This window comes from Clostridioides sp. ES-S-0001-03 (genome assembly GCF_020676075.1).
Lineage (GTDB): Bacteria > Bacillota > Clostridia > Peptostreptococcales > Peptostreptococcaceae > Clostridioides.
In genome coordinates this window covers 1-57,671 of the sequence record NZ_JACVWJ010000013.1, presented here as the reverse complement: position 1 = coordinate 57,671, position 57,671 = coordinate 1, and the positions used below count along the sequence as shown (strand labels likewise).

The window sequence follows — 57,671 nt, the reverse complement described above, 5'->3', positions numbered from 1 at the left end:
CACACTCTGTTGAGAATATACTTAGCATGACCAGAATAGATGAAGGAAAATTGGATATTGAAAAACGTCCAGAGGTTGTAGATGAAATAATTGCGGAATCTATATTAAGAGTTAAAAAATTTGCCAATAGTAGAGAGATACAAACCAATATACCAGATGAAATAATAATAGTTCATGTAGATGTATTATTGATAGAGCAAGTTTTAGTAAACTTAATTGACAATGCTATAAGACATACACCTAAAAATTCTAAGATAGAATTAACTGTAAGCAAAGAAGCTGAAAATGTATTATTTGAAGTGGCAGACAACGGAAAAGGAATACCAAGTGAAGATATTAAGAATATATTCAATAGATTTTATACAAAGAATAAAGCAAGAAATCTTGAAAGAAGAGGGATTGGTCTTGGTTTAGAAATATGTAAGTCTATAGTACAAGCTCATGGTGGAGAAATTATTGCTTTCAATAATCCTTCTGGAGGAGCTACATTTAGATTCAGTATACCTTTAGATAAAGGGGAGGTGAAAGACGAATGGAAGTAAAGCCGTTGGTTTTAATTGTAGAAGACGATAGACCAATTTGTAAATTTATAAAAGTGTCTCTGGAAACTCAAAACTATAGATGTGTAGAAACTGACAATGGAGGCACAGCTATATCACTTATACATTCTCTTGACCCAGATTTAATAATTTTAGATTTAGGTTTACCAGATATTGATGGAATTGAGGTAATAGGTAGAGTTAGGGCTTGTGCTAAAAATAATAAAATAATTGTTGTTTCAGCAAGGGAGCATGAAAGAGATAAAGTTGAGGCTTTAGATGGCGGAGCAGATGATTATTTAACTAAACCTTTTAGTGTAACAGAACTTTTGGCTAGAGTGCGTGTGGCCCTTAGAAATAAAGTTCAACAAGGTAAGATAAATAGTGACGTTCCTACCACCTTTGAGGTTAAAAATCTAAAGATAGATTATGAAAAGCATCTTGTATCTATTAATGGTGAGGAGATACACTTAACTCCAATTGAATATAAACTTGTTGAATTAATGTCTAAGTATTCAGGGAGAGTTTTAACACATAAATTTATAATAGATAAGGTATGGGGTAATTACTATGAAAGTGAAAACCAATCCCTTAGAGTTTTTATGGCAAGTATAAGACGAAAAATTGAAAAAAATCCTGCTCAACCAGAGTATATTTTAACTGAAGTTGGAGTAGGATATCGCATGACAGATGAATAAGTATCAAATTAAAAGTATTAGTTAATCTAAACTAGTAATATTTTAACTAAATATAAATAGCCATGTATTTTATAATAAGTAGGAGGAAAGACAGCCTATTAATATTATATTTGCATGGCGATTTTTAATACAAAAACTATATTTTAATAAAGACTATATTTTTATTTAAATAAAATATATTTCAAATTGAGCTTTAGTTAATGTGATATTTCTTTTTGATAAATACTTTTTATATATAAAATATTTTATTTATTAATAAATATTTTTTAATATAAAAAAGTTACTATTTTTATCTTTTTATAATGGTCTTTATGATATTATTAATATAACTATAATAACAACACTGTAATTCATTGTAGAATGTACTTTTTTAGCAATGAGAACTTATGTCTTTTTAAATGGGTAAAGCAGTTTGATTTTTCATAATATAAATATTTATTTAATAGTTATGTAAATATTTATACTATATATTGAATGAAGATATGAGTATAAAATATAATTTTTATAATGTAAAACTTGCTTAGAACTAAGTTAAGGTATGAATAACAAGAATTATATGAAGATTAAAAAAATAGTATGTACAGCAAAAGATATTTATGATAATTTAAGTTTTAGAGAGCCTCAATGAGTAATATGATAATGAGCTCTATTTGTCAAAAAAGATGATGCTATTGTATTCTTTTTTTTTATAAAAAAGTACAATAGCATCATCAAAGGTACATCAAAACTTGACATAGTTTCAAGAATTTAAAAAATTGAATAAAAGGAGTTATACATAAATGAGTGTGAGAAACTTAGTAGATGAATTAGATGAAATTATATATGTTTCCTCCTTGGATACATATGAACTTTTATATATTAATAAAAATGGGAAAAGGCTATTAGGGCTTGATGATATTTCTCATAGAAAATGTTATGAAGCATTACAAGGAAGAGATTCTCCTTGTGAATTTTGTACTAACTCTTTTTTGAAAGATGATGAATATTACATATGGGAAAATACAAACACTGAAATAGACAGACATTTTATATTAAAAGATAAATTAATTGAGTGGGAAGGCAGAGCTGCACGACTGGAAATAGCTCTTGATATTACTGATAAGGAAAATATAAGTAAGTCGATAGAAGAAAAATTAGAAATAAAAGAATTACTAGTTGGGTGTATTAAACATCTTATAACAGAAACTAATTTTTCAGATGCTATAAATCTTGTATTAGGCAGTATTGGGAAATTTCATAAGGCTGATAGAGCATATATTTTTGAAGTGTCAGCAGATGGTAAAAAGATAAATAATACATATGAATGGTGTAATCAAGGGGTTGAGGGACAAAAACAATTCCTTGAAGATATTGATATTGAATCACTAAAAAATTGGTTTTTATTATTTCATGAAAAAGGTTTTATAATAGTAGATAATATAGAAAGTTTAAAAGAAACACAACCAATTGAGTATGAAATTTTAAAACCTCAAAATATTGAAAGTTTAATAGCATCTTCATTAAAGCAAGATGATAAAATTATTGGATTTATTGGAGTTGACAATCCACAGAGAGCTGTTAAGGACACATCTCTTTTGACTTCTCTATCTTATTTTTTATTGACTGAAATGAAAAAGAGAGAAGTAGAAAATAAATTGAATCATATGAGCTATTATGACTTTTTGACTGGGGTTTACAATAGAAATAAATATATTAAATACATAGATAATTTTTACAGCAATAAAGCTAAATCTATGGGGGTTGTGTTTATAGATATAAATGGATTAAAAGATATCAATGATAACTTTGGACATGCTAGTGGCGATTCTGCTATTGTATCAACCTGTGTAATTATAAAAAAATACTTTCATTCCTATAATATTTATCGTATTGGTGGAGATGAGTTTGTTGTATTATGTGAGGAAATTTCAAAACAACTATTTGAAGAAAAGGTTACTTGGTTAAGTGAGGAGTTTAAAGATACTAGGGTATATAGTGTAGCAATAGGAAGCACTTGGAGTGAAGATAATATAAATATACATATGTTGACTAAAATTGCTGACGAGAGAATGTACCAAGATAAGCAAAGATATTATGAAAAAAATAAATTAAGGACCAATAAATTAGAGGAGATAAGCAATTTAAATGATTCAGAAAAAAGAATTTTATCTACATATGAAGATTTAGAGACTAAAGAATCTTTTGACAGTATAACAAGTGATGGATATTCCAAAACTTATGAAAAATTAGTTTATAATACATATGATATTATCTTAGATATTTGCTTAGAGAAAAACTTAATTACTCCAATCTATCAATCAGAAAACAATATTTTTAAAATTTCTGTAAAAGAGAACATACAAAAAACATTTTTATACATTAGAAACTATATAGTTCATCCTGATGATAGAGCTATATTTTACTCTAATCTTTATTCAAAGTTTCTTGATGATTCAAAAAATAACAAGCAAGAGGACTTAAAGTTGAGTTTTGAATGTAGATATTTAGGAGAGGATAAAAGGTACTATTGGGCATCTATGTGTATCCTAAATGTCATCAGTAAAAATAAATTTGGTGAAAATCAGACGCATATTTTGCTTTCTATTAAAAATATAGACCATATTATGCAAATACGTAAAAGGCAAAGAGATATATTGACAGGGCTATATAATTACGAAGGCTTCTGTCAACAAGCAAACTTATTACTCAAAAAACATCCTAATAAACATTATGTTGCTATAATGATGGATATAGATAAGTTCAAGGTAATTAATGATATTTATGGTATTCAAGAGGGAGATAGGGCATTAATATATATTGCAGAACTGATTAAAAAAAATATTACTTCTAAGGGAATCTGTTGTCGTATGTATGCAGATGTGTTTTGCATTTTTTATGAGTGTTATCATGATAAAGAGGTAGATAAATTAATTTATAAGATTACAAAAAATTTAAGTATAAAGCAATTTGAATATATGTTAGTATCATGCTTTGGAATTTATAGGATTTTGGATAATAATATATCAGTTACAAATGCCTGTGAAATGGCAGGATATGCACATAAAAATGTAAAGAAGCAAAGTATAAGTCATCATATGTTTTACGATGAAGCTATGAGGAATGATGCAATTGAAGAAAAACAGATGGAAAGAGAAATGGAGTATGCATTGGAAAATGGACAGTTTCATGTATACTTACAACCTAAGTATAATCTTGAAATAAATGAAATTGTAGGAGCAGAGGCCTTGGTTAGATGGATACATCCAGAAAAAGGTATAATACCTCCAAATAAATTTATATCACTATTTGAGAAGAATGGGTTTATTATTAAACTAGACATGTATATATGGGAGCAAGTATGTACTTTGATAAGAAAATGGATAGACTTAGGTCAGAAGCCAATACCGATTTCTGTAAATGTATCAAGATTACATTTGTATAATCCTCAATTTAGATATATTGTTTTAGGTCTAATAAATAAATATAATATACCAAAATCATTTTTGGAATTAGAACTTACAGAAAGCTTATTTATTAAAAATATAAAGCTATTTGCCAAGATAATAGCAGAGCTTAGAACAGATGGTATTATATTAAATATGGATGACTTTGGCTCGGCATATTCTTCATTAAATATGCTAAAAAATATAAATATTGATACATTAAAGATAGATTGTGGATTTTTCAATGAAAAAGAAATTACAGAAAGAGAAAAAATTGTTTTAAAGCATACTATAGCCATGGCTAAGGACCTAGAAATGGATGTAGTTGCAGAAGGTGTAGAAACAAAAGAGCAAGCAGAATTTTTAGCTAGTTTGAATTGTGTTGTAATTCAGGGATATTACTATTGTAAGCCTATTCCAAGTCTAGATTTTGAAAGTTTACTTTATAATCATCAAGATAGTAAACTAATAACTACTTAAAATAATATACTTTATTTAAATGTAATATATTCTGTGATAGGTTGTCTAAATTAAATGTAAGATAGTCTGTATATATTCAGTCAATTAATAATTCAAGGTTGAAATATATACAGGCTTTATAGTATTTAAAATTTAATTTTTAAAGATTTTTATTCTAAACGCTTGTATAGAACTTCTTTACCGTAAATATAGAATGTGAGATAATAAATTAAATAAAAAATAAAAAGCAATGACATTATAATTTTTTAGTAAGTACAATATGGATGGATTAGGAGCGAAGTTTATGATAGTGGGTATTATAGGTCCTTCAGACTCTGGCTTTAAGATAAAGGAAGACTTAAAACAGATAGATAGCAATTTAGAAACTAAAATATATGTAAGAGAAAAAGTAGTAGATACGGTAGAAGTTATTTCAAAATGTGAAGATGAATGTGATGCTATTATATTTACAGGATGTGGAGTCTATGAGTTTATAAAATCTAAACATGAAATAAGTAAACCACATTCATTTGTTCCAAGAAGTGGGACAAGTATAATGAAAGCATTTTGGGCAATAAAGAGCGAAAATATAAAGCTAGATAAATTTAGTATAGATGTAGTTGATAGATATGTTGTAGAAGATGCACTTAAAGAGTTTGATATTGAAGCTACAAGTATATTTTGTAGGCCATTTTCTTTAGAAGTAGGAGAATCTGAACTTGCAAAGTGGCATATACAATTGTTTGAAGAAAATAAGACCGAGATAATGATAACTGGTTTTGGAGCAGTGTACAATGAGTTAAAGGAAAGAGGTTATCCTGTATTTCGGCTACAAGCAACCATACAATTAATCAAAGAAAGTTATGAGAAAGTGAAGAGTGAATATGCTCTAAGTAAGGCTAGATTTTCTCAAATTGCAGTAGAAATATTGAGTCTAATAGATTATAAAGAGAAGATAGAAAACTATTATTCTGATATGATAAAAAAATCAGATATGGATAAGCTTGTAGTAAACTATGCAAGAAGTATTCAAGGTTCTTTATTTTCGTTTGGAAGAAATGATTATGTGGTATTTGTTCATAAAGGTGTAGCTGATAATGAGTACAATTATGATAAATTATTTAAGTTAAAAAGAGATATAAAAGACATGGGATTTTCTCTTAGTATAGGTATTGGGACTGGAGTAACTGCATATCAAGCTGAAAATAATGCACATAAAGCATTGAGACATTCAATAGATTCAAAAGAAATTGGTATATATTTAGTAGATGAAGATGAAAATATAAGAGGTCCTTTAGCCTCAGAAAATGAATTAAATTACTCCTTAGTATTGTCTGATGAAAAAGTAATAGAAATATCTAAAAAAACTGGAATGAGTTGCGAATCAGTAGCAAAAATTATAGCTATAAGTGAAAATAGAAAAAGCAAGATTTACGATTCAAAAGAATTGGCAGAATATCTAAATGTAAGTGAAAGAAGTGCAAGGCGTATACTGAATAAAATAGTAAGTGCAAATCTAGGGAGAATATGTGCTAAAGAAACTAGTATTGGTGGAGGTAGACCAAAGAATATTACTGAGATATTGTTTTAAAATATTATATAAGATTGTATGAAGTGTCATATAAAATACTAAAACCTATGTAAATCAACTTTTTAAAATAGTACTTATAGAGTTGAAAATACATAGGTTTTTAATTATGAGAGTTAAAGAGTAGTATTGTATAAAAGTATTTATATTAGTGATAGTACTCTAATTTATCATTAATTTTTTACAATTCATCATTTAACTTAATCATATGATAAACTATTTTAGCAGTATCATATAATTCATCTATATTTACATATTCATTAACTGTGTGTACGTCATACATCCCTAAACTTAATATAGCACAATTATATCCAAGATTAGCTAGTATATTTGCATCACTACCACCACCAATTATCATTGGATTTGGAACAACACCAACTTGTCTTATTGCTTCCTCACTTAATTTAAAAACATGACTGTCTCTACTAAGTTCAAAACTTGGATAAGACATATTATGTTCAAAAGTGTAAGTAGTATTAAATTTAGATGCAGCATCTGAACAACATTTTTCCATATGATTAAGTTCATATTCTAAAGTTTCAGGGATATGAGACCTGATTTCAGCAGTCAATGTAACCTTATCAGTTACTATATTTGTAGCTCCACCACCTTCTATTTTACCTATATTTGAAGTTGTCAGAGAATCTATTCTACCTATATGCATATTACTTATAGCATGAGAGGCAACCAATATAGCATTTATACCTTTTTCAGGTTCTATACCAGCATGTGCTTTTTTACCATCAAAAGATATTTTTATAGATTCTTGTGCAGGAGCCTTATATGCTATAGAACCAATAGCTCCACCAGAATCTAAAATCACCATATCCTTGCAAGGTAAGTTATCAGGGTTAAAGTTTTTAACACCATGCATACCAGCTTCTTCACAAATTGTAAAACATAGATATATATCTCTATGTGGTATTTTTTCTGTAATAACATGTTCTAGAGCTTCTAGGATAGCAGCTATACCAGCTTTGTCATCTGCACCAAGTGTAGTAGTTCCATCACTTCTAACTACATTACCATCTAGTATTGGATTTACACCTAAACAAGGTTGAACTTGGTCCATATGAGCACATAAACAAAGAGGTCTACTTCCTTCTTCTCCTTTTATATATGCGATAACATTTCCCGTATTACCACCATATTTTTCACCAGCATCATCTATAATAGCGTCTATATTTCTTTCTTTTAGATAGTTTACTATCCACTTGGACATTTCTAATTCTTGATTAGATGGACTGTCAATCCTAACCATATCCATAAAGTTATCTATAAGTCTATTTTTACTTAACATAAATCATTTCTCCTTTTAGAAAAATTTAAATAAATTACATACTATAAGAAGGGAATATTCCAGGCCCTAATGGAATATTAAACACCATAAATAGTATCAATAGTATAGTCCATACTATCAAGAATGATATAGAGTATGGTAGCATATTAGCTATTACAGTACCCATACCCGCATCCTTATCATACTTTCTTGTAAATGCTAGTATAATAGGGAAGTATGGGAATAAGGGGCTAAGTGGATTTGTTATACAGTCACCTATACGATAAGCCATTTGTGTAAGTGCTGGATTGTATCCGACCATCATAAACATTGGTACGAATATTGGTGCAAGTATAGCCCACTTTGCAGATGCACTTCCTATAAATAAATTTATAAAGCATGATAATATAATAAATCCTATCAATAATAAAGGACCATTTATTCCTGCTGATTTCAAAAACTCTCCACCTTTTACAGCGAGTATCAAACCTAAATTACTATTTGTAAATAATTGCAAAAACTGTGAAGCAGCAAATGCTAGTATTATATATCCGCCCATATCACTCATTGCACCAGCCATTATAGAGACAACATCTTTATCCTTTTTTATCTTACCTATAGTTTTTCCATATACAACACCAGGTATAAAAAAAGCTAAAGCTATTATAGGTACCATACCTTTCATAAGAGGAGCATTATTTGATAATAAATCTCCTGTTTCTGGGTCTGCTAAGAATGGTTTTTGACCAATTACACTAAGTGCTATCATAATTGCTGCATATATTAATATACTTATACCAGCTTTTTTAAGCCCTTTTTTTTCTACATCACTAAGGCTACCATCAACATCTAACTCTGCATTTCCTTCGTATTTACCAAATCTAGGAGCTACAATTTTTTCTGTTACCCAAGTTGCTAACAATATTAATACAAAAGTTGATGCTATCATAAAAAATAAGTTCATTGTTGCATTAGCTTCAAATCCAGAATCAATCATCTGAGCTGCTGGTACTGTAAAGCTTGCAGCAAGTATATCGTTAACACTTATCATGATGTTTGCTGCAAATCCTAGACAGACTGCGGCATATCCAGAAAATAAACCTATAAGTGGATGTCTTCCAACACCAAGATATACAAGTGCAGCCAATGGTGGGAATAGTATTGTACCTGCATCTGATGCAATATTTGCAAGCATACCTATAGTCATTACAACAAGAGTTACTTTTGTTTCAGGAATTTTGCTTACTGATGCCTTTATTGTTGCTGTCATAAGTCCAGTTTTATCACAAACACCAGCGCCTATCATAGTAACTAAAACTAGTCCTAAAGGTGCAAAGCCTTGAAAATTACTAACAATATTTCCTAATAAAATCTGAAGTTGTTCTACAGTTAATAAATTTACAGCAGTTATAGTTTCACCAGTACCAGGATGAACTACTGATATACCCATAGAACCGATTATGCTAGATAGTATAAGTAAAAGTACACATAATCCTAGAAATATTGTAACTGGGTCTGGTAGCTTATTACCAACAATTTCTATTCTGTTTAATGTTCTGTCAAAAAAGTTCTTCTTTTTAACTACGTTATCATTCATAATATCCTCCCTATGTTTTTAAAATATAATATTGAAAATAAGTATTGTGGTCAAATTTATAATATAAATTATGACTGTCAATTTAAGACGTGTCCACAATGTGTCCTAAAAAAAGTATAAAATAAACTTTTTCCTATGTCAATGTAATTTTCTGAATTTTCTGGATGAGTGATGTTAATTAAATATGCTTTAAGTAGATTAATGACGAATTATATCTAAGTTATTTGTATTATATATATACTTTAAAATTAATTTTAAAACAAAACTTTATAAAAATCTAGTGGAATATTAAGTTAGTAAAAGAATAAATTAATAAAATACAAAACTTTATAACAACTAAATAACAACTCAAGTGAAGTATTTAGGTTAGAACTAAAAAATAATATGTAAGGGGATAAATTGTCATAAGGTTATATGAAAAATATAAAAAGATTAAAGAATTGTAGAGAAATAGTAAAATACACAAGTTTATATTATGATGAATATAACCTATGTAGGAGCTCTTTTTAATGACTTTTGTATATGAGAATGATATAATATATTCTAACAATAAGTAAAGAAATATTAAAATAAAATTAAAAATATTAAGTTATTTATATGTTTTTGTAAACTAGATAGTAATATTATTATATTTTTATAAAAAATATATTGGAAATATAATCAATTTATATAATTGGAAATTATTGGGTTAATTTTAATAGAGAAATGAAAAAATATGAATAATAGCTCTATATGATAGTTAAATCACTCTTTAAATTAATAAATAATGTAAGAGTTCATTTATAAGTGTATCAACAGTAGTTGAACTATAGAAGTATTAAAATAATTCATGAATAAGAGTGTGGAATGTACAAGGGAGGTAGGATGTTAGAAACAATATTAAAGAATTTTAAAGCAAAGAAGATGAATTTGTATAAATCTGAAATTAGATTGAGAAATTATAGATGTTTCTGCGGTTTGTCATTATTAGGACTCACTATTTCAGCTATGGTGTTTGTATTTGGATTGATTTTATCAGAAGTTGTTACTTTTAATATAGAGTTTTTTATTATACTTGGATACTTTTTTATTCTTTATATTATTTCTAAATTTTACTTAAAAAAACACTTTCAGCATATAACGCTTATCTTTTATTTGGCATTAACTCCAGTTATGATAATGGGTATTTTGATGGGAACTTTTCTAGATAAAACAGAACCATCAATCACAATTATGGTCTTTATATGTGTACTTCCTTTATTCATATTGGATAAACCATGGAGAATTACTCTCTACATAACAGGAACTGCTATAATCTATGGTATTTGTTGCTTTATAGCAAAGGATATAAATATGTTTATGGCGGATTTAGTTGATTTAGTTACTTTTTATTTTTTATCTGTGGGTGTTAACTTTTTTATTCTGAATGACCGTATCGAAAGTGTAGAAAACTACATTAAATATAGAACTAAATCAGAAATTGATTTATTGACAGGTATATATAATCGAGGTGCTGGTGTTGAAATGATTGAACATCTTATGGACGAAAAAAAGTATGGTGCTTTTATTCTTATCGATATAGATGATTTTAAATATATCAATGATTCCTATGGTCATATTGTAGGTGACCGTTATTTACAAGCTGTAGCTGATAATATAAAGAATATTTTCTATGATAGTGTAGTTTTAAGATTAGGTGGTGATGAATTTGCCATCTATGCTAAGGATTTAAAGAATGAGGAGAATTGTAAAATACGCTTTGAGAAATTATTTGATGCATTAGATAATATGGAAGATTTATCACAAAATGATTATGTATTTCATATTAGTTTAGGATGTTCAATTTGTGATAAAAACATTGCTAATTTTGAAGATTTATATAGTAAGGCAGATGAAGCTCTTTATGCAGCAAAGGAAGCAGGAAAAGGGTGTTATCGAATAAACTGATTTAATATTTTATCATGATTTTTATGTATATGTAATATATAATTTTTAAAAAGAAAAACGGTAGTTTCAGCTGGAATTTTGAAACTGCCATTTTTCTTTTCTGATTTTTTTGTAACTGGAAGCCAGACTTCATGTTCTGCATTTTGTAGGTATGAATTTAAGTAAACTTCTATATCTGAAATATTTTCTACATATTTATAACTAGAGTCAGGAAGCCACTCTGTTCAAATTCAACGTTCTAAATATTGTATGCTTTCTACAAAAATGGTAACCTTGTAAATATTACAATAAGTAGCATCAGTAAATATCTATTATGTTTACCAATGCTATTTTTTGCAAATTTATAGTATAAAGTGCTAACTGTAATATCAAGTTTTTATTTTTCAAGGTATGCTTTTAAAGCAAGACCAATAAATTTTGATGCTCCATCTCCATATTTATTATCGTTAACCTCAATAAATACAGGGTTTGATATATAATTTTCAGACATAATAGGCCAATAATTATCTCCCATATCTATTCCATTATTAATTTTATTAGTAAAAGAAATCAGTTCTTTAACTAATTCTTGGACATCTAAAGATGCAACATCTTTACTTAGATTTTTTGTAAGTTTTCTTGTAATATCATCACCTTTTTTAATAAGGTTAAGTACTTCTGATTGAGAAGTAGCAGTACTGTTAGATAAAAAATTTTGAAAGTTATTTTCCATAGCTTTTGTGTATTTTTCAAGACTTCCAAACTGCTTAATTGCCATATTTGCTATTTCATTTTCATATGATTTGATTTCTGAAGTTATTTTATCAAAATCTTCAATGCTTTCAGTTTGTGTGACAATCTCATCAGTGTGAGATTCTTTGAAATCAGTTAAAATATGAAAATACTCACTCATATTAAAATCTTTAAAATCCACACATTTATCTACTTTTATAAGTTTATTAAGTAATTCTAATAGAGCATTTAATCTATCTCGCTTTATTTGGATTAGTTCTCGTTGATTTTTAAATGCAGTTAGACAATCAAATTGAGGATTTTCCATGATTGCTTCAATTTCTTTTAATGTGAAATCAAGTTCTTTAAAAAATGTAACTTTTTGTAGAACTTCTAATGCGTTATCATCGTATAATCGTAATCCATCAGTAGTTATTTTTGTAGGTTTAAATAAACCAACTTCGTCATAAAACTGTAGAGTACGTATACTGACACCAGTTAATGAAGAAACTTGTTTTAATGTCATCATTTCAACTCACCTTCTTTCGTACCCTAATAATTGAGATTTAGCTAATATTTTTTTATAAGAAATATACAGTATTTGTAAATGCTATCTCTAACTACTAATGTATGCTATTACTATACATGAGGATGAATATATTTGTTATATTTTTTCTAAATAAATATTGAGGACTTTACGAAGGAAAAGAAAAGATGGTATAGCTTTTAAAGCATATACCACCTTTGTATTATAAAAAGAATACTTAATAGACCTATAAAGTTTTGTCGTGTTTTTCTAAGAATGTTAAGTATTCTTCTTTAGTCATAACTGGTGTAAAGGCATCTAATATACCTTTAGTCTCTTTAGCATTATCAAAAAGAAGGTCTATAACTGTAAGTGCCATAGCCTTAGCAGGTACTATGTAAGCTAAGTCTTCATCAATTATTTCAAAATCTCTTGTATGAAGAGCACCTTTTACACCACCAATCATAGGGTGAAGGGTAGGCATTATATGAGATACATCTCCAAAATCAAATGAACCAGTGAAATCTCCACCATCAATAATTTTTCCTTTTAAACCTAAATCTTCAAGGTTATTTTTAAATAAGTTATCAAGGTTTTTGTATCTTAATATTGGTAGATACCCAGGAATTTCAGTTATTTCAACATCAGCTCCAACCGCCATTCCACCAGCCATCAATGCTTTATTTATTCTTTTATTAGCATCTATCATGCCGTTTATAGTTCTAGCTCTTACATATGATTCCATATGAACATCAGCAGGAACAACATTTACTATATCTCCACCTTTTGTGATGATAGGATGGAATCTAACTCTTTCAGATTCTTTAAAAGTCTCTCTAAGTGCATTTACATTATTTATAGCAAGCATTGCTGCATTTAAAGCATTTATTCCATCATGTGGAGCAGAACCAGCATGAGATTCTTTTCCTATAAATTTAACTTTTTTGCCGACAAAGCCATTACTTTCAGGACCAACTAGAGCCTTATCTTCTCCTAAATCTGAAGAGTGAAACATCATAGATATGTCTATATCATCAAAGTAACCTCTTTTTATTAGTTCTTGTTTTCCACCAAAGTAAGTTATTTTTCCTTCTTTTTTCAATTGTTCCCTGTATTCCAATTCAATAAATTCTTCAGCAGGAGTAGCCATAAATGATATTTTACCATCTAAATGTTCTAAAACCCCACTTTTTACTAAACCAATAGCTGCACCTAACATTCCAGCTATTTGTATGTTATGTCCACAAGTATGAGATGCACCTATTTCATTAGAATCTTTGTGTTCTTTGCATGATATACCATCTAATTCTCCAAGTATAGATATATGAGGACCTTCTTTACTAGAATTTGCATCTGCCTTACATCCTGTAACAGCTATATTTTTTTCGACAGATAAGTTTAGTTCTTGTTCAAAAAAGTTTGAAACAGCTTCTGTAGTTTTATACTCTTTATATCCATATTCTGGGTTTTTGTAGATTCCATGACCTATTTCTAATATTTTTTCTTTATTTTCATCGATAGTCTTTATTACTAGAGATTTTAATTGTTCTTTATTCATAATAAGTTCCTCCTATATTTTACCTTGAATACTTAAAACTATATGAGCTATACTTGCACATGCAAAGAATATAGTTGTAAAGACAACAAGTGATATTATAACTATTTTCCATGACATTTCCTTTAAAGCTTCTATTTTGTTTCCAACAGAAATTCCTGCAAAAGCTAATAGAGGAGTTGTTATAGCCATAAAATTAATATTATTAGTGTTAGTTAAGAATACTTCAGATGTTGGGCTATATGGCATACTAAGTAAAAGACCTATTATAGTTGCAAATCCAAAAGCAGGAAATATTGATTTAGGAAATAAATCCTTTATAATCATAGCAGCCATAGCAGCTAATATTAACATTACCATTCCAGGAAAAGCTGTTACTATAGATGTACCAACACTAATTCTTTGTCCTATAAGAATTATAACTCCAATAATAGACATAACCAATAATTGATATGAACTTTTCTTTAAATCTAAATTAGCAAACATTTATTAGCACTCTCCTTTTGTAGTTTTTGTTTTGTCAGTTTTTTTACTTCTTGAAAATTTAGGTTCTAAAATTTTGTACATAAAATTAGTAAATGGTAAAGATACAAAGACCAAGAATATAATTCCTGTTATACTAGACATCATATTACTTGTTGCTGCATAGGCAAGTATTGTATCTGCCATTTCTGGAGGTACCATGGTAGAAAGTGAGCCAGCAGCAGCAGTCATCATACTTCCACTACCAACACCACAAGCCATTCCTAAAGCATATGGATGAAGGCCACTATAAATTGAGACTGAGCCTAATACGCTAAAATATATAGTACCAAGAACTGTACCCATTAAATATGTACCAAGTACGCCACTACCTTCTGGAGAATTTATCCCATATTTTTCAGATATAACTCCTAAAGATGGTTCACGGCTTATACTTGCAGTAGCTCCAATAGCTTCTCTTTTCATACCAAATATTAATGCAAGAGGCAATGCAACTATTGGTGCAAGTATGTGACCAAATTCTTGAGCAAGAAATGCAGGTCCAGCTTGAATTATCTTATCGATGTTTGGGCCAACTGTAGTCCCATATTTTATACCAAGCATTACTAGCGCAATTCCAACAACTTCACCAGCAATATTGATTTCTTTTTCTCCAATAACTTTTTTAAGTGCTTTAATTTTTTTGCCTAATAAGTCAGGTGTTATTATAAGTCCGATTATAACTGCATAAAGCATTGGAAATAGTATTATAGAAGCTGAGCCAATAGCTAATGTTCTTTGTCCTATAAATTCACATACTACTACTAAGATTAAGCAAGTTAAAAAGACTTGAATAAAGTGTTTTTTATTAATTTCCATGATTGCCTCCCTAAAAAAATAAATATTGTACTTATTTGAATTTGAAATAGAAAATACGTTTTCTTGAATATAATACGTTTTCCTAAATTACATAAAATTATATAGTAAAATTGTTTTTCAAATAAGTTTAAGAACTGTCAATAACATGTCCTTAATTAAGGATAAATCAAAAATTTAACATTGTCAACGAAAAAATATGTAAAATATTACATAACTTCAAAATATTAACATATAAATTTATTTATTAAAAATTTACTTAAATATTGTATGAATAAAATATAAAAAGCTTTAAAATAAATAATATAATTATAGAAAATAAAGATAAATATAATAATCTTAGTAGGTGATAATAGATGAAAATAAATAGATTAACAGAAATAATAGTAATACTATTAAATAAAAAATTAGTTACTGCTAAAGCATTGGCTGAGAGGTTTGAAGTTTCTACAAGAACTATATATAGAGATATAGAAACTCTGTCTATGTCAGGAGTACCAGTATATATGACTAAAGGCAAAGGAGGAGGAATATCTTTAATAGAAGAATATTCTATAGACAAAACTATATTGTCAAAGGAAGATAAGGAGAGTTTAATAATAGCACTTCAAACATTACAAGCAACAAAGTATCCAGAAATAAATTCAGTAGTAGATAAAATTGGCTCAATATTTGGAGAAAGTAATTTTGCAAACTGGATTGAAATAGATTTTACTGAATGGGGAAGTAATTTTAATGAGGATGATAAATTTACAAAAATAAAAAATGCTATTTTAAGACGCAATACTATAAATGTTGATTATGTAAATAGTTTTTCAAGTCAGACAAATAGGACTGTTGAACCGATGAAGCTAATGTATAAAAGTAAGACTTGGTACTTGTATGGGTTTTGCAAATTAAAGGACGATTTTAGAATATTTAGAATCAGTAGAATGAAAAACTTAGTAGTAAAAGAAGACATATTTTCAAGAAAGATAATTGAAGAGGCATACTGAGATGACTCTAAAATAATTAAAGAAGATACAGTAACTCTGAGGCTAAGATTTAAGGAAAAGATGCTCTATAGAGTTTTTGATGATTTTAACAATGATTTAATAACTAAAAATGAAGATAATACATATGATGTAATTGCAGAATTCCCAATTGGAGAGTGGATTTATGGATATATCTTATCTTTTGGAGATAGTGTTGAAGTACTTGAACCTAAATTCATTAGAGATAATGTTATAAATAGATTGAAAGAGATGCTTAAGATGTATTCCTTATAAGTTACTATTACTAAATTTAATTATATTAAAATATATGACATATAGATGTCGTATTTTATAAATTATAATTAAATTAAAGAAACAGATAATCAAAAGCAATCAATAAAGCTAAAGTGAGGTATAAAGTATGGATTATGAAATAGTACATATAAGTGAAAAAATAGTTGTGGGTGTATCAAAAGAAACTACAAATAACAACGGACAAGCAGTAAAAGACATAGGTGAATTATGGAAAAGCTTTATGGGGAAGGGTATCTATAATGCTATAAAAGGTAAAAAAAATGATAAAACAATAGGTTTATATACAGACTATCAAGGTGATTTTACAAATCCATATAACTTTGTAGCATGTTGTGAAGTAAATAGTGAAGATGATAAGGACAACAACTTAAGTGAATTTAATGAAAAAGATATTTGTGGAGAGTTTGTTATAAGCAAAGTTATACCAGGTGGTAAATATGCAAAATTCACTATAACAGGAGATATACAAAAGTCAGTAGGAGAATTCTGGTTTGAGTTTTGGAAAATGGATTTTGATAGAACTTATATAAGTGATTTTGAAGAATATCAAAATAATACATATGATATGAATAAGCAAGAAGTTCATATTTACATTGGAATAAGATAAATTCATTGATAAATTTTAATATATAAAACTTATTATAGGAATAAACAAGTTGATAATCATGAGGGAGTGTACTATACACTCCCAATTTTTATTTTATCTTTAAAAGTGATAATATTGTGATTTCTTTAAGTATACAATTTTTGAATAGTTCACAAAATTATCTATAATCGTTTATAATCAATATTTTGTTCATAATTTAAATCTTCCTTTAGCAATATGTAAGAATTTATTAATTAATAATAGGATATAAATTTAATTATAGTTCAGCCGATAATAGATGTATATTATATAAATATTTTCAATTTATTATATATCTATATAATTGGTTTTTGACAACTTTTTACGTTTTTGTGTTTTTTACGTTTTTATGTGATTATGTTTTTAATAACTCGTCAAAATGCAAAACATATATTACAATAGATATATAAGTTTTTTAATTTATAAACTGTATTAATAAAGTTGAATATAGTATAGCATGAATATGTACTTTTATTTATAGATGAAATGTATTTATTATGTAGGGAAAATAGTCAGTAAGTATAAACAATGACTGAAAAATAATAGCATTTATTGTTACAAGTATGGAGGAGTTAGTTTTATGGAAAATAAAATTTTAATAGTAGATGATGCTATTTTTATGAGAATGATGATTAAAGAAGCTCTGAGTAAAAGTGGCTACGAGAATTTAGTAGAAGCAAGTGATGGAGAAGAAGCTTATAATATGTTTAAAGATGAAATGCCTGATTTGACATTACTTGATATTACAATGCCTAAAAAAGATGGTCTAGAGGTATTAAAGGAAATAAAAATGTTGGATTCAAATGCTAAAGTGGTGATGTGTTCTGCAATAGGGCAAGAAAATATGATTGTGGAAGCTATAAAGCTTGGAGCACTAGATTTTATAGTAAAACCATTTAAAACAGAAACATTGGTTAAAGTTGTAAATAATGCCTTAAAATAAAGGCTGTAAATACACCTTTATATAGTAAAAATACATAAATGTAACAATAGAGGGAGGGGTTTATATTATAAATTATTCACAACTTGATAATATTCATATAGATGCTCTTAGAGAAATTGGTAATATAGGCTCTGGGAATGCAATTACTGCACTTGCATCCATGATAAATAGTAAGATAGAAGTATTAATACCCATGGTCAAGATACTTAAATATAATGAAGCTACAAATTTACTTGGAGGTCCAGAAAACAAGGTTGTATGCATTCTACTTGATATGAAAGGCGATATTAATGGGATGTTTATGTTTTTGTTGGATGAATCAATCACTAAACTTATGCTTAATTCTCTTTTTAATAAAGATGAAGCTTTCTTAGACGAAATTACAGGTATTGAAATTTCTGCAATCAAAGAAATAGGAAATATTATGGCAAGTTCTTATGTAAATGCTATTGCATCTATGCTAAACATGAACATAAGTATTTCGGTTCCAGATATGTGTATTGATATGGTCGGAGCTGTGTTGAATGTTCCTATGATAAGATTTTCTGATGTTGGGGACAAAATTTTATTTATAGAAAATAAATTTAAAAATAGCGATAATTATTTTATTAGCCACATATTGATGATTCCAGAAATGGACTCGCTTAAAGACATATTAGTAAGATTGGGATTATCAGTATGAGTAGAGAGATAGTAGTAAATATTGCAGACATGAAAATAGTGTATAAACCAAATGTTTTGGTTACTTATGCACTTGGTTCTTGTGTAGGAGTATGTTTAATAGATAAAACAGCAGGAATTGGTGGAATGTTACATGTTATGTTGCCATATAGTAAAGATGCTATTCACATTGAAAATAAATATAAATTTGCTGACACAGGAATAAAGGAACTTATTAAGTCTATGGAGCATATAGGTGCAAATAGGACATATATAAAAGCAAAAATAGCTGGAGGAGCCCAGATGTTTTTAGGAAATAGTAATTCATCAATTGCAAGCATAGGGTATAGGAATGTTGAAGCAGTAAAAAAAACTCTTTTAAGCTTAAAAATTCCAATAATAGCAGAAGATACAGGAATGAATTATGGAAGAACAATACGCTTTTATACTGAGACAGGCGATTTAATTGTAGACTCAATAAATAAAGGAAAGAAGAAAATATAGATTATTTTTATTTAGAAGATATTTAAGGGGGAGGTATTAAATGAGATTTCCAGATGACCCATATTTAGGTTATGAGTTAGTAGATGAGGGGATTAAGTACCTAAAATTTAAAATGGACGAACAGAACTTTGGTATTGAACTTGAAAAAGTCATAGAAATTGTTGGGAATCAGGAAATCATATTTATTCCAGAACTTCCAACCTATTCAAAAGGAATAATAAATTTGAGGGGAAAAATTATCCCGATAATAGATATGCATTTGAGACTGAGGAAAAATAATTTAAATACTACTGATTATGTATATATAGTAATAGCCGGATTGGAAAATTTAGTAGTGGGATTTATGGTTGATAAAGTTGAGGAGATAATAGATTTAGAAGAAAATCAGATATCACCTCCACCAAGGGTTACTCTTGAATATTCAGATTATTTTGTAAGTGGTATTGGAGAGATAGACAATCAAATAATTACCTTGTTAGATTTGAAGAAGCTTTTGACTGATGGAGAAGAACTTTTGATAGATGAATTGCTTTTTAAATACAATTAAACTATCATGTAACACAGATATATAATTTAGTGACATTGTAATTATATTATAATGAGAACATTTGGAACTATAGTGGTATAATTATTAAGTGTAAGAATTTTAAATTATTAAAATTTGAATATATTATGTTTAAGAGAGGTTTGGATATGGAAAATAAGCAACAAGGAACAATTTTAGTTGTTGATGATAGTGTTCTAATGTGCGATTTAATAGATAAAACACTTACAAAAGATAATTTTAAAGTCATAAAAGCATTTAATGCAATAGAGGCAAAAGAGTGTATTAAAGAGTGTACACCAGACATTATTCTGCTTGATATAATTTTGCCAGACAATTCTGGATTTGAATTGTGTAGAGAACTCAAATCTAATATTCGTACAGAAGATATACCTATAATTTTTATAACTTCAAAAAATACAGATACAGATGTAGTAAAGGGTTTTGGAGTAGGAGCAATAGACTATATGGTAAAACCTTTTAGTATGACAGAATTAAAAGCTCGTGTTATGGCTCATATTGAAGTCAAAAAATCTCAAGATAAATTAAGAAAAATAAATAATGAACTGGAATCTTCTCTTGAAAAATTAAATAGATTAGTTGTAAGGGATTATCTTACAGGTCTTTACAATAGACGTCATATAATTAATCAGCTTATGGAACAAAGAAAAATTAATAGATATAGTCATGAAACAGTATCTCTTATTCTTGGAGATATTGACGATTTTAAAGTTATTAATGATACTTATGGTCATGAAGCAGGAGATTTTGTGCTAACAGTAATCTCAAGTATAATTAAAAAGAATTGTAGACAAATTGATACTGTATCAAGATGGGGTGGAGAAGAATTTTTGATAATGCTCACTAATACTTCAATAGAAGGGGCAAAAATACTTTCAGAGAGAATTCGCAAAGAAATAAAGGAATTTGAATTTAACTATAAAGGAAATGAAATAAAATGTACTATTACATTAGGAGTAGTAGAGGTAAACTCAAACATATCATTAGAAGAAAATATATCCCTAGCAGATAAGGCAATGTACGAGGGAAAAAATCTAGGCAAAGATTGCAGTGTAGTAAGTACAATGAATGGACTAAAGAAGATATAGATTGATATCTTGATAAACTTACTTTATAAAGGAGTACAGATATGAAAAGAGAAGTAAAGCTTTCCAAATTGGCAATAGTATTGCTAATTATTATAGTACTAGCTGTTATGGCAGGCATTTTTTCTTCAATTTCATCTTATAAAGCATTTGAAAAAGTGGAAAAAAGTATCAATGACATGAACAATTTGAGAAATGAAAGTCAGTATATAAAAGACACAACAAGAGAAGTTTGTGACATGTTAAGAAGGTACGTTTTTACAGGTGAAAAAAAGGATAAAGATGTCTATGAAAAAGAGCTATATGGAAAAACAAGAGAATCTGCTTTAAATAAACTTGAAAAAATTGGTCTTACAAAGACTGAGTCAAATAAAATTTTGGAAGCTAAGGAGATATCTGATTCTTTGGTACCAAAAGAACAAAGTGCTATAAATGCAGTTGAAAGTAATGACAAGAGCTTAGCTCAAAGTATAATTTTTAGTAGCGAATATGTAGAATCTCAGGAAAAAATGGATTCTTTAATAGATGAATTTCAAGAGGATGTAGTTACTCGTTCAAATTCTGAAATTGTAGAAGTTAAAAAAGAATTACAAAGTTTGATACTAAGAACGATATTTATACTCTCACTATTAATCATATTAACAATAATAGAATATGCAGTAATAAAACTAAAGATAGTAATTCCTATTAATAAAGTAGAAAAACATTTTTCAAGAATTGCATCGGGTGATTTAAGAACAAGTATAGATGTTGAAGAAAGTAAATCTGAAATAGGAATGTTAGTAAGTTCTGTCAAAAAGATGCAAGATATGTTATTAAATTATATAGACCTTATAGACAGTACATTAACTAGCATTGCAAAAGGGGATTTAAGAATAGACATAGAACAAGAATTTATAGGAGATTTTAAATCAATCAAAACATCATTAGAAAGTATAATAAATTCTTTTAATGATGATTTCTATGAAATAAATCTGTCAGCTGAGCAAGTTGCAAGTGCATCAGAACAAGTAGCAGCAGGAGCACAAGCTCTTTCGCAGGGTGCTACTGAACAAGCTAGTTCAGTAGAAGAATTAGCCTCTACAATTAATGAGATATCTGATGGAATTAAGCAATGTGCAGATAGTGCTAGTCTTGCATGTGAAGTATCTGACCAATCAGCATTACAAGTTGGTTTTGGAAGTAGATGTATGGATGATATGATGACATCAATGGAGGCAATAAGTGAAAAATCAAATGAAATATCAAAGATAATCAAAACCATAGATGAGATAGCTTTTCAAACTAATATTCTTGCATTAAACGCAGCCGTTGAAGCAGCAAGAGCAGGCCAATATGGTAGAGGATTTGCAGTTGTTGCAGATGAAGTTAGGTCTTTGGCTGGAAAAAGTGCTAAAGCAGCTCAAAACACAGCAATTCTTATAGAAGAAGCTATTAAAACAGTGGAAAATGGTGTCAAAATTGCAAAAGAAACTGCAAAAGCATTAGACTTAGTTGTAAATGGTGTAGAAAAAACTACTGATTATATTAATGGAATTTCTTCATCTGTGCATAGTCAAGAGATAGCAATTACACAGATTTTATCTGGAATAGAGCAAATTTCAATAGTAGTTCAAATGAACTCTGCAACAGCAGAGGAAAGTGCTGCAGCTTCAGAAGAAATGTCTGCTCAAGCACAAATTTTAAAAGAATTAGTAGAAAAATTTCATCTAAAAGAAAGTGAGATAAGAAAATCATCGTGGATTTAGATTATAGAATATTATATATAAGAAAAAATAGAAATTTATTTGTCGACTGTAGGTGATAAATATGAATTACATTGAACCAAGTATGAGACCAATGTTAGATATGTTTATATTTGAGACAAGTCTATTACTTGAGCAATTAGATGAAATTATGATTCAGACAGAAAAAGAAAGAATATTTAGCGACAGTAATATTAATGAAACTTTTAGAATTATGCATACAATAAAAGGCTCAGCTTCTATGATGGGTCTAGATAATATGTCTGCTTTAGCACACAGTGTAGAAGACCTATTTTATATTATACGTGAAAGAAAAATAGAGATTATAGATAATGATTTATTGTTTGATTTAGTTTTTCAAGCATTAGATTTTATAAAATATGATATTGGTAAATTACAATCAGGAGATTGTACAACTTCTGATTGCTCTAGCTTTATAAAAGATATTGAAGATTATGTAAGTACTCTAGAACTATCAAGTTCTACAAAATTACAAGATAAGTTGAACTTAGAAGACACATACGAAAAAGAAATAAATAATTTAAATTTTTCATATAAGGAAGGTTCAGACATAGTCAAAATAGTTTTTGAACAAGATTGTATGATGGAAAATGTAAGAGCTTTTATGCTTACATTTGAATTGCAAGATTACTGTGAATTTCTAGCATTTTATCCTGAAGACATAGAAAAGAATACAGGTACAGCAGAATATATTAAAAAATATGGATTTTATATACAATTTATTGCTAAAGATGATAAAAACATAATTTATAAAACAATAAAAGATAATCTATATGTAAAAGAGTATTCAAATGTTGATAAAGATGATATATATACAAGTGAAAAACAGGATGATATGTTGGTGAAAAACCCAAAAACTAATTTGGAGACAAATTCTAAAGATGAAAATAATTTTGTAAAAGAAAAAAGTGCATTACAAGAAAGTGTCTTAAATGAGAAAATTGACTTAGAGCAAGATGTTTTAATTGAAGGAAATGAGCATCTTCCTATAAGTAAACAAAATATTATGACTGTAAATTTAGAAAAACTAGATTTACTTCAAAATATAGTTGGAGAAATTGTAATTATGGAATCAATGGTTGTAAATAGTGTAGATTCTAAAGGTGTTGATATAGATAATTTCAATAAAGCAACCAGACAATTACATAAGCTTACAGATGAATTGCAGGATATAGTAATGTCAATGCGTATGGTTAAAATTGCAGGTGTATTTCAAAAAATGCATAGAATTGTACGAGACATGAATAAAAAATTAGATAAAAATGTTGAACTAGTAACTATAGGAAATGAAACAGAAGTAGATAAAAATGTAATGGATAATTTAGCAGAACCATTTATGCATCTTATAAGAAATGCTATGGACCATGCAATAGAGCCTGCTGATGAACGCATATCTAAGGGTAAAAAAGAAATAGGAACTATAATTTTATCTGCTGAAAATTTAGGCGGAGAAGCTGTCATAAGTATTTCAGATGATGGCAGAGGTCTCATGAAAGATAAGATTTTGGAAAAAGCTAAAGAACAAGGTCTTCTTAAACATCAAATTAATGAATATACTGATGATGAAATTAACTCTTTAATTATGACTCCAGGATTTTCTACAAAGGAATCTATAACTGAATTTTCTGGTAGAGGAGTAGGGATGGATATTGTTCGTAAAAGTATTGAAAAAGTTGGTGGTTCAATTGGTGTAAAAAGTACAAAAGATGAAGGAACAACATTTACTATAAAAATACCACTGACACTTTCTATAGTAGAAGGTATGGAGTTCAAAGTTGGAAACTCGATGTTTACTTTGCCAATATCATCAATAAGAAGTACATTTAAACTTGCAGATTTAAGCCAAGTAATTAAAGATGGTAGTGGAACAGAATTAATTACAATATATGGAGCATGTATTCCTATTATAAGATTGCATAAAATATATGATATTCATACAGATATAACTGAATTAGTAAATGGAAATATGATAATCATAGAAAATGAGTATAAAGCAGTATGTATTTTTGTGGATGAAATAATAGGAACTCAACAGGTTGTAGTAAAGCCATTTCCAGTTTATTTTAACAGATTTAATATGAAAAACAATGGTTTTTCAGGATGCACAATACTTGGTGATGGAAGTATAAGTCTGATTATAGATGCAGATAACATTATGGAAATATATTAGGGGATTTAAAGTATGTCTACAAATGATATTATAAAACAAGTATTAACATTTTATGTTAATGATGTTATTTATGGAATAGAATTAGAAAATGTAATTGAGACTATAAGGTTTCAACCAATAACATATGTACCACGTCTTCCAAATTATATAAATGGAGTTATTAATTTGAGAGGAAGAATTATACCAGTTATTGATATGCATATTAGATACAATCTTCCTGAAGTTGATTATAATGAGAGAACATGCATAATAATTATAAAAATTGATGAGTATCAAGTTGGAATTATTGTAGATAAAGTTGTTGATGTCGTTCTTATAGATGACTTAAACTTACTAGAGACAACTATTTCTAACAACATAAATATAAATAAAGTTATAAAAGAGATTGTAAAAGTTGGAGATAAGTCTATACTAATTTTAGATATTCGAAAGTTTCTAATTGACAGCATGTAATTAGCTTTGATAAATTGGCAGGAGGAAGTTTTTTGTATGATAAAACTCACTGATGAAGAATTTAAAATTCTTGGAAACTATATAAAAAAAGAGTACGGAATTGATTTAAGCAAAAAAAGAGTATTAATTGAAGGACGACTATATAATACAATGCGAGAGAGAAAGTTTAGTTCTTTTAGTCAATATATGAACCTATTATTTAGAGATAAGACAGGAAATGAAGCTATAAATTTAATAAATAGGTTGAGCACAAATCATACATTTTTTATGAGAGAACATCAGCATTTTGAGTATATGTATAATAATATACTTCCTTTTTGGGAAGAAAATAATAAACTCAGAAACTTAAATATATGGAGTGCAGGTTGCTCTAGTGGAGAAGAAGCATATTCAATAGCTATGACTTTAGATGATTATTTTGGGAGTAGGAAAGACCTGTGGAATATTAAAATTATAGCCACAGATATTTCAATGAATTCACTTGAAAAAGCTAAAAGAGCTGTATACACAGAAGCAAATGTTGATAATGTTCCAAAATTATGGAAGAAAAAATATTTCATAGATAATAAAGATGGTACATTTAAAGTTTGTGATAAGATTAGAAAAAGTGTATTTTTTAAACCATTCAATTTAATTGAAGATTTCTCACATCAACTTTTTGATTTGATTTTTTGTAGAAATGTTATGATTTATTTCGATTTAAAAACAAAAGAAGAGCTTATAAATAAATTTTATGATGTAACTAAAAAAGATGGATTTTTATTTGTAGGTCATGCAGAGATAGTAAATAGAAGAAATACAGAATACGACTATGTAAAACCTGCTGTTTATAAAAAATAGAAGAATATTTTAGATATATGATTTTGTGGGGGCGGTAATGTGGAAAATATTAATAACAGGGTCATTGCTATAGGCGCATCTATAGGTGGAACAGAAGCAATACTTGAGATTATAAAAGACTTACCAAAATCTACACCAGGGGTTGTTGTAGCTCAACATATGCCAGCTATATTTACTGAGATGTATGCACAACGACTTGATAAGCAGTGTATTATGAATGTAAGAGAAGCTAAAAATAATGATAGAGTAGAGCAAGGAAATGTACTTATTGCACCTGGTGGATATCAAATGAAATTACATTTAGATAAAGATGGGTATTATGTAACTTGTGAAGAAGGTGAAAGAATAAGTGGACATTGTCCATCTGTAGATGTTTTGTTTGATTCAGTAGCACAAGTAGCAGGTAAAAACTCAGTAGGAATAATACTTACAGGAATGGGTTCAGATGGAGCAACTGGACTTTTGAAAATGAGAGAGAAAGGTTCATTTACAATTGGGCAAGATAAAAATTCTTGCATTGTATATGGAATGCCAATGGTAGCATTTGATAGAGGTTCTGTTGTAATCCAATTACCACTTGATAAAATTTCAAGTTGTCTGATAAGTCATCTTAATATTTGAAAAGAAAAAGATTAATTTTTATAAATAAAAATTAATCTTTTATTAAATTATATGGATAAAAAACCCTAGAAACTCCAAATATAATAAGAGAGATTTATATTTAGGAGGAAAATAATAAGATGAAATTTTTTAAAGTAAATACGAAAGCTAGAGTTTTAAGATATGTGTTTGTTTTATCCTTGACTATAATAGCTATTTTAGCAATTAAACATGACTATAGATATAATAATTTGGGGAAAGATGCTTTACTTAATCTAAATAAAGACAAAGAAGCTGTAAGCGTTATGAGTAATCAATCATTGCCAAAAGATACTACAAATAGTAAACAAACTTTATCAGTAAGTACAATAGGAAGTAAGACAATAGTGAAAAATGATGAATATATAGAAAGTACTATAAATATGCCTATAATAACAAATTCAAATAAGATTGTTGAAAGGTCTACAAATGATAGAATAAAAAATGATATATTTGAATTTTATAACAAATCGTATAAAGAGGCAAAACAATACCTTAAAGATAATCCTGATGAAGAAAATAAATTTGTTGCAAATGTAGACTTTGAACTTAAAAAGAATACTGATTCTGCTCTTAGTATAAAGGTAAGATATTATACTTACAGTGGTGGAGCACATGGTTATTATCAAGATATAGCTTATAATGTAGATATGAGAACAGGGAAGTTTTTAGAATTAATGGACCTATTTAAAGATAATACTAAATATAAAGAAGTTATAGATGAGGAAATTAAACAACAAATAACTGATTTAGAAAAGAAAGATAAAGAAAATGTAGGAATATATAATTTTAAAGGGATAAAAGAAAATCAAAATTTTTATTTGCAAGATGATAACTTAGTTATATATTTTGATTTATACGATATAACTCCATATGCAGCAGGAATACCAGAATTTTCAATAAACAAAAAACTAATAAGCTATATGTTAAAATCGGAGTATGTAGATTTGTTTAATATGAAATAGGATTATTTAATTTGAAATATATTTATTTAATATGAAATAGAATTTGTATTAAAATGTTATGTTATAATATCTAGCATAGAAACTTATTAAAATTGGGGGTATATAAAATGCTACTTTTAAAAAAAGACGACATAAAAAAAGTATTTACTATGAGAGATGCAATTGAGGCTGATAAAGAGGCTTTTAGAATTTATTGTGAAGGAAAAAGTGTAACTCCTTTGAGAACTAATATACCAGTTCCAAGTCAGGATGCTAGTATGTTATTTATGCCAGGATATGTAGAGGACTTAGGGTGTGCAGGAATAAAAATTGTATCTGTATTCCCTAAAAATGCTCAAAAAGGCAAACCAGTAATTCCAGCAACAGTATTATTATTAGATGGGGAGACTGGAGAAGTATGTGCTGCTTTAGATGGTACTTATATAACTCAAGTTCGTACTGGTGCAGCATCTGGTGCAGCTATAGATGTTTTAGCCAAAAAAGATTCTAAGATAGGGGCTTTAATAGGCTTGGGAGGACAAGGTGAGTCACAACTTGAAGCTATGTTAGAAGCTAGAAATTTAGATGAAGTAAGAGTTTTCAGTAGAAATAAAGAAAGTAGAGAAAAATTTGCAAAAGAGATGAACTTAAAGCTAAGTAAATATAATACTAAAATAGTTGCAGCTGAGTCATCTGATGAAGCCATAGATAATGCTGATGTAATAGTTTTAGCAACAACATCAAAAAAACCAGTATTTGATGGAAATTTGGTTAAAAAGGGAGCATTAGTGAGTGCTGTAGGTTCATACTTACCAGATATGCAAGAGATGTGTCCAACTTGTTTAACTAGAGCATCTAAGATATTTTTTGAATCAACAGATGCAGTTTTATCAGAATCAGGAGATATATTAATTCCTCTAGAAGAAGGTAAAATAAGCAAAGCTGATTTTAGTGGTGATTTGGGAAATGTTATAAATGGAACTATTTCCGGAAGAGAAAATGATGACGAAATAATTGTGTTTAAAAGTGTCGGAATAGGTGTACAAGATGTCGTAACAGCGAAAAGAATATATGATAAAGCAAAAGATAGAGGGATTGGAATAGATTGGGAATGGTAAAATTTTCAAAATAAACTTATAATTAGACAAAATTATGCTATAATATTAATAAATAAATTTTTTTATTCAATTAACTGAGGGAGGATATTTGTATGAAAATGGTAAAAAAATTAATCTTATCTTCTATTATGGCTTTAGTTTTAGTTCTAACTATAGGCTGTTCTAATGCAGAAGAAAAAGTAAAGTCGAATTTTGAAGCTAATTTAGCAGCACTAGAAATGTATAAATACGATGAAAAAGGCATTTCTGATGCTTTAACAGAAGCTGAATATAAACAAATTCAAACTTATAATAACACAGATAAAGTTTCAATGCTTGCTCAATTAACACCTCTTTATGGAAAAGAGAATGCTGAAAAGATATATGACACAATTGTTAAATTAATACAAGGTGTTGAAAAGACAGTAACAGTAGATTCTTCTAGTAAGGATAAGATAACTTTAAAAGTTGTAAGTAAAGCATTGGATACTAGTAAAGTAATGTCTGAGGCAAACGATTTAGTAAAATCATATGTAACTGATAAAAATAATTACAATAAAGCAGAAAAAGAAGTTCAAGATGATATGGCAAAAATGATTATAGACCTTTATAACAAAAAGCCAACGAAAGATGTTACAACTTCAATTACATATACAAAAAAAGATGGTAAATGGCAACCACCTAGCAATATACAAAAATTATGTGAAGGAATATATACAATTTAATTTATTTTAAAGACACTAAAACTATCTTTTAAACATATAATAAACTGTTTGAAAGATAGTTTATTTTATTATTTATTGAATACTATTTTTCAAATTTGTTTGATATACTTGGCAATTTTGACTATATAAAACTTTCAATACAATTATGCTATATCTTGATAAAACATGGTGAATAATTGTGTGTTATATAGTCGAAAATATGATATATTAATATTATATTATATGATAAAAGTTTATTTATATGCTTTTAGGGAGATTTTTTATATAAAATGAAAGGGGTGTTTTTTATGTTATCAAGGCAAGAATTAAAAAGAGTATCAAAAGCTCAGTTATCTGGAAACTGGGGAACATGTGCAATTAATATGGCAATATATATTGCGTTGATAGTAGCTATATCATTTATAGGATTGCCTTTTGAACCCTTAACTACTATCATAGTAGCGATAATAGGTTTTTTAGTTGCAGCAGGATTTACATGTATGTTTTTAAAGATTACTAAAGATAAAAAAGTCAAGATGGGAGATATCTTCGTAAATGGAAGAATTTATTTAAGAAGTTTTGGACTTTATATATTAGAATCAATTGCTGTTTATATTTATTCTTTTATAATCACAATTATCGGAGCATTTTTGTCATTTGGAGTTTTACTCACTAGTGGAGCAATTGAATACCTATCAAGTAATAATGTTGGAGTAGGAACTGTAATTTCTACTGCCATAACTCTAGTTATTATAGTAATTGTGTTGATGTTGCCAGTTTATATATTGTTATTATACATTTCTCAAGCTGCTTTTTTAATATGTGAAGATAAAGATAATCTTGGTGTATTTAAAGCAATGGGTGCTAGTTTAGATATGATGAAGGGTAATGTACTTAAACTATTTATATTAAATCTTAGCTTTATAGGATGGTATATATTGACTATATTTACTTTAGGAATAGGTTTGTTATGGTTAATTCCATATATAGGAGTTACTAATTGTAATTTCTATAGAGAATTATTAAAAGATAATCCAGATGTAGAAGATATATTATTAGATAAGGAAAAATCTTATTCTATGTATTAAGATGGTTTTATAGTTAAATAAAATAAAGCTTTATTTAGATATTAAAGTATAAAAATGACAAGACTGTCTTTTACAAGAACTATTTCTTTAAAGGACAGTTTTTGTTATTAAAAAAATAAATGGTTGACATCACATAGACTACTGTGATAGTTTTAAATTATAATATTGACTATTGTGATAACCATATTTGAGGAGCGATTTTATATGGAAATAAAATTATTTGATTCAGAACTTAAGGTGATGGAAGTTCTATGGGAGATAGGAGAAAGTAAAGCAGGGGAATTAGTAAAAGTTTTAAAGGAAGAAACAGGGTGGAATAGAAACACTACGTATACAGTTATAAAAAAATTAGTATCAAAAGGTGCAATAGAAAGAATTGAACCAAACTTTGTTTGTAGACCTTTAATAAGCAAAGAAGAAGTTCAGAAGCATGAAACAGAAAGCTTAATTAATAAAATGTTTGGAGGGTCTTCAGAGAAATTTCTTTCAGCTTTTATTAATAAAGAAAATCTCTCAAGTGATGAGATTACAAAACTTAAACAGATTGTTGAGAAATTAAAGTGAGGTAAGATTAATGTTCACTAAATTGTTAGAAATGAGTGTTACTTCTGGGGTTTTAATTTTAATTGTTATTTTTATAAGAGCATGTTTGTTTAAAAAATTGCCTAAAAAAGTATTTGTATTATTATGGCTAGTTGTTTTGTTTAAACTTTTAGTACCAGTAAGTTTAAATTCTACTTTTAGTATTTATAGCATTATTGAGTCAAATTTTGATGCTCAATTGGGAAATGCATCCGCTGTGGATTATTCAATTAAGAAGAATAATAATTCTATCAGTAAGAATAATTTTGGAGATTCTAAGGCTTTATTCAATCTTGAGAATTTTACAGCATTGGAAATATCAAGTATTTTAACGTTTGGAATTTCTATTACTTTTATTATGTTTTTATGCTTTAAGTATACCAGGACGATTAATCTTTTTAAAACTTCGATACATATAAAAAATCATGAATTTATTAAAAAGTGGGCATATGATAATAGAGGTCTTAGAAAATTCTTTGTTTGTATTTCTGAATTTACTAAAACACCTCTTACAACTGGTATTTTAAAACCGAATATTATTTTGCCAAAACAAATGGACTATAGCAATAACCAAACTCTAAACTTTGTCTTAACTCATGAATTGGTTCATATCAATAGGTTTGACAATATATTGAAGTTGTTTATGATTGTAGCTCTTGCTGTCCATTGGTTCAATCCTTTAGTTTGGGTAATGCTTTTTTTATTGAATAAAGATATAGAATTTAGTTGTGATGAAAAGGTAATGAGTATAGTTGGTGAAGAATATAGAGCTGATTATGCAACTACGCTTATAAGTTTAGCAGAGGAACATAATACATTTCCAATGACACTTTATAACGGATTTGGAAAGACAAAGATAGAAGAAAGAATAGTTAATGTTATGAAGTTTAAAAAATCAACCTATATTACTTTTTTAGTTTCAGCTGTGTTAATTTGTGGGACTAGTGTTGTTTTTGCAACTGGAAATAAAGAAATTGATGAAGTTGAATCTTTTAATCTAATGGAAATTGAGCAAAGTAATAAAAACGACTTTTCAATAGGAGGTCAGCCATTAAAAATAGAATCTAAGATAAATAATACAAATATTTCTGTGGGATTATCAGCTAAAAGTGATGAAAGCATTGATTTAAGTACATCAGAAACATATAAAATGCAGAAAATTACTTCAAAGGTTGATGTAGAAGAAGTGTATTCTAATATGTCAAAGTATTCAGTTGTACCAACTGATAATATTTCTAAGAAGATATCTGTAACAAAAAGTATGAAGATTTTAACAAATAATAAATTGCAGTATAAAGATTCTGAAAGCAACTAGATATATGACAAATAAGGATGGGTTGAGAATTAGGAATACTATCTTAAAATAATTAAATTTATTTTGAGATAGTATTTTTTATTAAAAAATTTTATAGAAATACTTGACACAATTATGACTATTATGATAGTCTAAAGATGTAGTAAATAACTATTGCAATAGTCATAATGAACTACACTACCCAAATAAATCTCTAAGAAAGGAATATAAATTATGAAAATAAAAAAATCCCTTATAAGTGCAATGATGGTATCTGCTATGGTACTAGGAGGAACAGGAGCAGTATTTGCAAGTGGAAATGACGATGTATCTAATATTGAGTTATCTAAGTTTAAATCTCTAGTAGAATCAGGTGTAACTGATGCTGCTGACTTAGAAAAACATGGAGTTGAGTATTATACTTATGAAGAGTACGCTAAGCAGATTGAAGAGTTAAAAGCATATGCTAAAGACTCTTCAGCAGTTAAAGATGTAAGTTCAAAAGACCTTGAAGATACAATTAAGATTATGGAAAAAGATTTAGAAAAGATAAAAACTGAAGGCTTAAAGATAATGAAACCTATCGTAATAGATAATGAAGATGGAACTCAATTGGCAGTTTCTTTATCTAGAGCTGAATAATTAATATTAAATTTTTTAGATATAGGTGGAAAAAGTATTTAAAAAACTAAATAAGCGTAATTAAACATAGTAAACAAGAATAAAACAAGTAACAAATAAACGATAACAAAAGGCTTAAAGTCTATATGAAGATAGAGAAGTAAAAAATAAACAAATTAAATAGTATAAAAATAAATCTAGTCAAAGTAAAAGTATTAAACCCAGTTTGTAATGTTAACATTTTTTATATGTATTAAGAAATGTTAACATTACTTTTTTTATTCAAAATATGGATTTTTACTAAAAAACGTTGTAGAAATACTTGACATAAATATGACTATTATGATAGTCTAAAGGTGTAGTTAATAACTATTGCAATAGTCATTGTGAACTACACTACCCAAATAAATCTCTAAGAAAGGAATATGAGTTATGAAAATAAAAAAATCCCTTATAAGTACAATGATGGCATCTGCTATAGTATTAGGAGGAACAGGAGCAGTATTTGCAGATGGAAGTAGTGATGTATCTAATATTACGTTAGATAAATTTGATTCTCTAATAAAATCAGGAATAACTGAGCCTGCTGACTTAGAAAAATATGGAGTTGAGTATTACACTTATGAAGAATATGCTAAGCGTATTGAAGAATTAAAAGAGTATGCTAAAGACACTACACAAGTTAAAGACTTAAGTTCACAAGACCTTGAAAATACAATTAAGAGTATGGAAAAAGATTTAGAAAAGATAAAAAATGAAGGTTTAAAGATTATGAAACCTATTAGAATAGACAATGGAAATGGATTGATAGGTTTCTATGGTCGTTAAATAATTAAATGATACAAAAGTAAATCTAGACAAAGTAAGAGTACTAATTCAGCTTGTAATGTTAACATTTTTTAATGTATGTTAAGAAATGTTAACATTACTTTTTTTTTATTTAAAATAATATTGAAAATATTATGAAAATTCTAACGAAAATTAATTCTTAATTATTAGAGTCATTAAAATTTAAAGAAAAATGGCAATTTGGTATTTTAAAAGTGAGTTTTAAAAAAATTAAGGCTATTGGCATGGCAATTGCTTAGTAAATAAAATAAGAACAATATTATAAATTTATGGATTCATATTATTATTTGCTATCAATATTTAAATTGTATTGATAATAAATATATAGTTGATAGCTTCTAAAATGTATCGCTAACAAATACACTAAGTTATCAAAGAGGTATTATTTCTAAGGAGGGGGAAAGCATGAAACAATTGCTTACAGGAAATGAGGCAGTAGCACGTGGTGCTTACGAAGCAGGCATATCTTATGCAGCTGCTTATCCAGGAACACCAAGTACTGAAATATTGGAAAATATAGCACTATATAAAGATGACATAATTGCAGAGTGGGCACCAAATGAGAAAGTAGCAGTAGAGTCAGCAATAGGAGCCTCTATTGCAGGAGGTAGAGCCCTTGCAGCTATGAAGCATGTTGGAGTAAATGTTGCTGCAGACCCAATATTTACATATGCATATATGGGAGTAAATGGTGCGATGATTATTGTATCTGGAGATGACCCTGGCATGCACTCATCACAAAATGAACAAGATAATAGACATTATGCTAAATTTGCAAAGATAGCTATGATAGAACCAAGCAACAGCCAAGAATGTAAGGATATGCTAAAGGCTGCGGTTGAGATAAGTGAAAAATACGATACAACAGTTTTATTTAGAATGGTGACTAGAATATGTCATAGTAAAGGACTTGTTGAGTTAGGAGAAAAAGAAGAAACAATTGTAAAAAAATATGAAAGAAATCTTTCTAAGTTTGATGCTATTCCAGCAACTTCAAGAGGATTAAGAATTAAACTTGAAGATAGATTAAAAAAGCTTGAAGAGTTTTCTAATGAAACTGACTTAAACTTTATAGAATGGAATGATAAGAAAATAGGCGTGATAACTTCAGGAGCTTCTTATGAGTATGCTAAAGATGTGTTTGGAGATACTGTATCATATTTAAAATTAGGATTTACATATCCTCTTCCAACAAAGAAGATAAGAGGTTTTGCAGAACAAGTAGAAACTGTTTATGTAATCGAAGAATTAGAACCTTATATAGAAGAACATCTTAAAGAAAATAACATACCATGTATTGGAAAAGAAAAGATACCTAATATAGGTGAGTTAAATCCAGATATTATAGCTCAATCAATTTTGGGAGAAAAAAGAAAACTAATAGAGTATAGCCAAGAAAAAATAGTTGGCAGACCTCCAACTTTATGTGCAGGATGTCCACACAGAGGATTTTTCTATGAGCTAGGAAAGGTTAAAAATGTACTTATAAGTGGAGATATAGGATGTTATGGTCTAGGAGGAGCAGAGCCTTTAAATGCTAAAGATACTTGTATATGTATGGGAGGAGGGCCAGGTGTAGCTCATGGAGCACAAAAGATATTTACTAAAAATAATATTAACATGAGGACTATATCTACAATAGGAGATTCAACATTCTTTCATACAGGAATAAATGGTCTCATAGATATAATCTACAACAAAAGTAATACTGTAACATGTATTCTTGATAATAGAATTACTGGAATGACTGGTCATCAAGAAAATCCTGGAACTGGATTTTCATTGCAAGGTGATGTTACTGAAATGATGGACATTGAGACTATAGTAAAAGCTTTGGGTTGTAAAAATGTAAAGGTAGTTAATCCTAACATGTTGAATGAAGTTAAAGAAGCATTAAATTGGGCTTTATCAATTGATGAACCTTCAGTAATAATCACTAGATGGCCATGTGCATTAAAAAAATTTACAGAAGATGATAAAAAAAGATTCGACCTTACACCATCAATTTGTAGCGTAGATGATGAGAAATGTATTGGATGTAAGAAATGCCTTACAACAGGATGCCCTGCTTTGAGATTTGATAAATCTAAAAAGAAATCAAGTATAAATCAGGCTCAATGTGTAGGATGTACAGTATGTGCACAAGTATGTCCAGTAAATGCTATAAAAAAGGTTGGTGAAAAGTAATGAAAAAGGTTAAAAATGTATTGTTATCAGGAGTAGGAGGTCAGGGTACTGTTTTAGCAAGTAAAATACTTTCTGCTGGTCTTATAGATGCTGGATATGATGTTAAGATGTCAGAGGTTCATGGTATGGGCTCAAAGGGGTGGAAGTGTAACAACACAAGTTAGATATGGAGAAAAAGTACACTCTCCTATACTTGGAAAAGGAGATGTTGACGTATTAGTTTCATTTGAGACTATGGAGGCTTTAAGATATCTTGATTTTCTTAAGCCTGAGGGTAAATTAGTAGTAAATGATTATGAAATGCCTTCTGCACCAATTTTAACAGGTAGAGTGGATTATCCTGAAAATATAATAGACGATATTAAAGAAAAAGTGGATGTAACAGTGATAAAGGCAGTTGATATTGCCAGAGGTTTTGGAAATGAGAAGGTTATGAATGTAGTACTTTTGGGAGCATTGATTAAGGCTTTACAGTTAGAAAATGATATAGATTGGGAAAAGATAGTATCACAACAGGTTAAACCTAAGTTTATAGAAATTAATATAAAAGCTTTAAGAGAAGGAATGAATATTTAGAAAATAAAAATTACAGATAAAAAACTATATAAAGAATCAGAAAAAATAATTATATATAATATACAAAGGGTTAGGAAAGATTAATTATAGATATAATACAAAAAGGGTTAGGAAAGATTAATTAAAAATATAATATATAAAGGGTTAAAAAATAATTTCAAAAGAAAACTATATGTAATAGTTATTTAATGCAATAGCTATTTACTGAGATAGTTATTTAAAAATGAAATTTTATCAATTTAAACATGGAAAATGAATACCTAAGTAAGCAATATTTAATAAATATATTTATATAGAGATAACAATAAAATAAATACTTGAAAGGAAGGAGAACTATTTAGATTATTAAATAGTATTTATAATATGAAAAAAGGCGATTTTATATGGAGTGGAGTTCTTATTTGTCTTATTGCTATTTTAGTGATACCAAGTAGTAGAGCGGTATTTATGGAAGCAACAGGTGCACATCCATATATTGGAGGTTTTTTCAAGTTTGCTGTGTTAGCAACAATGGGAGACTTACTTGGTGCTAGAATTTTGCATAAAGACTGGAAAATACCAGTAGGAATCTTTTACAGAGCCGTAGTTTGGGGAATTATAGGTGTAGTTACAACATATGCTATGTCAATTTACTCAGCAGGTGTAGGGCAGGCACAAGTAGATGGTATGCTTCCATTTGAAGGAATAGCTTTTGCAAATGCTCTATTTAAGAGTGCAACTATGAATATATTAATGTCACCAACTGTATTTTTATTCCATAAGGTTATGGATTGCTTTATAGATAAAAAATACGAAGTTGGAAAGGGTGTTAAGGTAGTTCTTAAAGATGTAGTAAATGTTGTAGACTGGAATGCATATCTTGGTTTTAGTGTTTTGAAAACTATACCATTTTTCTGGATACCATGTCATACAATTGTATTCTTGTTCCCTGCTGAATATAGAGTAATTGCCTCTGCCTTTGCATCTATAGCTCTAGGATTAATTTTAGCATTAGCCAATAAATCTAAAGCTACAAATTAAGATTATTAATAAAGTTAGAGTTATTAAGTTAGAATTATTGATTGCTGTTTTTAAGAAGCTTAAAATCCCCCATTTAAGAGTTTTAAGGTTCTAAAATAATAAGTTATAACTACAAAAAATGGCTGCTAAGACTATTATGATTATAGGTTAAAAAACTTATAACAGATAGTAGTTTATAACAGCCATTTTTTATGTTAAGCTAATAAGTTAGTTAAAATCTAAATGAGAGGATTTAAAGAAGCTATTCTAGTTGTAGCTACGTAAACCCTGGATATTTCATACCATGTCTTAAAGTCAACTACTCCAGTTTGAGGTAAACCAAAAATTCCTTGGAATATTTTTACAGAATTTTCTGTATCTGTACCATAGATTCCATCTTCCCTCACTTTTGGTATAGCTGGATAAGAATTAGATATAGCATTTAACTGGTTTTGTATAGTTCTAACGTATTGTCCAGAAGAACCAACTTGTAGTGTAGTTCCAGGAAATGATACTGGTACACCACTAACTACTGGAGCTTTTTCAAACACTATTTCGTCTCCATAGAAATATCTTAGTATTCTTTCATAATCGTATCCTTGGTCACCTAGGTCCTTACTACCCCATTGAGTCATTTGATTAGGACATTGAGATTTTTGACCATCACAATATTGAGCTAGTAGTGGCTGTCTTGATGTAGGAGGTCTTTTTATAAATGTATTAAATATAGCATCTACAACTACGTTAATTGGTTCAAATAAGTTTCTATTGTTTATAAATTTATGGTCATATGCTGTTGATGAGGTGATTGTAAAGTTATATCCTTTGTTTCTGTACCATTCAGTAAAGACTCTATTTAAAGTAAATGATATTATAGCTATTACATTTGCGTAGATTGTCTGCTCAGGCCAAGTTGAATATATTTCAGATGAGGCTATGTTTTTAATGTACTCTTTAAATGGAATCCAATAATTTGCCGCTGATGTATTTTCTGGCAAACCATCATGAACTACTATAAATTCAGGTACTACAGGGTTATCTAATACAACAAAACCAGTAGGTGGTGGTAATGGTTTTAGGTTACTTTCTGGAATTTTAGGAGGATAAGTACCATATAAAGTATGTTCTCCTATATCAAAAATCAATTCACTTTGTCTTGAGAAGGAACGCTTACTTCTTGTTCTAGGAAACATAGGAACTCCTTGTCTCGCCTCAATTGTAGCTAGTAACTGTGTCCCTTCTATAACAACTGTCTCATATCCATCAGCTATAGCTTCTACTATATACTGGCTGTAAGGTCTAACATCAGATGGTTGTAGAGAGTAATCTACATCTGGTGCTGGTAATACTAATCCAGTCACTTGGCCAGATTCATTACTTATTAGGTTCTGGTATAAAGTTGATGAGCTTTGGCTACCATTAGACATTGAATATATGTTTACTGTTGCATTTTGAATGGGTCTATTGTTAGTAGCATCAATTATACTTACTGTTAAGAAACCATCTTGCATCAAATCACCCTTTCTTTAAATGAATTTAGTTCCCTTATATTTCAAGATATGAATATGACTTGAGATTTGTTAAATAATATAGATATAAATTTAAATTTTTTTAAGTATTTTTAACCTATCAAATGATAAAGAGTTTAGTATATAAATTTGAGTGTAGAAAAATTTAAAATAAAAGCTGAAAGAAAATAAATTAAAAGTAAGTGTATATTTAAAACACAAATAAACTAAAAATAAGTAGTAATTATAAAACATGAATGAATTAAAAACTTTGAAAGGAAAATTACCTATGAAGCTGGATTTATTTTTATTAGCAGTAGTACCTATATTAATAGGTATGTTTTGGATAAGATCTAAAGATAAATATTGTAGAGAGCCACTAATCCATTTAATTAAATTTTTTATGATAGGTGCTTTTTTAAGTGTTATAATTATTCTTTTAGAAAATCTATTAATGAAGTTTAATGTATTTGAAGGATATTCAGAATTATTATATGTATCATTTATAGTTGCAGGTCTTGTGGAAGAAGGTGTAAAAGCTTTAATACTAATTCCTTCATTGATTAAAGAAAAGCATTTTACTGAAAAATTAGATGGTATTATTTATTCTGTATTTTTATCTTTAGGATTTGCAACAATTGAAAATATAGTTTATATTTTCTCTGAAAGTAGAAATTTAGCACTACAGGTTGGTATTAATAGAGCAGTTATCTCCATTCCAGCTCATGTAATGTTTGCTATTACTATGGGATATTATATTTCTAAGTATAAGTTTGAGGGGAATGAAATTAAAAAACGTGAATACTTATTTATGGCTGTATTAATTCCGATTTTATTACATGGAGTTTTTGATTTTATATTGATGATAGAATATAGATGGGCTATTATATTATTTATAGTTTATGTCATAATTTTGTGGAAAATAAATCTTGATAAACTTGAAAAATATATGAATAACTCTAAAAAAGTGTTTTTTGGAAACTTAAAGAAAAAGAAAAGAAAATAAATGACGAACAAGTAACGCAGATAAAAAGGGGGATTATAAATTTGGCAAATTTACCAAAAGAATTTTTAGAAGATATTAGAGAAATACTAGAAGATGAATATGATGATTTTATAAAAAGTTATAATGAAGAAAAGACTACTGGTCTTAGAATAAATACACTAAAAATTGATAAAGAAAAACTATTGAATTTAAATTTATTTGATTTATATCAGATACCATGGGCAGATGAAGGTTTTTATTATGATGATAAAATTAATAGGCCTGGTAGAAATCCATTACATGAGGCTGGAGCATATTATTTACAAGAGCCTTCTGCAATGAGTGTAATACCAAAAGCAGATATTAAAGAAGGAGATAAAGTACTTGATATGTGTGCTGCACCTGGTGGCAAATCTACATATATATTATCTAGATTAAACAACACAGGTTTATTGGTTTCTAATGAGATTAATACAAGTAGAATTAAAGCTCTAGGAGAAAACTTAGAACGATTTGGGGCGAGAAATTGTATAATAACAAATACTGATTCTAATAGCTTAAGAAAGACATTTAATGGGTATTTTGATAAGGTGATTATAGATGCTCCTTGTTCTGGGCAAGGGATGTTTAGAAAAGATGAAGTGGCCATCTTAGATTGGAGTCAGGCAAAAGTAATTGAATGCCAATCTATTCAAAAAGAGATTATAAGAGATGGATATAAAATGTTAAAGAAAGATGGTATTTTAATTTACTCAACATGTACTTTTTCAAAAGAGGAGAATGAACATGTTATAAATGAGTTTATCAGTGAATATCCACATGCAGAACTTGTTGAGATGGAAAGGCTATGGCCTCATAAAATAAAGGGAGAAGGTCATTTTGTAGCTAAGATAAAAAAATTAGAAGAAGAAGAAAGTAATGTAAAAGAATTAAAAATAAAAAATTTAGATAAAGAAATAAAGGATTATAGGGAGTTTGAAAAGAAATTTTTAAAGACTGATTTTTATAGTAATAAAAAAAATAAATTTTATTTAAGAGGAGAAAATTTGTACCTACTTCCTGAAATATATCCAGATACAAAAAAACTAAAAGTATTGAGATACGGTTTGCATTTAGGGGTTTTAAAGAAGAATAGATTTGAGCCTTCTCATGCATTATCTCATTACTTAAAAGTTGAAGATGTAAAAAACGTTGAAAACTTTAGTGTACAAAGCGAATCGATTCTTAAATATTTAAAAGGGGATGTTATAAATTCTAATGAAAGTAGAGGATGGGTTTTGGTATCAGTTGAAGATATACCTTTAGGTTGGGGAAAAGAATCTGCTGGTACAATTAAGAATCATTACCCTAAAGGTCTTAGAAAAGTATTTTAAACTATTAGAAAAAAGAAGTATAATATTTATATTGTAAGTTTATGGTAGATTAGTTTTGCTGTAGATTGACTTAATATTGAACACAGAGGAGACGATTTTAGTGGGTGAAGCAGTTAAAAAAGAAGTTGTAGAGTGGATAAAAGTGATTGTCATAGCTCTTGTTTTGGCATTTGCAATAACGCGTTTTATAGTGCCAACAATAGTTAAAGGAGAATCAATGTATCCTACGCTTGTAGAACGTGATTATTTGATAGTCAATAGAATTGCGTACAAAGTAGGAGAGCCAAAATACAAAGATATAATAGTATTCAAAACCGACTTAGCAGAAGAAAATGGAAAGAAAAAAGATTTAGTAAAAAGAGTTATCGGGGTTCCTGGTGACCATGTAAAGATAAAAGACTCCAAGGTATATGTAAATGATAAATTGTTAGATGAAGTTTCCTATATACATAATAATCGTACTGATGGAGATATTGATATAGTAGTTCCAGAAGGAAAATTATTTGCAATGGGAGACAATAGAGAAAGAAGTTTAGATAGTAGATACGATGAGGTTGGATTGGTCGACGAGCACACCGTTCTAGGAAAAGTTCTAGTCAGATTGTATCCATTTTCTAAGATAGGAACTATTGACTAAACATTATAAATATAAAATTTGGAGCAATCGCTGATTAACTGAAATCACCAGACCATACACAATAGTTGTCTATATAAAAAAGACAACACCTTATTTAGTAGACTTATCTAAAAGATAGTGCTTAAAAGTAGCATTATCAATAAAGATAATATAACTATAAAGGAGAATTTGTGAATGAATGAAACTATTAAAGAAGAGATTGTAGAGTGGATAAAAATAATTATTACTGCACTTTTTTTGGCATTTATTATAACTCGCTTTATAAAACCAACATTAGTAAATGGAGAATCAATGTACCCAACACTTAAACCACACGATTACTTAGTGGCAAATAGAATAACATATAAATTATCAGAACCAAAATGTGGAGATATAATGATATTTAAGACTGACTTGTTGCAAGATAATGGGAGAAAAAAAGAGTTAGTAAAAAGGGTTATAGGTGTACCAGGAGACCATTTAAAAATTAAAGATTCTAAGGTTTATATAAATGGTAAGTTATTAAATGAAGTTTCATATATACATGATAATTATACTGAAGGCGAGATTGATATGGTGATTCCTCAAGGTAAAGTATTTGCTATGGGAGATAATAGAGAAGTAAGTTTAGATAGTAGGTATAAAGAAGTAGGATTAGTGGATGAACAAAATATTAAAGGAAAAGTTATTTTAAGAGTGTTTCCTTTTACACAAATAGGTATTTTTGAGTAGGTGATTTGTATGGCAGTTGGTGTGGCATCTTTGTTATTTAATATTGAGGGTGCTTTAAAACTTTGTGAAAGTACAAAGGAAATAACTCATTTGGAAATTGGTATTGATAATATATATGAATGTAGTGAGTTATGTAAATATAAGCAGAGAATTTCTAAACTAGGGTTGTCTATAGGGATACATTTACCTATGGAATTAAACACTTGTGAAAATATAGAATATATACGAGCTTCATGGATAAGTTTTATTGAGAAGATAGAATTAGAGCTAAAAGGATTTGATATAAGGTACTTTAATCTTCATTTGGGTTATGTTATGACAAATAGACTTAAAAATAATAGGGACAAGTATTTAGATAATAGTGTAGATTTTTTTAATAAAATAAATACAGATTCACATATTTGTATAGAGAATACTTATTCAAAAGGTGGGGATTTTTCAAATATTGGAAATATATCCTATGATTTTGAATATATATTTAAGAGGATTAAAAATTCTAAGATTTGTTTTTGTTACGATACTGGACACTGTTTAATTGATGAGGATGATTATTTAAATAACTTGAAAGATAAGATAAAATTGATACATTTAAGTGATAATGATGGTATCAATGATATACATGTTGGTATAGGAAGAGGTATTTTATCTGAAGAGAGTGTTAAAGAGGTTTTAAAATTAGATGCAGAATATTTAGTATTAGAAATAAATTACGAAGACATTGAAGATACTATAAGTAAATTGAATCATATTGTAGGAGAGGGTTAAATACCTCTCTTTATCTTGTTGATATGCCTCGTTGATTAAAATGTATATTCATCAAAAGGAAGGAGATGTTGAAGTGAAGAAAATAAATTTAAAAATAGACGGAAGAAGTAAGGAGTATTCATTAGACGAAAATTCTTTGGGAATTAGACTAGGAGATATAGCAAAAGAGTTTTGTGATGAACATAAAGGATATATAACACTTGCGGTTGTAGATAATAAATTGAAAGAGTTAAATTATAGAGTGAAAAAGGATTGTGAGATAGAGTTTTTTGATACGACAAATGAAGATGGAGAAAGAGTTTACTTTAGAGTCATGTCATTTGTGTTTGTGATGGCTTGTAGAGAGATATTTTGGGACAGCAGAGTTACAATAGAACATTCACTATCTGGTGGACTATATTGTGAAGTTCATATAGAGAGAAAACTTAAAGAAGTTGATGTTGAAAATATAAAAAATAAAATGAAAGAGATAATAAATAATGACTACACTATAGAAAAAATAGAAGTTACGAGGGATGAAGCTATTTCTATATTTGAAAATAATGAGATGTATGAAAAAGCAGAACTTTTGAAATACAAGGAATATGATAGTGCTAAAGTATATAAATGTAGAAACTATATAGACCATTTTTATGGATATATGTTGCCATCAACTGGTTATATAAAATCGTTTGATATCATACTTTACAATGGAGGTATTATAATTTTAGGGCCTAGTGAAGAAGATAAGACTCTACCTATGAAATTTATACCTCAACCTAAGCTATCAAACGTATATTATGAAGCAGAAGAATGGTCAAGACTAATGGGAATTGATAAGGTAGTATCACTTAACAGAATAATAGAAAATAATGAATATGGAGATATAATAAGAACATTTGAAGCATTACATGAAAAGAAACTATCTCAAATAGCAGATATGATAAAAGATAACAATAAGAGAGTAGTTTTAATAGCAGCACCATCATCATCTGGAAAAACAAGCTTTGCTCATAGACTATCAATACATCTTAGAGTAAATAACTTAAATCCGATTTCAATATCTTTAGATGATTATTTTATAGATAGAAAACATACTCCTTTAGATGAATATGGAAACTATGATTTTGAGTCAATTTATGCTATAGATTTAGAGAGATTCAACTTAGATTTAAATAAACTTTTAGCAGGTGAAGAAATTGAGGATATAAGGTTTAACTTTAAAGCTGGGGAAAGAGAATATACTGGTAAAAAGATAAAGATAGACTCAAATCAACCAATTATATTAGAAGGTATACATGGGCTAAACCCTATTTTAACAGCATCTATACCAGATGAAGATAAATTTAAGATATACATAAGTGCCCTTACTCAAATAAATTTAGATGACCATAATAGAATTCCTACTGCCGATTTGAGAATGATAAGAAGAATTGTTAGAGATTATAATTTTAGAGGATATAGCGCTGATAATACTATTTTGCAATGGGCATCAGTTAGAAGAGGAGAAAAGAAAAATATATTCCCTTATCAAGATGAAGCAGATGCTATATTTAATTCCGCTTGTGTGTATGAATTAGCGGTTTTAAAGCGATTTGCTAAGCCTCTATTGGAGGAAATAGATGAAGATAATCCTGCTTATATTGAAGCTACTAGATTATTAAAGTTTTTACAGTATTTTGTTGAACTAGATGATATTTCTGATATACCAGGAACTTCAATCCTTAGGGAATTTATTGGAGGAAGTAAAATAGTTGATTAGCATGTATTATTGATTATTTTATTGTACTCATATTGAACTAAATATTTTTTTAGAGATACTGAATAATCTATGGTTTATATTTTAAGTAATATTGCTGGAGTATTAAAGTGAAAATTCTATTTAGTTATCAAAAATTCTTTGTTTTGTGAGAATTAGTATAGATAATAAATACTATTTAACTTTAATACTCCTTTTATAATATTATGATATTTTTTATAATATGTTTGAAAAATAAAGTTAAGTCTGCAAAAAATAGTTTTAAAGTATAATTTCTTTTAACACTGTTTTATTATAGTATAAACTTGTGCTAAAATAGAGTATATAACATAAGATGATGAGGTGCATATGAATACGTTAGATGAGACATTATTAAAAGAAATTATAAGTTCTAATAAAAAATATACAAATTATGGACAAGTTGCTAGTTACATACCAGAATTAAAAAATGCTCGTAGAAATGATTTAGGAATTTGTATTATAGATAGTGAAAATAACATTTATAGTGCTGGAAATTGTAGCACAAAATTTACAATACAAAGCATTTCAAAACCAATTGTGCTTGCCATGGCACTTATGGACAATGACTGGGAAGACGTTTTTTCAAATGTTGGAATGGAGCCAAGTGGAGACCCATTTAATTCTATAATGAAACTTGAGATTAATGATACTAAAAAGCCTTGTAATCCAATGATAAATGCAGGAGCAATAGTTACCACTTCTCTTATAAATGGGAGCTGTTTGGAAGAAAAAGAAGAAAGAATGCTTAGCTTTTTTAGAAAGTTGGCAAGAAATGATAACATAGGAATAAATTATGATGTCTATAAGTCTGAAAAAATGACTGGAGATAGAAATAGAGCTATGGCTTATCTGTTAAAAAGTGATGGATTTATCAGAGGTAATGTAGAAGATGTTTTAGACCTTTATTTTAAACAATGCTCAATTGAGGTAGATTCTATAGATTTAGCGAGAATTGGTATAAATCTTGCTAATTATGGAGTAGACATAGAAAATGGAGAGCATTTAATGAGTGAAATGGTATCTAGAATTGTCAAGACATTTATGATGACTTGTGGAATGTATGATGCTTCTGGGGAATTTGCTATTAAAGTTGGAATTCCTGCAAAATCTGGAGTTGGGGGTGGTATAATGGCTTCTGTGCCAGGACGTATGGGTATTGGTGTTTATGGACCTGCACTTGACAAAAAAGGTAACAGCGTCGCAGGAGTTAAAGTTTTAGAGGAGTTGTCAAATAAACTCAGATTAAATATTTTTTAAAATTTTAAGAAAGGATTTTTTTGACAACAACATATAATTTAATATATAATTAAATTGTAAAGAAATATGAATTAAATAAATTTTTTAGGAGGGGTCAATGAAAGAGGTATTGGTATTACGAGATTTGGAGTGCATAAAGGCTATTGCACATCCACGTAGAATAGATATTCTAAAAGCATTTGACAAATCGCCATTGTCAGCAAAACAATTATCTCAATTATTGGAAGAACCTCATGCAAAAATAAACTACCACATAAAAATGTTATACAAAGTTGGTATTTTAGAATTAGTTGAGGAAAAAATAAAGTCGGGGATTGTGGAAAAATATTATTATCCAAGTGCAAAAAATGTGGTTATAGGGAATAGGATACTTAATTTTTCTTTAGACAATGGGGAAGAAAAAGAAGAATTGTACATATCAAGATTTGAAAATATGAGTGAAGTTTTTTATAAAGCAGCAGAGGAAGATGTTTTAGAAAATGAAAATATAGTTGATTATCATGATATTTCTCTTACTCATGATGAATTAGTTGAACTTAATGATACTATGAAATCAAAGATAGATGAAATTTTAAATAAAAGACAAGACAGCGTTGAAGGTTCTAAGTATGATATAGCTATGGTTGTAGTTCCTACAGTTGAAGAAGAATGTCCTAATTAGAATCATTAATTATGTATTAGTTATAAAACATAAGATTAGAGATTGAACATCAGAATTTACTTAATAATCAAAAAATACTTTTGAGCATGAGTAAAATAATGATTTTTAATCTCTATTTTTTTGTTATTTGAATGACTAAATATACTCTTTGAAATTTATCAAAATGGGTATAATTAAACTATAAATATTAAAATTTAGAATTAATATATACGAAATTAATTATAGTTATACTAAAATTAAGACTTAAGTATCAAAAATTTATAAATTAAAATTATGTACAACCAAAAGGAGATTAATATGATTAAATTAGGAACACATATTTCAATAGCAAAAGGATTTGCAAAGGCAGCCGAAACAGCTGTATATATTGATGCAAATACATTTCAATTTTTTAGTAGAAACCCAAGAGGAGGAAATGCTAAAGAATTTGATGAGAAAGATATAGCTAAATTTCAAGAAATTAGAAAAGCAAACAATTTTGCACCATTACTTGCACATGCTCCATATACTATGAATCTAGGTGGAGTGAAGGATGATGTTTATGAATTCGCAACAAGAGTAATAGATGAAGATATAAGAAGAATGGATTCACTAGGTATAGAATACATGTGTTTTCACCCTGGAAGTCATGTAGGTGGTGGAGTAGACTTTGGTATAGATAGGATAGTAAAAGGGCTAAACAATGCTATTAAAGGAGATGAAAATATAACTATACTCCTTGAAACAATGTCAGGAAAAGGGACTGAAATAGGATTTAGTTTTGAGCAGTTAAAGAGCATAATAGACAATGTCGAACATAAAGAAAGAATAGGTGTGTGTCTTGATACATGTCATATTTTTTCAGCTGGTTATGATATAGTTAATGACTTGGATGGAGTTTTAGGGGAATTTGACAAGATTATAGGTATAGATAGATTAAAAACTATACATTTAAATGATAGTATGATGCCATTTGGGGATAAAAAAGATAGACATGCTCCTATAGGTGAAGGTAAGATAGGGCTAAAAGCTTTAACTGATTTTATGGAACATCCAAGCATTAAAGATTTGCCATTCTTCTTAGAAACACCTTTTGATGAAGAAGGTCATAAGAGAGAGATTAAGATGATTAAAGAAATTTTATCTAGTAAATAGTATTTTGATATGATGTAAATAATATTTTGATGCTATTTAAGTAGCATTTTGATTATATTTGGATTAAATTTAGATTATATGCTAGTGAAATATAGATTGGTATATTATGAAGCATATTAAATAAAATTTTGATGTAATATAAAAGAGCATATTATAAACTATATAAATAAACTTGATAAAATGTGTATATATTTTAAATAGTATATAAATAGATTGCAAAAATTCTCATAATTTGTTGTATAATTAAAAGTAACATGTTAATAATGTTTAAAATTAATTAAAAGTTAGGTGGGGAAAGCTATGAGAAATTTAGGCAAAACTAGTATGAAGATAAAAAGAGTCGGTTTTGGGGGAATTCCAATACAAAGAATTACACAAGAGGATACTAATTTAGTTATAAATGAGCTAGAAAAACAAGGAATAAACTTTATTGATAGCGCAAGGGGATACACAATAAGTGAAGAAGCTATTGGAATTGCTATAGAAGGAAAAAGAGATAAATTTTTCCTAGCTACTAAAAGTATGTCTAGGGATTATGATTCAATGAAGAGAGATGTGGAAATAAGTTTAAATAACTTTAAAACTGATTTTATAGATTTATATCAATTCCACAATGTTAAAGAAGAAGAGTATGACAATATTTTTAAAGATAAAATGGCTTATAGTGCCCTTTTAGAAGCAAAAGAACAAGGGAAGATAAAACATATTGGTATAACTAGCCATAACTTAAATACTATAGAAAGAGCTTTAGAAAGTGGCAAATTTGATACTATACAATTTCCTTACAATATAGTTGAAGGACAAGCAGATGATGTATTTAAAAAAGCTCATGAAAAAGGAATTGGTATAATAGTAATGAAACCTTTAGCTGGTGGAGCTTTAGATAATGCTACATTGGCTATTAAGTATATATTGTCTAAGGATTATATAGATGTGGTTATACCAGGAATGGATAGTGTTGAACAAGTTAGACAAAATGTCGCTGTGCTTGAAAATCTTGTATTAGATGAGGATGATGAGATAAAAATTGAAGAAATAAGAAATTCTCTAGGTAAAAAATTCTGTAGAAGATGTGAATATTGTATGCCTTGTGCTGTTGGAATAAATATACCTTTAAGCTTCTTATGCGAAGGATATTACACTAGATATGGATTAGAGGAGTGGGCTAAGGAAAAATATGAGGTTATGGATGTTAAACCTACTGAATGTATTGACTGTGGTCTTTGTGAAAGTCGATGTCCATATGAACTTCCTATAAGAGAAATGTTGAAGACTGTTGTTGAAAAGCTAGGATAGATTTTACTTATTGAAATCGGTGTAATAAATTTACGCCGATTTCTTTTTTTATGTAAGTATAATTATTATGATAAGATTGTGTTTATGAAAGTATTAAGTGTTATGTCTGTGCAATTATTAAGTGTTATGTTTATGCAAGTATTAATTATTATATAAATATTGTTTTTGCATCAATATAGATTTATATAGCATATACAGATTTTTATTTTTCAAAAATATTATAAGATATATCGTATTTAGATATTGGATAAAGTTCAATTTCAACTCTAGGATTGTCCTTATCTATAAAATCAAATAAAAGTACTGGCTTAAGCTGCTTATCATTTTTTATTATTCCACTTTTTTCAATACCATCACAAATGCTCTTTGGATAGTTATGTAAATCTCCCATTCTCTTGTTAGGGAAGAATAATTTTAACACTGTTATTAAATTTTCTTCAACAGTTTCTCCTTGATACTGTTGATTTATAAAACCTGCAATCATGTTCTCATATGCTAAATACTTAGAATATTTTCCCTTTGAAGGCATCCATGCTTGACCATTTATATTATGAAGTTTAAAATTAGATTTACTAATGGGTCTACCTGGTATTGTTATTTTAATCAATTTATTCACCATCCTTATACAGTATTTATTATAATCTGTGGATGATTTAAAAGCAAATTCTTATTTGTTGTACCTTTCTGAATAACAAAGTCTAATTGGATAAGATATGATTTTAATAGTGTAATATATATTAGATTGTTGTAGATATGAAAGATATATTATAGAAGAAATACAAGGTAGCAATAGAGGGAAGAGATATGAAAGTTAAATTATAATAATGTTGTAGAACAACAAAAATATAGATAATGAAAAATAAGTAGTGTTATAAGAGTAAAATAGCTAAAGATATAATATGGATGAAAGCTAAGCTATACAAATATTGTAGAATAACAAAATATAGATAGTTAAGAATAAGTAAGTGTTATAAGAGGAAAATAGTTAAAAATTAAAAATAGATAGATGTTAAATTATACTAAGATAACAGCATATAAAAGTCAAATTATATAGTAAATAAATTATATAAACATGTAAATTTTAAAAATTAGACTATTTAGACTATATATATTTAGGCTGTATAAATGTTGTTATGTCTAAACAAAGAAACATATGTAGCATAATTGTGATTTTAGAATTTAAGTTGAAAAGGAATAATTTTATGGATAATAACAGATTAAAAGAATTTTGTAACCTCATAGGATTAAAGTGTGTAGGAATAGCTGGAGTAGACAAGTATGAAAATCTGAGAGAGATACTTGAAAATAGACAGAAAAAAGACTATTTAACAGGTATGGAAGAACCCATAATTGAAAATAGAATTAATCCTAGAAATATAATGGAAGATGCTAATTCTATAATAGTGTGTGCTTTTCCATACCATATAAATAGACAAGAAAAGAATAAAAATTCAAATTTATCAAAATATTGTCATGGAAAGGACTATCATATTGTAGTAAAAGATTTTTTACAACAAATTTGTGATTATATTTCCAAAAATGTAGAAGGTTTTAAATATAAGATATTTGCTGATAATGGACCATTAGTTGACAGATATTTAGCTTATTTATCAGGTATTGGATATTTTGGAATAAATAATAATATTATAACTGATGAATATGGTTCTTATATATTTATTGGATATATAGTAAATAATTATAAGTTTGAAGAAGATAAACCACTAGAAAAAAGCTGTTTTAAATGTGGAAAGTGTGTAAAATATTGTCCGGGAAATGCTATATTGGGAAATTATGATATGAATCCTAAAAAATGCTTATCATATATAACTCAAAAAAAGGGAGATTTGTCAGAGGAAGAAAAGTATGTTTTAAAGAAAAGTAAAAAGATATTTGGGTGCGATATTTGTCAAGAAGTATGTCCTCATAATATTGAAATACCAACAACTCACATCTTGGAATTTAAGGAAGATATAATAGACTATTTGGATTATGATGAGATACAAAATATATCAAATAAAGAATTTAAGAGGAGATATGGAGATAGAGCCTTTAGCTGGAGGGGTAAAAATATAATAAAGAGAAATATGGAAATAATTTTAGATAAGTATGATGACTAATAATAAGAGTCTACTTCATATACTTTAATGTGTATTTACTTTAACACTTATGGTGTAAAAGTCATATTATATCATTAAAGTTAAATATGAGGAGGTGGGGGAATATTGAAATATAATAATACATCTGAAATAAGTCCACTAGATAGTATATTGGGTCAAGAAAGAGCAGTAGAAGCTATGGAGTTAGGTTTAAAGATAAATAATCCAGCCTACAACATATACCTAGCTGGGGAATCTGGAACAGGTAAAAGTACTTATGCCTTAAAGGTTTTAAATGAATATGCATCTAAAAAAAGTACACATAAAGATTGGTGCTATATATATAATTTTGAAAACCCTAGAGAACCTATGATAGTTGAATTAGAAAAAGGGTTTGGAAGAGAACTTAAGAAAGATATGGAAAAGTTAGTAGAAAGTCTTTTAGAAGATTTTAAAAATGCATTTGAAAGTGAAGATTTTGAAATAGAGAAAAATAAACTTTTGGATGAATATGAAATAGAAAAAGATATGTTACTAAAGCAGATTAAAAAATATGGAGAAGAAAAAGGATTTAAACTAAAACAAAGTAAAATGGGAATAGTTTTCATACCTTTGAAGGAAGATGAAGAAGAAAGTGATATATCAGATGAAGAGTTTTATAAGGCTAAAAGAGAACTCGAAAACATGGCAATACAAGTTGTATATAAAATTAGAAACTTGGAAGAAAAAGCTGAAAAGGCTGTGTTAGAGCTTGAAGAAGAGATAGCTAAGCTTGTAGTAGAACCTCATATTAAAACGTTGTGCGAAAAATATGAATGTTATGAAAAAATTCAACTTTACTTAGAAAATATAAAAAAAGATATCATAGAATACATGTATTTATTTTACTTAGATGAAGAAGAATTGAAAGATAAGTATGATAAAGAACACTTTATAAAGTATAAAATTAATTTATTTGTAGATAATGGAGGTTCGAAAAAGAAGGAATCAGCACCTGTCATAGTGGAGATAAATCCAAGCCCATCAAACCTATTTGGAAAGGCAGAATACGATTATGCAAACGGAAATATAAAGACTGATTTTACAAAATTATTATCAGGAGCATTTCATAGAGCTAATGGCGGATATTTGGTGCTTTATGCAGACCAGTTATTAAAGTATACTATGTCTTGGGAAATTCTTAAAAAGACATTGCAAACAAAAAAAGTAATTTTGGAAACACAGACAGCAATTAAACCAGAAAATATGCCCTTAGATGTCAAAGTGATATTGATAGGAAGTCATTATATATATGATATTTTATATAGATATGAAGAAGATTTTGGAAAATATTTTAAAATATTTGTAGATTTTGATAGCGAAATGGATAAGAATAAAAATAATGAAGATGGAATAGCTAGATTTATAGCATATCAATGCAATAAAAATGGCTTAAAACATTTTACAAAAGATGCAGTTGACGAAGTTGTTAAGTTTAGCACTAAATTGTCTGGTGATTTAGAGAAGCTATCAACTAAGTTTAATAAAATAATGGAAGTTATAATAGAAGGAAGTGCATATGCAGAATTTAGAAGTTCCGATTATACAGAGCGAGATGATATTAAAAAAGCAATAAGTGAAAAGAAAAAGCGTATTAATAGAGTAGAGACACATATGGATGAATCAATTGAAAATGGTTTTACTCTAATAGAAACAGAAGGAAAAAAAGTTGGAGTAATAAATGGGCTATCAGTTTTAAGTACAGGAGAATATTCTTTTGGTAGGGCTTCAAGGATTACAGCAACTACTAGTCCAGGAAGCAATGGTATAGTAAATATAGAAAGAGAAGTAAATATGAGTGGCTCAATACATAATAAAGGAGTGCTTATATTAGGGGGATATCTTTCTGAAAACTTTGCACAGGATTTATTGATGTCATTAAATGCATATATTTGTTTTGAGCAAAATTATGGAGGTATAGATGGGGATAGTGCATCTTCTGCGGAGTTATATGTATTGTTATCATCTCTTAGTGGTGTAGCAATTAAGCAAAATATTGCAGTTACAGGCTCTATAAATCAAAAGGGAGATATACAAGTAGTTGGTGGAATAAGTGAAAAAGTAGAGGGATTTTATTCTATATGTAAAACTAAAGGCTTAAACAATGAACAGGGTGTAATAATTCCTAAAAAAAATCAGAGAAATCTTGTTTTATCAGATGAAGTTAATGATGCTATAAAAGATGGAAAATTTAAAATATATACAGTTGAAAGAGTAGAAGAAGCTATAGAGATATTGACAGATGTCAAATTTGAAGAAATAAAAAAATTGGTCAAAGAAAAACTACTATCTTTTAGTAAGATACAAATTGAGGCAAAAGAATAAGTTTATAATAGAATTTAATGGGTATTTATATGTATAATAAAAAGCAGGAACTTTAATAAGTTTTTGCTTTTTTTGTGAAATATCTGTAGAGTAAGTTTTGTTTTGTATGTTGATGTTTATTTTTTGTTGATATGATTAAACTATATATAAATAATGTTTTATAAATTGGTATTTTAAGGGGGATAATTATGAAAAGTGTAAATAAGAAAGATATAAGTAAGAATGATGTAAGTAAGAATGATGTAAATAAAATTGAAACTCAAAAAGAAGTAGATGAAATAATTGATGAAAAAGATATAGAAAATTTTGTAGATATTAAGGATAATAAAAAAAGTGTCAAAGTTAGCAAAAAAGATGCTCAAAAAAGTGAAAAAGATAGTAAATTAAAAGATAATAAATCTAGTAAAAATATACAAAAAGTGAGTAATAAGAAAGCTAAAAGTAAATCTGTAGATAAGAAAGAATCTGCAAACGAAAAAGATGTAAATAAAATTTTAGATGAATTAGAAAAATTGTATCCAGATGCTACATGTGAACTAAATTATGGGACAGCCTTTGAACTTTTAATAGCAACTATATTATCCGCTCAATGTACTGACGTAAGAGTAAATAAAGTTACAGCGGAATTGTTTAAGAAGTACAATACAGCAAGAGATTTTGCAGATTTAAGTATTGAAGAAATTAGTAAAGAGATAAAAAGTTGTGGTCTTTATAAAAGTAAGGCTCAAAAAATAAAAGCTACATCTGAACAGTTGTGTGAATTATATAATGGTGAGGTACCAGATACTTTAGAAAAGCTTGTAAAACTTCCTGGTGTTGGGAGAAAGACAGCAGGCGTTGTTCTTAGTAATGCCTTTAATCATCCAGCAATAGCAGTAGATACACATGTATTTAGAGTCAGTAATAGAATTGGAATAGTAGATGAGCCAAACCCTCAAAAAACAGAATTTGCACTTATGGAAGCCATACCAAAAGAAAGATGGTCACACTCACATCATGTATTAATTTTTCATGGAAGAAGAATGTGTAAAGCTAGAAATCCAGAGTGTGAAAACTGTCCAATAAAAGATGATTGTAATTATTATCAAGAACTTAAAGAAATGAAATAACTTTTCTAAAGTAAGTTGTACAAGAGTGATTTTCTGATATAATAATACTTATGAAAATGTTAGATAGAAAACTATTATATATAATAATATAAAAATTATTATTAACATTATTATATATGATAGTATAATATTATTGTTATTCTGTTTATAAAATAAAGTTTAGTAAACAAGAACGATATTTAGGAGGATAAAAATGTCATTAAATATAGTATTAGTAGAACCAGAAATACCTCAAAATACAGGAAATATAATAAGAACTTGTGCAGCAACAGGTTCAACTTTGCATTTAGTAAAACCATTAGGTTTTTCATTGGATGATAAGCACTTAAAAAGATGTGGTCTTGACTATTGGGATATAGCTGATATACAATATTACGATAGCTTTGAAGAATTACAAGAAAAATATCCAAACAGTAGATACTTTTTTTCTACAACAAAGGCTAAACAATCGCATTCAGATGTAAAATATGAAGAAAATTGTTTTATAGTATTTGGGAAAGAAACAAAGGGATTACCAGAGTCTTTGTTGAAAGCAAATATGGATACTTGTATTAGAGTACCTATGTTAGATGTTGAAAAAGCTAGGTCATTAAATTTATCAAATTCAGTAGCTATAGTAGTATATGAGGCTTTAAGACAAATAGGATACCCTAATATGAGGTAGTTTAAATAATCCTAAATTAGAAAGGAGCATACTTAATGAAAAATCTAAAGATAATCTGTGACAGTTTATCGGACGTGCCAAAAGATTTGTTAGATAAATATGATATAGATATTGTTTCATTAACAGTTATATTAGAAGAAAAAGAATACAAGGATAGGATTGATATATCTGGAGATGAATTTTATAAAAAACTTAGAGAAGAAAATGCATATCCAAAAACTTCTCAAGCTACTTATGCCCAATTTAAGGAAGTTTTTGAAAAATACACGAGTGAAGGTAGAGCAATACTTTATATAGCTGGTTCGGCTACAGCTACAGGAACATATCAAAGTGCTGTAATGGCGAAGAATGATGTAGAAGGTGAAATATATACATATGATTCTAACTTACTTTGTATGGGAACTGGTCTGCTTGTAATAAAAGCAGGAGAGCTTGCAAGTGAAGGAAAATCTATTAATGAAATATTACCTGTTTTAGATGAATTAAAAGAAAAAGCTTTTGTTATATTTTCAGTGGATACATTGGAGTACTTACAAAAGGGAGGAAGAATATCATCTACTAAGGCGGCAATAGGAAGTATATTAAATATAAAACCTATTCTTGAAATAAAAGGAGGGTTAGTCTCACAATTATCTCAAGTAAGAGGTAAGAAGAATGTAATTTCTAAGATGATGGACTTGATAAAATCGAATTGTGGGGATGATTTATCAGACCAAGTTATATATATAGGATATAGTGATGACATTAAGGAAAAAGAACAATTGTCTAAAGTTATAGAGGATGAATTGAGACCTAAGGAAATTAAATTTTTCCAAATTGGTGTGTGTATAGGTGCACATGCTGGTCCTGGTGTAACTGGAATTATATGTCTAAAAAATAAATAACAATTTTTTATATTGGGATTATTTATTTTTTTATTAATTTATGATAAGATATGTTAAACATTGATACACTAGATATGATTTGTTTTAGATAGAATTAAGTGTTGATATATTAAGTTGAGTTTTTAGGGAAGTGTGTAAATAGATAGAAATCTATTACACACTTTTTTATGGTAAGTTTATTGAAAAAATTAAATAAATACTTGCAAATGAGGTATAACAAATCAGTAAATAGTATGTAAAAGTAAATAGTATGTAAAAGTAAATAGTATGTAAAAGTAAATAGTATGTAAAAGTAAATAGTATGTAAAAGTAAATAGTATGTAAAAGTAAATAGTATGTAAAAGTAAATA

General features: G+C 28.1%; 51 protein-coding genes and 1 pseudogene (1 of these 52 running past the window's edge). 44 read left to right on the top strand and 8 right to left on the bottom strand.

Features of this window, described 5'->3' with window-relative positions; all coding sequences use genetic code 11:
- The 4 genes from IC174_RS18895 to IC174_RS18880 all read left to right on the top strand — a co-directional run.
- On the top strand, window positions 1–542 hold the final stretch of the coding sequence (locus tag IC174_RS18895; protein WP_227433651.1) for an ATP-binding protein. 1,066 nt of this gene lie to the left of the window's left edge; 542 of the gene's 1,608 nt are visible here — the last part of the coding sequence; the start codon falls outside the window, past its left edge; its stop codon occupies window positions 540–542.
- Window positions 533–1,237 carry a response regulator gene (locus IC174_RS18890; RefSeq protein ID WP_227433650.1) on the top strand — a complete coding sequence of 235 codons (705 nt, stop codon included), beginning with the start codon at window positions 533–535 and terminating at the stop codon, window positions 1,235–1,237. The genes IC174_RS18895 and IC174_RS18890 overlap by 10 nt, the downstream gene beginning before the upstream one ends.
- Window positions 1,238–2,016: 779 nt before the next feature.
- Complete coding sequence (locus IC174_RS18885) at window positions 2,017–5,139, top strand: bifunctional diguanylate cyclase/phosphodiesterase (RefSeq protein WP_227483655.1); 3,123 nt, start codon at window positions 2,017–2,019, stop codon at window positions 5,137–5,139.
- A 283-nt stretch (window positions 5,140–5,422) separates the two neighbouring features.
- Complete coding sequence (locus IC174_RS18880; protein ID WP_227433648.1) at window positions 5,423–6,709, top strand: transcriptional regulator; 1,287 nt, start codon at window positions 5,423–5,425, stop codon at window positions 6,707–6,709.
- A gap of 178 nt (window positions 6,710–6,887) precedes the next feature.
- Here IC174_RS18880 and IC174_RS18875 read toward each other — a convergent pair whose 3' ends face one another.
- Both IC174_RS18875 and IC174_RS18870 read right to left on the bottom strand, forming a co-directional pair.
- Window positions 6,888–8,006, bottom strand: a complete 1,119-nt coding sequence (locus IC174_RS18875; protein ID WP_227433647.1) for a M20/M25/M40 family metallo-hydrolase — start codon at window positions 8,004–8,006, stop codon at window positions 6,888–6,890.
- Between the two features lie 34 nt (window positions 8,007–8,040).
- The gene (locus IC174_RS18870) at window positions 8,041–9,582 is read right to left on the bottom strand and encodes an AbgT family transporter (RefSeq protein ID WP_227433646.1); all 1,542 of its coding nucleotides are present in this window, start codon (window positions 9,580–9,582) and stop codon (window positions 8,041–8,043) included.
- Between the two features lie 864 nt (window positions 9,583–10,446).
- On the opposite strand from IC174_RS18870, the gene IC174_RS18865 reads away from it, so the two are divergent.
- Window positions 10,447–11,508 carry a GGDEF domain-containing protein gene (locus IC174_RS18865; RefSeq protein WP_227433645.1) on the top strand — a complete coding sequence of 354 codons (1,062 nt, stop codon included), beginning with the start codon at window positions 10,447–10,449 and terminating at the stop codon, window positions 11,506–11,508.
- 376 nt (window positions 11,509–11,884) lie between these two features.
- On the opposite strand, the gene IC174_RS18860 is transcribed toward IC174_RS18865, so the two are convergent.
- The 4 genes from IC174_RS18860 to IC174_RS18845 all read right to left on the bottom strand — a co-directional run bounded on the left by IC174_RS18860 (window position 11,885) and on the right by IC174_RS18845 (window position 15,641).
- A complete protein-coding gene (locus tag IC174_RS18860; protein ID WP_227483654.1) occupies window positions 11,885–12,748 on the bottom strand; it encodes a MerR family transcriptional regulator in 864 nt (287 codons plus the stop codon).
- Window positions 12,749–12,992: 244 nt separating this feature from the next.
- Window positions 12,993–14,303: a M20 family metallopeptidase gene (locus tag IC174_RS18855; protein WP_227433643.1), complete on the bottom strand. Its 1,311-nt coding sequence runs from the start codon at window positions 14,301–14,303 to the stop codon at window positions 12,993–12,995.
- 12 nt (window positions 14,304–14,315) lie between these two features.
- Window positions 14,316–14,786 (bottom strand): hypothetical protein, encoded by a 471-nt coding sequence (locus IC174_RS18850; protein WP_227433642.1) that lies wholly within the window; start codon window positions 14,784–14,786, stop codon window positions 14,316–14,318.
- Between the two features lie 3 nt (window positions 14,787–14,789).
- Window positions 14,790–15,641: a DUF3100 domain-containing protein gene (locus tag IC174_RS18845; protein ID WP_227483653.1), complete on the bottom strand. Its 852-nt coding sequence runs from the start codon at window positions 15,639–15,641 to the stop codon at window positions 14,790–14,792.
- Between the two features lie 353 nt (window positions 15,642–15,994).
- Here IC174_RS18845 and IC174_RS18840 point away from each other — a divergent pair.
- The 24 genes and pseudogenes from IC174_RS18840 (at window position 15,995) to IC174_RS18730 (ending at window position 38,139) form a co-directional block, all read left to right on the top strand.
- Window positions 15,995–16,906, top strand: a pseudogene (locus tag IC174_RS18840) (helix-turn-helix transcriptional regulator).
- Between the two features lie 127 nt (window positions 16,907–17,033).
- Complete coding sequence (locus tag IC174_RS18835; RefSeq protein ID WP_227433639.1) at window positions 17,034–17,534, top strand: GyrI-like domain-containing protein; 501 nt, start codon at window positions 17,034–17,036, stop codon at window positions 17,532–17,534.
- 598 nt (window positions 17,535–18,132) lie between these two features.
- Window positions 18,133–18,495 carry a response regulator gene (locus IC174_RS18830; RefSeq protein ID WP_227433638.1) on the top strand — a complete coding sequence of 121 codons (363 nt, stop codon included), beginning with the start codon at window positions 18,133–18,135 and terminating at the stop codon, window positions 18,493–18,495.
- Window positions 18,496–18,529: 34 nt separating this feature from the next.
- Entirely contained in the window at window positions 18,530–19,177 is a 648-nt protein-coding gene (locus tag IC174_RS21480; protein ID WP_413926631.1) for a chemotaxis protein CheC, read from the top strand.
- Complete coding sequence (locus IC174_RS18820; RefSeq protein ID WP_227433637.1) at window positions 19,174–19,659, top strand: chemotaxis protein CheD; 486 nt, start codon at window positions 19,174–19,176, stop codon at window positions 19,657–19,659. The genes IC174_RS21480 and IC174_RS18820 overlap by 4 nt, the downstream gene beginning before the upstream one ends.
- A 40-nt stretch (window positions 19,660–19,699) precedes the next feature.
- On the top strand, window positions 19,700–20,206 hold the full coding sequence (locus IC174_RS18815; protein WP_227483652.1) for a chemotaxis protein CheW: 507 nt from the start codon (window positions 19,700–19,702) through the stop codon (window positions 20,204–20,206).
- A 146-nt stretch (window positions 20,207–20,352) separates the two neighbouring features.
- Complete coding sequence (locus tag IC174_RS18810) at window positions 20,353–21,312, top strand: diguanylate cyclase (RefSeq protein WP_227433635.1); 960 nt, start codon at window positions 20,353–20,355, stop codon at window positions 21,310–21,312.
- 41 nt (window positions 21,313–21,353) lie between these two features.
- Window positions 21,354–23,057, top strand: coding sequence for a methyl-accepting chemotaxis protein (locus IC174_RS18805; RefSeq protein ID WP_227433634.1), 1,704 nt, complete (start codon window positions 21,354–21,356; stop codon window positions 23,055–23,057).
- A gap of 61 nt (window positions 23,058–23,118) precedes the next feature.
- On the top strand, window positions 23,119–25,245 hold the full coding sequence (locus tag IC174_RS18800) for a chemotaxis protein CheA (protein WP_227433633.1): 2,127 nt from the start codon (window positions 23,119–23,121) through the stop codon (window positions 25,243–25,245).
- A gap of 12 nt (window positions 25,246–25,257) precedes the next feature.
- Window positions 25,258–25,698 carry a chemotaxis protein CheW gene (locus IC174_RS18795; protein WP_227433632.1) on the top strand — a complete coding sequence of 147 codons (441 nt, stop codon included), beginning with the start codon at window positions 25,258–25,260 and terminating at the stop codon, window positions 25,696–25,698.
- 36 nt (window positions 25,699–25,734) lie between these two features.
- Window positions 25,735–26,538: a CheR family methyltransferase gene (locus IC174_RS18790; protein WP_227483651.1), complete on the top strand. Its 804-nt coding sequence runs from the start codon at window positions 25,735–25,737 to the stop codon at window positions 26,536–26,538.
- 39 nt (window positions 26,539–26,577) lie between these two features.
- The gene (locus IC174_RS18785) at window positions 26,578–27,159 is read left to right on the top strand and encodes a CheB methylesterase domain-containing protein (protein WP_227483650.1); all 582 of its coding nucleotides are present in this window, start codon (window positions 26,578–26,580) and stop codon (window positions 27,157–27,159) included.
- 119 nt (window positions 27,160–27,278) lie between these two features.
- The gene (locus tag IC174_RS18780) at window positions 27,279–28,142 is read left to right on the top strand and encodes a DUF3298 and DUF4163 domain-containing protein (RefSeq protein WP_227483649.1); all 864 of its coding nucleotides are present in this window, start codon (window positions 27,279–27,281) and stop codon (window positions 28,140–28,142) included.
- A 107-nt stretch (window positions 28,143–28,249) separates the two neighbouring features.
- A complete protein-coding gene (locus IC174_RS18775) occupies window positions 28,250–29,239 on the top strand; it encodes an ornithine cyclodeaminase family protein (protein ID WP_227433628.1) in 990 nt (329 codons plus the stop codon).
- 92 nt (window positions 29,240–29,331) lie between these two features.
- On the top strand, window positions 29,332–29,943 hold the full coding sequence (locus tag IC174_RS18770) for a hypothetical protein (protein ID WP_227433627.1): 612 nt from the start codon (window positions 29,332–29,334) through the stop codon (window positions 29,941–29,943).
- A gap of 287 nt (window positions 29,944–30,230) precedes the next feature.
- Window positions 30,231–31,010, top strand: a complete 780-nt coding sequence (locus IC174_RS18765; RefSeq protein WP_227433626.1) for a DUF975 family protein — start codon at window positions 30,231–30,233, stop codon at window positions 31,008–31,010.
- A 204-nt stretch (window positions 31,011–31,214) separates the two neighbouring features.
- Window positions 31,215–31,574, top strand: coding sequence for a BlaI/MecI/CopY family transcriptional regulator (locus IC174_RS18760; protein WP_227433625.1), 360 nt, complete (start codon window positions 31,215–31,217; stop codon window positions 31,572–31,574).
- 10 nt (window positions 31,575–31,584) lie between these two features.
- Entirely contained in the window at window positions 31,585–32,907 is a 1,323-nt protein-coding gene (locus tag IC174_RS18755) for a M56 family metallopeptidase (RefSeq protein ID WP_227433624.1), read from the top strand.
- Window positions 32,908–33,120: 213 nt separating this feature from the next.
- A complete protein-coding gene (locus IC174_RS18750) occupies window positions 33,121–33,528 on the top strand; it encodes a hypothetical protein (RefSeq protein ID WP_227433623.1) in 408 nt (135 codons plus the stop codon).
- Between the two features lie 411 nt (window positions 33,529–33,939).
- Window positions 33,940–34,335 (top strand): hypothetical protein, encoded by a 396-nt coding sequence (locus IC174_RS18745; protein ID WP_227433622.1) that lies wholly within the window; start codon window positions 33,940–33,942, stop codon window positions 34,333–34,335.
- 426 nt (window positions 34,336–34,761) lie between these two features.
- On the top strand, window positions 34,762–36,543 hold the full coding sequence (iorA, locus tag IC174_RS18740; protein WP_227433621.1) for an indolepyruvate ferredoxin oxidoreductase subunit alpha: 1,782 nt from the start codon (window positions 34,762–34,764) through the stop codon (window positions 36,541–36,543).
- Window positions 36,543–36,707: a hypothetical protein gene (locus IC174_RS21475; RefSeq protein WP_413927208.1), complete on the top strand. Its 165-nt coding sequence runs from the start codon at window positions 36,543–36,545 to the stop codon at window positions 36,705–36,707. The genes iorA and IC174_RS21475 overlap by 1 nt, the downstream gene beginning before the upstream one ends.
- Window positions 36,664–37,119 (top strand): indolepyruvate oxidoreductase subunit beta, encoded by a 456-nt coding sequence (locus IC174_RS18735; protein WP_413927207.1) that lies wholly within the window; start codon window positions 36,664–36,666, stop codon window positions 37,117–37,119. The genes IC174_RS21475 and IC174_RS18735 overlap by 44 nt, the downstream gene beginning before the upstream one ends.
- A gap of 363 nt (window positions 37,120–37,482) precedes the next feature.
- Window positions 37,483–38,139: a hypothetical protein gene (locus IC174_RS18730; RefSeq protein ID WP_227433619.1), complete on the top strand. Its 657-nt coding sequence runs from the start codon at window positions 37,483–37,485 to the stop codon at window positions 38,137–38,139.
- Window positions 38,140–38,357: 218 nt separating this feature from the next.
- Here the strand turns inward: IC174_RS18730 and sleC are convergent, their stop codons facing one another.
- A complete protein-coding gene (gene sleC, locus IC174_RS18725; protein ID WP_227433618.1) occupies window positions 38,358–39,629 on the bottom strand; it encodes a spore cortex-lytic germination protein SleC in 1,272 nt (423 codons plus the stop codon).
- A gap of 250 nt (window positions 39,630–39,879) precedes the next feature.
- Here sleC and IC174_RS18720 point away from each other — a divergent pair, with 250 nt between their 5' ends.
- From IC174_RS18720 to IC174_RS18675, 10 genes are all read left to right on the top strand, one after another.
- Window positions 39,880–40,632 carry a PrsW family intramembrane metalloprotease gene (locus tag IC174_RS18720; RefSeq protein ID WP_227483648.1) on the top strand — a complete coding sequence of 251 codons (753 nt, stop codon included), beginning with the start codon at window positions 39,880–39,882 and terminating at the stop codon, window positions 40,630–40,632.
- A 41-nt stretch (window positions 40,633–40,673) separates the two neighbouring features.
- Entirely contained in the window at window positions 40,674–41,984 is a 1,311-nt protein-coding gene (locus IC174_RS18715) for an RsmB/NOP family class I SAM-dependent RNA methyltransferase (protein ID WP_227433616.1), read from the top strand.
- 100 nt (window positions 41,985–42,084) lie between these two features.
- Window positions 42,085–42,621: a signal peptidase I gene (gene lepB / locus IC174_RS18710; protein WP_227483647.1), complete on the top strand. Its 537-nt coding sequence runs from the start codon at window positions 42,085–42,087 to the stop codon at window positions 42,619–42,621.
- A gap of 174 nt (window positions 42,622–42,795) precedes the next feature.
- On the top strand, window positions 42,796–43,332 hold the full coding sequence (gene lepB / locus IC174_RS18705; protein ID WP_227433614.1) for a signal peptidase I: 537 nt from the start codon (window positions 42,796–42,798) through the stop codon (window positions 43,330–43,332).
- Window positions 43,333–43,341: 9 nt separating this feature from the next.
- Window positions 43,342–44,097 (top strand): sugar phosphate isomerase/epimerase family protein, encoded by a 756-nt coding sequence (locus IC174_RS18700; protein ID WP_227433613.1) that lies wholly within the window; start codon window positions 43,342–43,344, stop codon window positions 44,095–44,097.
- Between the two features lie 73 nt (window positions 44,098–44,170).
- Window positions 44,171–45,838, top strand: coding sequence for a nucleoside kinase (locus IC174_RS18695; RefSeq protein ID WP_227483646.1), 1,668 nt, complete (start codon window positions 44,171–44,173; stop codon window positions 45,836–45,838).
- Window positions 45,839–46,183: 345 nt separating this feature from the next.
- Window positions 46,184–47,113, top strand: coding sequence for a glutaminase A (gene glsA, locus IC174_RS18690; protein WP_227483645.1), 930 nt, complete (start codon window positions 46,184–46,186; stop codon window positions 47,111–47,113).
- A gap of 97 nt (window positions 47,114–47,210) precedes the next feature.
- Entirely contained in the window at window positions 47,211–47,774 is a 564-nt protein-coding gene (locus IC174_RS18685) for an ArsR/SmtB family transcription factor (protein WP_227433610.1), read from the top strand.
- 297 nt (window positions 47,775–48,071) lie between these two features.
- A complete protein-coding gene (locus IC174_RS18680; RefSeq protein ID WP_227433609.1) occupies window positions 48,072–48,908 on the top strand; it encodes a deoxyribonuclease IV in 837 nt (278 codons plus the stop codon).
- 300 nt (window positions 48,909–49,208) lie between these two features.
- Window positions 49,209–50,204 carry an aldo/keto reductase gene (locus IC174_RS18675; protein ID WP_227483644.1) on the top strand — a complete coding sequence of 332 codons (996 nt, stop codon included), beginning with the start codon at window positions 49,209–49,211 and terminating at the stop codon, window positions 50,202–50,204.
- Between the two features lie 202 nt (window positions 50,205–50,406).
- Here IC174_RS18675 and IC174_RS18670 read toward each other — a convergent pair whose 3' ends face one another.
- Window positions 50,407–50,811, bottom strand: a complete 405-nt coding sequence (locus tag IC174_RS18670; protein ID WP_227433607.1) for a RusA family crossover junction endodeoxyribonuclease — start codon at window positions 50,809–50,811, stop codon at window positions 50,407–50,409.
- A 595-nt stretch (window positions 50,812–51,406) separates the two neighbouring features.
- Between IC174_RS18670 and queG the strand changes: the two genes are divergently transcribed.
- The 5 genes from queG to IC174_RS18645 all read left to right on the top strand — a co-directional run bounded on the left by queG (window position 51,407) and on the right by IC174_RS18645 (window position 57,321).
- Window positions 51,407–52,321, top strand: a complete 915-nt coding sequence (queG, locus tag IC174_RS18665; protein WP_227483643.1) for a tRNA epoxyqueuosine(34) reductase QueG — start codon at window positions 51,407–51,409, stop codon at window positions 52,319–52,321.
- 105 nt (window positions 52,322–52,426) lie between these two features.
- A complete protein-coding gene (locus tag IC174_RS18660) occupies window positions 52,427–54,664 on the top strand; it encodes an ATP-binding protein (protein ID WP_227483642.1) in 2,238 nt (745 codons plus the stop codon).
- Window positions 54,665–54,852: 188 nt separating this feature from the next.
- Window positions 54,853–55,773, top strand: coding sequence for an endonuclease III (nth, locus tag IC174_RS18655; protein WP_227483641.1), 921 nt, complete (start codon window positions 54,853–54,855; stop codon window positions 55,771–55,773).
- Window positions 55,774–55,966: 193 nt separating this feature from the next.
- Window positions 55,967–56,437, top strand: coding sequence for a tRNA (uridine(34)/cytosine(34)/5-carboxymethylaminomethyluridine(34)-2'-O)-methyltransferase TrmL (gene trmL, locus IC174_RS18650; protein WP_227433604.1), 471 nt, complete (start codon window positions 55,967–55,969; stop codon window positions 56,435–56,437).
- A gap of 35 nt (window positions 56,438–56,472) precedes the next feature.
- The gene (locus IC174_RS18645) at window positions 56,473–57,321 is read left to right on the top strand and encodes a DegV family protein (RefSeq protein ID WP_227433603.1); all 849 of its coding nucleotides are present in this window, start codon (window positions 56,473–56,475) and stop codon (window positions 57,319–57,321) included.
- Window positions 57,322–57,671: the final 350 nt, after the last annotated feature.

Coding starts and splice junctions, on each gene's coding strand:
- IC174_RS18770 (WP_227433627.1), top strand. CDS start 29,332: ATGAAAATGGTAAAAAAATTAATCTTATCTTCTATTATGGCTTTAGTT.
- IC174_RS18680 (WP_227433609.1), top strand. CDS start 48,072: ATGATTAAATTAGGAACACATATTTCAATAGCAAAAGGATTTGCAAAG.
- IC174_RS18830 (WP_227433638.1), top strand. CDS start 18,133: ATGGAAAATAAAATTTTAATAGTAGATGATGCTATTTTTATGAGAATG.
- IC174_RS18750 (WP_227433623.1), top strand. CDS start 33,121: ATGAAAATAAAAAAATCCCTTATAAGTGCAATGATGGTATCTGCTATG.
- IC174_RS18885 (WP_227483655.1), top strand. CDS start 2,017: ATGAGTGTGAGAAACTTAGTAGATGAATTAGATGAAATTATATATGTT.
- IC174_RS18675 (WP_227483644.1), top strand. CDS start 49,209: ATGAGAAATTTAGGCAAAACTAGTATGAAGATAAAAAGAGTCGGTTTT.
- trmL (WP_227433604.1), top strand. CDS start 55,967: ATGTCATTAAATATAGTATTAGTAGAACCAGAAATACCTCAAAATACA.
- IC174_RS18780 (WP_227483649.1), top strand. CDS start 27,279: ATGAAATTTTTTAAAGTAAATACGAAAGCTAGAGTTTTAAGATATGTG.
- IC174_RS18865 (WP_227433645.1), top strand. CDS start 10,447: ATGTTAGAAACAATATTAAAGAATTTTAAAGCAAAGAAGATGAATTTG.
- queG (WP_227483643.1), top strand. CDS start 51,407: ATGGATAATAACAGATTAAAAGAATTTTGTAACCTCATAGGATTAAAG.
- IC174_RS18795 (WP_227433632.1), top strand. CDS start 25,258: ATGTCTACAAATGATATTATAAAACAAGTATTAACATTTTATGTTAAT.
- IC174_RS18805 (WP_227433634.1), top strand. CDS start 21,354: ATGAAAAGAGAAGTAAAGCTTTCCAAATTGGCAATAGTATTGCTAATT.
- sleC (WP_227433618.1), bottom strand. CDS start 39,629: ATGCAAGATGGTTTCTTAACAGTAAGTATAATTGATGCTACTAACAAT.
- IC174_RS18775 (WP_227433628.1), top strand. CDS start 28,250: ATGCTACTTTTAAAAAAAGACGACATAAAAAAAGTATTTACTATGAGA.
- IC174_RS18835 (WP_227433639.1), top strand. CDS start 17,034: ATGGATTATGAAATAGTACATATAAGTGAAAAAATAGTTGTGGGTGTA.
- IC174_RS18685 (WP_227433610.1), top strand. CDS start 47,211: ATGAAAGAGGTATTGGTATTACGAGATTTGGAGTGCATAAAGGCTATT.
- IC174_RS18870 (WP_227433646.1), bottom strand. CDS start 9,582: ATGAATGATAACGTAGTTAAAAAGAAGAACTTTTTTGACAGAACATTA.
- IC174_RS18815 (WP_227483652.1), top strand. CDS start 19,700: ATGAGATTTCCAGATGACCCATATTTAGGTTATGAGTTAGTAGATGAG.
- IC174_RS18700 (WP_227433613.1), top strand. CDS start 43,342: ATGGCAGTTGGTGTGGCATCTTTGTTATTTAATATTGAGGGTGCTTTA.
- IC174_RS18765 (WP_227433626.1), top strand. CDS start 30,231: ATGTTATCAAGGCAAGAATTAAAAAGAGTATCAAAAGCTCAGTTATCT.
- IC174_RS18645 (WP_227433603.1), top strand. CDS start 56,473: ATGAAAAATCTAAAGATAATCTGTGACAGTTTATCGGACGTGCCAAAA.
- IC174_RS18760 (WP_227433625.1), top strand. CDS start 31,215: ATGGAAATAAAATTATTTGATTCAGAACTTAAGGTGATGGAAGTTCTA.
- IC174_RS18890 (WP_227433650.1), top strand. CDS start 533: ATGGAAGTAAAGCCGTTGGTTTTAATTGTAGAAGACGATAGACCAATT.
- IC174_RS18880 (WP_227433648.1), top strand. CDS start 5,423: ATGATAGTGGGTATTATAGGTCCTTCAGACTCTGGCTTTAAGATAAAG.
- iorA (WP_227433621.1), top strand. CDS start 34,762: ATGAAACAATTGCTTACAGGAAATGAGGCAGTAGCACGTGGTGCTTAC.
- IC174_RS21475 (WP_413927208.1), top strand. CDS start 36,543: ATGAAAAAGGTTAAAAATGTATTGTTATCAGGAGTAGGAGGTCAGGGT.
- IC174_RS18855 (WP_227433643.1), bottom strand. CDS start 14,303: ATGAATAAAGAACAATTAAAATCTCTAGTAATAAAGACTATCGATGAA.
- glsA (WP_227483645.1), top strand. CDS start 46,184: ATGAATACGTTAGATGAGACATTATTAAAAGAAATTATAAGTTCTAAT.
- IC174_RS18820 (WP_227433637.1), top strand. CDS start 19,174: ATGAGTAGAGAGATAGTAGTAAATATTGCAGACATGAAAATAGTGTAT.
- IC174_RS18790 (WP_227483651.1), top strand. CDS start 25,735: ATGATAAAACTCACTGATGAAGAATTTAAAATTCTTGGAAACTATATA.
- IC174_RS18860 (WP_227483654.1), bottom strand. CDS start 12,748: ATGATGACATTAAAACAAGTTTCTTCATTAACTGGTGTCAGTATACGT.
- IC174_RS18810 (WP_227433635.1), top strand. CDS start 20,353: ATGGAAAATAAGCAACAAGGAACAATTTTAGTTGTTGATGATAGTGTT.
- IC174_RS18875 (WP_227433647.1), bottom strand. CDS start 8,006: ATGTTAAGTAAAAATAGACTTATAGATAACTTTATGGATATGGTTAGG.
- IC174_RS18845 (WP_227483653.1), bottom strand. CDS start 15,641: ATGGAAATTAATAAAAAACACTTTATTCAAGTCTTTTTAACTTGCTTA.
- IC174_RS18745 (WP_227433622.1), top strand. CDS start 33,940: ATGAAAATAAAAAAATCCCTTATAAGTACAATGATGGCATCTGCTATA.
- lepB (WP_227433614.1), top strand. CDS start 42,796: ATGAATGAAACTATTAAAGAAGAGATTGTAGAGTGGATAAAAATAATT.
- IC174_RS18730 (WP_227433619.1), top strand. CDS start 37,483: ATGAAAAAAGGCGATTTTATATGGAGTGGAGTTCTTATTTGTCTTATT.
- IC174_RS18735 (WP_413927207.1), top strand. CDS start 36,664: ATGGTATGGGCTCAAAGGGGTGGAAGTGTAACAACACAAGTTAGATAT.
- IC174_RS18720 (WP_227483648.1), top strand. CDS start 39,880: ATGAATGAATTAAAAACTTTGAAAGGAAAATTACCTATGAAGCTGGAT.
- IC174_RS18850 (WP_227433642.1), bottom strand. CDS start 14,786: ATGTTTGCTAATTTAGATTTAAAGAAAAGTTCATATCAATTATTGGTT.
- IC174_RS18800 (WP_227433633.1), top strand. CDS start 23,119: ATGAATTACATTGAACCAAGTATGAGACCAATGTTAGATATGTTTATA.
- nth (WP_227483641.1), top strand. CDS start 54,853: ATGAAAAGTGTAAATAAGAAAGATATAAGTAAGAATGATGTAAGTAAG.
- IC174_RS18755 (WP_227433624.1), top strand. CDS start 31,585: ATGTTCACTAAATTGTTAGAAATGAGTGTTACTTCTGGGGTTTTAATT.